Source organism: Exiguobacterium sp. TNDT2, from assembly GCF_003331145.1.
In the GTDB taxonomy this organism is placed as follows: domain Bacteria; phylum Bacillota; class Bacilli; order Exiguobacteriales; family Exiguobacteriaceae; genus Exiguobacterium.
Genome location: NZ_QLVE01000023.1, coordinates 1 through 57,671 on the forward strand (window position 1 = coordinate 1; position 57,671 = coordinate 57,671).

The 57,671-nt window shown below is 53.0% G+C and carries 44 protein-coding genes and 1 pseudogene (1 of these 45 running past the window's edge); 30 read left to right on the top strand and 15 right to left on the bottom strand.

Annotated elements, in window-relative coordinates:
- The first annotated feature begins 63 nt into the window (after nt 1-63).
- The 5 genes from DPV68_RS11155 to DPV68_RS11175 all read left to right on the top strand — a co-directional run bounded on the left by DPV68_RS11155 (nt 64) and on the right by DPV68_RS11175 (nt 10,772).
- Nucleotides 64-3,318, top strand: a complete 3,255-nt coding sequence (locus DPV68_RS11155) for an Ig-like domain-containing protein (RefSeq protein WP_157964171.1) — start codon at nt 64-66, stop codon at nt 3,316-3,318.
- A gap of 155 nt (nt 3,319-3,473) precedes the next feature.
- Entirely contained in the window at nt 3,474-5,561 is a 2,088-nt protein-coding gene (locus DPV68_RS11160; RefSeq protein WP_114166958.1) for a heparinase II/III family protein, read from the top strand.
- Between the two features lie 115 nt (nt 5,562-5,676).
- Nucleotides 5,677-7,746, top strand: coding sequence for a heparinase II/III family protein (locus DPV68_RS11165; RefSeq protein ID WP_232819612.1), 2,070 nt, complete (start codon nt 5,677-5,679; stop codon nt 7,744-7,746).
- Between the two features lie 149 nt (nt 7,747-7,895).
- Complete coding sequence (locus DPV68_RS11170; RefSeq protein ID WP_157964172.1) at nt 7,896-10,232, top strand: hypothetical protein; 2,337 nt, start codon at nt 7,896-7,898, stop codon at nt 10,230-10,232.
- 33 nt (nt 10,233-10,265) lie between these two features.
- Complete coding sequence (locus DPV68_RS11175) at nt 10,266-10,772, top strand: hypothetical protein (RefSeq protein ID WP_232819613.1); 507 nt, start codon at nt 10,266-10,268, stop codon at nt 10,770-10,772.
- Nucleotides 10,773-10,804: 32 nt separating this feature from the next.
- Here DPV68_RS11175 and DPV68_RS11180 read toward each other — a convergent pair whose 3' ends face one another.
- Nucleotides 10,805-12,613 carry a hypothetical protein gene (locus DPV68_RS11180; protein ID WP_114166891.1) on the bottom strand — a complete coding sequence of 603 codons (1,809 nt, stop codon included), beginning with the start codon at nt 12,611-12,613 and terminating at the stop codon, nt 10,805-10,807.
- A 285-nt stretch (nt 12,614-12,898) separates the two neighbouring features.
- On the opposite strand from DPV68_RS11180, the gene DPV68_RS11185 reads away from it, so the two are divergent.
- The 14 genes and pseudogenes from DPV68_RS11185 (at nt 12,899) to DPV68_RS11250 (ending at nt 32,827) form a co-directional block, all read left to right on the top strand.
- Nucleotides 12,899-14,959: a bifunctional metallophosphatase/5'-nucleotidase gene (locus DPV68_RS11185; protein WP_198662298.1), complete on the top strand. Its 2,061-nt coding sequence runs from the start codon at nt 12,899-12,901 to the stop codon at nt 14,957-14,959.
- Nucleotides 14,960-15,149: 190 nt separating this feature from the next.
- Nucleotides 15,150-17,798 (top strand): glycosyltransferase, encoded by a 2,649-nt coding sequence (locus DPV68_RS11190; protein ID WP_114166892.1) that lies wholly within the window; start codon nt 15,150-15,152, stop codon nt 17,796-17,798.
- Nucleotides 17,799-17,807: 9 nt separating this feature from the next.
- Entirely contained in the window at nt 17,808-18,125 is a 318-nt protein-coding gene (locus DPV68_RS11195; RefSeq protein ID WP_114166893.1) for a hypothetical protein, read from the top strand.
- 69 nt (nt 18,126-18,194) lie between these two features.
- Complete coding sequence (locus DPV68_RS11200; protein WP_114166894.1) at nt 18,195-21,263, top strand: CgeB family protein; 3,069 nt, start codon at nt 18,195-18,197, stop codon at nt 21,261-21,263.
- Entirely contained in the window at nt 21,260-23,431 is a 2,172-nt protein-coding gene (locus DPV68_RS11205) for a glycosyltransferase (RefSeq protein WP_114166895.1), read from the top strand. The genes DPV68_RS11200 and DPV68_RS11205 overlap by 4 nt, the downstream gene beginning before the upstream one ends.
- Nucleotides 23,432-23,558: 127 nt before the next feature.
- The gene (locus DPV68_RS11210; RefSeq protein WP_114166896.1) at nt 23,559-24,848 is read left to right on the top strand and encodes a nucleotide sugar dehydrogenase; all 1,290 of its coding nucleotides are present in this window, start codon (nt 23,559-23,561) and stop codon (nt 24,846-24,848) included.
- Between the two features lie 9 nt (nt 24,849-24,857).
- On the top strand, nt 24,858-25,661 hold the full coding sequence (locus tag DPV68_RS11215; RefSeq protein ID WP_114166897.1) for an ABC transporter permease: 804 nt from the start codon (nt 24,858-24,860) through the stop codon (nt 25,659-25,661).
- A 7-nt stretch (nt 25,662-25,668) separates the two neighbouring features.
- Nucleotides 25,669-26,445: pseudogene (gene tagH / locus DPV68_RS11220) on the top strand (teichoic acids export ABC transporter ATP-binding subunit TagH); the annotation flags it as partial.
- 162 nt (nt 26,446-26,607) lie between these two features.
- A complete protein-coding gene (gene wecB, locus DPV68_RS11225; protein WP_114166899.1) occupies nt 26,608-27,708 on the top strand; it encodes a non-hydrolyzing UDP-N-acetylglucosamine 2-epimerase in 1,101 nt (366 codons plus the stop codon).
- A gap of 80 nt (nt 27,709-27,788) precedes the next feature.
- Entirely contained in the window at nt 27,789-28,265 is a 477-nt protein-coding gene (locus DPV68_RS11230; RefSeq protein ID WP_114166900.1) for a hypothetical protein, read from the top strand.
- A 41-nt stretch (nt 28,266-28,306) separates the two neighbouring features.
- Entirely contained in the window at nt 28,307-29,737 is a 1,431-nt protein-coding gene (locus DPV68_RS11235; RefSeq protein ID WP_114166901.1) for an MBOAT family O-acyltransferase, read from the top strand.
- Nucleotides 29,738-29,749: 12 nt separating this feature from the next.
- Entirely contained in the window at nt 29,750-30,970 is a 1,221-nt protein-coding gene (locus tag DPV68_RS11240; protein WP_114166902.1) for a DHHW family protein, read from the top strand.
- Between the two features lie 14 nt (nt 30,971-30,984).
- Nucleotides 30,985-32,178, top strand: a complete 1,194-nt coding sequence (locus tag DPV68_RS11245; protein ID WP_114166903.1) for a glycosyltransferase family 4 protein — start codon at nt 30,985-30,987, stop codon at nt 32,176-32,178.
- A gap of 145 nt (nt 32,179-32,323) precedes the next feature.
- Entirely contained in the window at nt 32,324-32,827 is a 504-nt protein-coding gene (locus DPV68_RS11250; protein WP_114166904.1) for a YdcF family protein, read from the top strand.
- A 10-nt stretch (nt 32,828-32,837) separates the two neighbouring features.
- Here DPV68_RS11250 and DPV68_RS11255 read toward each other — a convergent pair whose 3' ends face one another.
- From DPV68_RS11255 to DPV68_RS11265, 3 genes are all read right to left on the bottom strand, one after another.
- Nucleotides 32,838-34,619 (bottom strand): acyltransferase family protein, encoded by a 1,782-nt coding sequence (locus DPV68_RS11255; RefSeq protein WP_114166905.1) that lies wholly within the window; start codon nt 34,617-34,619, stop codon nt 32,838-32,840.
- A gap of 171 nt (nt 34,620-34,790) precedes the next feature.
- On the bottom strand, nt 34,791-35,975 hold the full coding sequence (gene chrA, locus DPV68_RS11260; protein WP_114166906.1) for a chromate efflux transporter: 1,185 nt from the start codon (nt 35,973-35,975) through the stop codon (nt 34,791-34,793).
- A gap of 5 nt (nt 35,976-35,980) precedes the next feature.
- Nucleotides 35,981-36,289 carry a PadR family transcriptional regulator gene (locus DPV68_RS11265; protein WP_114166907.1) on the bottom strand — a complete coding sequence of 103 codons (309 nt, stop codon included), beginning with the start codon at nt 36,287-36,289 and terminating at the stop codon, nt 35,981-35,983.
- A 201-nt stretch (nt 36,290-36,490) separates the two neighbouring features.
- Between DPV68_RS11265 and DPV68_RS11270 the strand changes: the two genes are divergently transcribed.
- Nucleotides 36,491-39,178, top strand: coding sequence for an HD domain-containing phosphohydrolase (locus DPV68_RS11270; RefSeq protein WP_232819614.1), 2,688 nt, complete (start codon nt 36,491-36,493; stop codon nt 39,176-39,178).
- Between the two features lie 41 nt (nt 39,179-39,219).
- Here the strand turns inward: DPV68_RS11270 and DPV68_RS11275 are convergent, their stop codons facing one another.
- Genes DPV68_RS11275 through DPV68_RS15075 form a run of 4 tightly spaced genes read right to left on the bottom strand, consistent with a single transcriptional unit; the run spans nt 39,220 to nt 42,389 of the window.
- A complete protein-coding gene (locus tag DPV68_RS11275; RefSeq protein ID WP_114166908.1) occupies nt 39,220-40,320 on the bottom strand; it encodes an ABC transporter permease in 1,101 nt (366 codons plus the stop codon).
- Nucleotides 40,307-41,446: an ABC transporter permease gene (locus DPV68_RS11280; protein WP_232819615.1), complete on the bottom strand. Its 1,140-nt coding sequence runs from the start codon at nt 41,444-41,446 to the stop codon at nt 40,307-40,309. The genes DPV68_RS11275 and DPV68_RS11280 overlap by 14 nt, the downstream gene beginning before the upstream one ends.
- A 5-nt stretch (nt 41,447-41,451) precedes the next feature.
- A complete protein-coding gene (locus tag DPV68_RS11285; protein ID WP_370447075.1) occupies nt 41,452-42,114 on the bottom strand; it encodes an ABC transporter ATP-binding protein in 663 nt (220 codons plus the stop codon).
- Entirely contained in the window at nt 42,111-42,389 is a 279-nt protein-coding gene (locus DPV68_RS15075; RefSeq protein ID WP_232819616.1) for an ATP-binding cassette domain-containing protein, read from the bottom strand. Before DPV68_RS15075 ends, DPV68_RS11285 begins: the two co-directional genes overlap by 4 nt.
- Nucleotides 42,390-42,535: 146 nt before the next feature.
- On the opposite strand from DPV68_RS15075, the gene DPV68_RS11290 reads away from it, so the two are divergent.
- Together DPV68_RS11290 and DPV68_RS11295 are read left to right on the top strand one after the other, a co-directional pair.
- Nucleotides 42,536-42,934, top strand: coding sequence for a hypothetical protein (locus DPV68_RS11290; protein ID WP_114166910.1), 399 nt, complete (start codon nt 42,536-42,538; stop codon nt 42,932-42,934).
- 55 nt (nt 42,935-42,989) lie between these two features.
- Nucleotides 42,990-43,187, top strand: a complete 198-nt coding sequence (locus DPV68_RS11295; protein ID WP_114166911.1) for a CsbD family protein — start codon at nt 42,990-42,992, stop codon at nt 43,185-43,187.
- 41 nt (nt 43,188-43,228) lie between these two features.
- On the opposite strand, the gene DPV68_RS11300 is transcribed toward DPV68_RS11295, so the two are convergent.
- From DPV68_RS11300 to DPV68_RS11325, 6 genes are all read right to left on the bottom strand, one after another.
- Nucleotides 43,229-44,149, bottom strand: coding sequence for a CAP domain-containing protein (locus tag DPV68_RS11300; RefSeq protein WP_114166912.1), 921 nt, complete (start codon nt 44,147-44,149; stop codon nt 43,229-43,231).
- A 123-nt stretch (nt 44,150-44,272) separates the two neighbouring features.
- Nucleotides 44,273-44,953: an ABC transporter permease subunit gene (locus DPV68_RS11305; RefSeq protein ID WP_232819617.1), complete on the bottom strand. Its 681-nt coding sequence runs from the start codon at nt 44,951-44,953 to the stop codon at nt 44,273-44,275.
- Nucleotides 44,954-45,030: 77 nt separating this feature from the next.
- The gene (locus tag DPV68_RS11310; protein ID WP_114166913.1) at nt 45,031-45,879 is read right to left on the bottom strand and encodes an ABC transporter ATP-binding protein; all 849 of its coding nucleotides are present in this window, start codon (nt 45,877-45,879) and stop codon (nt 45,031-45,033) included.
- Complete coding sequence (locus DPV68_RS11315; RefSeq protein ID WP_084592848.1) at nt 45,876-46,079, bottom strand: PLD nuclease N-terminal domain-containing protein; 204 nt, start codon at nt 46,077-46,079, stop codon at nt 45,876-45,878. Before DPV68_RS11315 ends, DPV68_RS11310 begins: the two co-directional genes overlap by 4 nt.
- Nucleotides 46,080-46,185: 106 nt before the next feature.
- Nucleotides 46,186-46,599 (bottom strand): universal stress protein, encoded by a 414-nt coding sequence (locus tag DPV68_RS11320; protein ID WP_114166914.1) that lies wholly within the window; start codon nt 46,597-46,599, stop codon nt 46,186-46,188.
- A 106-nt stretch (nt 46,600-46,705) separates the two neighbouring features.
- The gene (locus DPV68_RS11325; RefSeq protein WP_114166915.1) at nt 46,706-48,187 is read right to left on the bottom strand and encodes a SulP family inorganic anion transporter; all 1,482 of its coding nucleotides are present in this window, start codon (nt 48,185-48,187) and stop codon (nt 46,706-46,708) included.
- A 224-nt stretch (nt 48,188-48,411) separates the two neighbouring features.
- Between DPV68_RS11325 and DPV68_RS11330 the strand changes: the two genes are divergently transcribed.
- The 7 genes from DPV68_RS11330 (at nt 48,412) to DPV68_RS11360 (ending at nt 54,771) form a co-directional block, all read left to right on the top strand.
- The gene (locus DPV68_RS11330; protein WP_114166916.1) at nt 48,412-48,729 is read left to right on the top strand and encodes an ArsR/SmtB family transcription factor; all 318 of its coding nucleotides are present in this window, start codon (nt 48,412-48,414) and stop codon (nt 48,727-48,729) included.
- A 13-nt stretch (nt 48,730-48,742) separates the two neighbouring features.
- A complete protein-coding gene (gene arsD / locus DPV68_RS11335; RefSeq protein WP_114166917.1) occupies nt 48,743-49,102 on the top strand; it encodes an arsenite efflux transporter metallochaperone ArsD in 360 nt (119 codons plus the stop codon).
- A 14-nt stretch (nt 49,103-49,116) separates the two neighbouring features.
- The gene (gene arsA / locus DPV68_RS11340) at nt 49,117-50,874 is read left to right on the top strand and encodes an arsenical pump-driving ATPase (protein ID WP_114166918.1); all 1,758 of its coding nucleotides are present in this window, start codon (nt 49,117-49,119) and stop codon (nt 50,872-50,874) included.
- Nucleotides 50,871-51,149: a Fe-S cluster assembly protein HesB gene (locus tag DPV68_RS11345; protein ID WP_114166919.1), complete on the top strand. Its 279-nt coding sequence runs from the start codon at nt 50,871-50,873 to the stop codon at nt 51,147-51,149. Before arsA ends, DPV68_RS11345 begins: the two co-directional genes overlap by 4 nt.
- 30 nt (nt 51,150-51,179) lie before the next feature.
- Nucleotides 51,180-52,466: an arsenic transporter gene (locus DPV68_RS11350; protein ID WP_114166920.1), complete on the top strand. Its 1,287-nt coding sequence runs from the start codon at nt 51,180-51,182 to the stop codon at nt 52,464-52,466.
- 12 nt (nt 52,467-52,478) lie between these two features.
- Nucleotides 52,479-54,137, top strand: coding sequence for an FAD-dependent oxidoreductase (locus tag DPV68_RS11355; RefSeq protein WP_114166921.1), 1,659 nt, complete (start codon nt 52,479-52,481; stop codon nt 54,135-54,137).
- 64 nt (nt 54,138-54,201) lie between these two features.
- Complete coding sequence (locus DPV68_RS11360; RefSeq protein ID WP_114166922.1) at nt 54,202-54,771, top strand: hypothetical protein; 570 nt, start codon at nt 54,202-54,204, stop codon at nt 54,769-54,771.
- A 27-nt stretch (nt 54,772-54,798) separates the two neighbouring features.
- Here DPV68_RS11360 and DPV68_RS11365 read toward each other — a convergent pair whose 3' ends face one another.
- A complete protein-coding gene (locus DPV68_RS11365; RefSeq protein ID WP_114166923.1) occupies nt 54,799-55,929 on the bottom strand; it encodes a GGDEF domain-containing protein in 1,131 nt (376 codons plus the stop codon).
- A gap of 214 nt (nt 55,930-56,143) precedes the next feature.
- On the opposite strand from DPV68_RS11365, the gene pulA reads away from it, so the two are divergent.
- Nucleotides 56,144-57,671, top strand: the 5' portion of a protein-coding gene (pulA, locus tag DPV68_RS11370) for a type I pullulanase (protein WP_114166924.1). Its footprint extends 1,394 nt past the window's final position; only the first 1,528 of its 2,922 coding nucleotides appear in the window; the start codon lies at nt 56,144-56,146; its stop codon lies beyond the right edge, outside the window.

Here is a 57,671-nt window from a genome sequence, read left to right on the forward strand (position 1 = left end):
AAATCGAAGAGAGACTTGAAAATGAATAGAAAATCCATAATTAGTAAATTATTTAGCGTTTTAATGATTATTGCGCTAATCGGTTCTTCGCTCAGCCCGGTCGAAGCGACTGAAGCCTTTACAGTCGATGAATTTCTTGCTTCAGCGACTCAAGTTACTGGATCTACGACGATGAGTGAGCAGCTTTACGTTAATACTGATGGCAAGATTGAACCGGTCGAAGTGAAGGCGGACGGGACATTCACCGTCTCGCTCGAGCGTCCGGTAGATGGACGAACCGTCTACTTTTACAAAAAAACTGGTGAGTTTTATCAAACGATTTGGCAAGCAAGGGAATCGCTGTACTACATGGAGTTTCCGCCGCCTTCGTTTTACGGGGTGAAAGACGGAAAGATGTTATTGCAGACGCATCCGGGTATTGAAATCGTCGCCGTCTATGAAGGAGAGACGCTGATTGGGAATGGGACGTTGTCGATTCCGTTGAGACACTCAACTGAAGTAAGAGCGTATACACGTGACGGCTCGTACGAACGAAGCCTGACCGAGACATATCGAGCAAATCAAACGTTTCACGTTCCCCTCGAAATCGAGCCCTTGCTGCCTGGTCAAAATGGATTGGCAGGGAAGACCTTACCGTTCCAGGAACTTAGACTGACAATCGGTGGTCGGGTATATTCTTCTTATTCTGAACGAGACGGACAGTTTCGAATCTATGCAGATTTACCGTTCCAATCGTTCATCGATGGGTTTTCGGCCCAACTTGAAATCATCCACCCGGACAAATCGGCGTTACGGACAGAAAACATGATTGTGCCGCCGCTTGTCGCATCTGACGAGAAGCCCTACCACACGGTCAATCATTCACACGCCCTTGAGGGGTATACGTATCCGAATGCGACTATCGCGTACGGTGATGACGTGATTGTGGCCGACGAGACCGGACGTTTCTATGTGGAATTTACGACTGATCAGACATCGAATAAAACGCTGACTTATTCGCAAGACGGTCAAGTATATGCGACACAGAAGTTGCGACAAGCTGTCGAACCGTCAAAGTTCCCGTTAACGATTCAAACGGAGCCGTCGACGGTTTCGGGTAAATTTGAGGGGAAGACAGAACCAGACGTCACGCTCATCTTAAAATCGGACCAAGGGGAGTATGCCGTCACTTCTGACGCGAACGGGGCGTTTTCCACGGAACTCCCGTTATTTGAACGTGGGACTTACTCCGTTCATTTGAAGACGGATACGCTGCCACAAAATTTAGGTGTCAATGTGACTATTCAAGAGAAGCGTCCGCTCGCTAAACCGACCGTGACATTCGTCGATGACACGATGCATATCGACGCCACTGCGACGTCACCTATCGCGACTGAGGCAGAAGTTCAAGTGACGACGCCCGATGGCGAAATTGACGTGAAACAAATCAGCCTCTCGAATGGACGCGCCACAATTTTGCTCGCAGAAGGGGATCAATACCGAATCCGAGTTAAGTATGGAAATCAGTTGTCAGCTTACGTGGAAGGGGTCTATCGACAAATCAACGCACCAACGATGCAGAATTTTGCCGAAGGGGGCGTTGTAATCGTTGGTAAGACTGAACCTTACGCAACCGTAAGCTTCTATATGAAGCGGCATCTGCATGACTCCCCTGGACAGTTGATTAATCAAAAAGCTGATGAAAGCGGAAATTTCTCAATCCAACTCCCGACTGCACTTGAGAAACTCGAATATCGTTTCGTCATCAAACGGCAGGACGGAACAGCTGAGGGATCGCATCTACTCATGCCAAAGGATTTAACGGCACCGGTCATATCGATTAATGGAAAAGATAATACGAGCAAGATTTCTGAAGAGACGGGGTTAATGCGTTTGACGACAGACGACGTCATCACATCCCATGAGGCTCACTACAAAATTAATGGAGAATGGGTGCCGGTCGATGAAAAATATGTATTGCGTATGGCTCTCCACCTAATGCCGCCTAAACCGGCACAAACGTTTAAAGAGGCGAAGGTTGAACAAATACGCATCCAAGTGACGAATACAGATGGAATCCGGACAGTGATGACACTTCAAGTGACCGACACGACGCCACCCGCACTTCAATTGAATCGAATCTTATACGGGGAGCAGACAATCACCGGGACGACCGAACCGTTCATGAAAGTGACGCATGGCCGTTCTGGTCAACTGGACACACAGATTGCTGACGCAAATGGACGGTTTACCTTTAAGTTGACCTATCCAATCACGAAATACACGTCGAATATCTATCCGGTGAGCGTTTCCGATGAAGCTGGGAACAAAGCGGTGGAGTCGAGTTATGTATTCGATTACCGAATTCAAGACATCCGAGTCAACGCAGCCGGCACAAAACTTTGGCTCGCAAACGAGAACCGCCGCATCAATCACACGGCATACGAACTGATTGTCAATGGCACCCAAGTGAAATTGAACGATTACAGTACACTCGTCACGTTACCAGAACCACACACGTTCCCAATCGACGTCGAACTTCGTTTGAAAAACGAGGATGGGACGCTCAAGTATGCGTTCAAGAAGACGTTGACGAAACCGTCGACGCTCACGACGCCGAAGCAGCTGTACGCCGAATCTGGGAAGAAGACGATCAAAGGTCAGCTCGACCCGTACGTCTCATACGAGATTTATGACGGGTCAGGCAAGCGTATCAAGACGAATGTTGCGAGCGCCGACGGCTCATTTGCCTCGGCGATCACGCGCCCGCTCATCCAAAACGAGCCGCTCCGCGTCATCGCGAAAGACCCGTTTGGTCAGACGAAATCGATGACGTTTAAAGTAACGGACAAGACGGCACCGGCCCGTCCGACCGTGAACACTCTTGTCGCGCCACTGAAAAATGTGAGTGGGAAAGCGGAGGCCGGGTCAACCGTTCGCATCACGTACCGCGGCAAGACGTATGCGACGAAAGCCGACTCAACAGGCGTTTACCGTCTCGTCGTCTCGAATTGGCAAGCAGGTCAGGCGGTGTCGGTCACGGCACGTGACGTTGCCGGTAACAACTCGACGGCCGCGAAGACGACTATCATGAACGCTTTCAAGACAGTGTCGGTCGCACCGGTCCGGACGACGAGCACGACTGTCACCGGTAAAGCCGATGCGGCCGCCTACGTGCGCGTCTATGTCGGGACGCGCCAACTCGGCAAGACGATGCGCGCCTCGTCGAAAGCGACGTTTTCGGTCGCCATCCCGAAACAAAAGAAAGGGACCGTGCTCACTGTCCGCGTCTCGCGAGCCGGTTATGCCACGGTCGAACGGAAAGTGACGGTTTATTGACCGCACCGGGCGTCCGCTCTTGAAGAAGAGCGGGCGTCTTTTTGAATCCACCGATTGTAGCAAAAGGGAAATGCTATCCACTTTTTATTGTTTAATCTTTATTTTTTGGATACAATTTACAAATGACATACTTTTGGAATTGTGAGGCAAAAAACATGAACCGATTTAATAAATCGATTACCGCAGTACTTCTCGGCGGTGTACTCGTCTTGTCGCCACTTGCGGCCGAGGCCAATTCGGACTTTAACGTCCGCGTCGCCCCGAAGACGACGATTCACCAGATGCAAGATAAAAAAGTCGTGCCGCTCCAGACGCTCAGCACGACGCGTGAATACCGCATCGTCCGCCCATCCGGCTGGTATTACCTCGCCATGTCTGGCGGCAAGCCGATCTACGTGAAGAAGAGCCAGGCACAGGTCGTCCCGGCCCGTTCGCTCACGAAAGCAAGGCTCACGAGCACGGTGAACCGTTCGCTCATCCACGACTATATGCGCGGGACGCCGGTCCACACCCCGTATGAATATGACCGTTTGACGACAGAACAGGCGAAACAGTTCGCCGATCGTGCGCTTCGCGGCGACTGGTATATCCCGACGGCACCGAACCAGTTGCTCGTCCCGAACATCGATACGTTCAACTGGCATAAGGACGTACCGGCAGTCGACAGCACATCGTACCCGTTCCAGCTCCATTATTTGACTGTGCTCAATCAGTTGACGCAAGCGTACAACGACTCGGGCAACGTCGAGTATCTCAAGTACGGGGAGCGGCTCGTCAAAAGTTGGACGGCGGCCCACCCGGCGTCGAACTACAAGCGTCTCAAGTGGGGCTACAATGACCAAGGGACAGCGATTCGCGTCTTCCATCTGTTGAACTATTGGGACATCTATAAAAAGACATCGCTCCATAAAGACCCGGCGTTCACCGAACTGATGTTGAAAACGATCTATGAACACGGCGAGATTTTGGCGTCATCCGACTTCTACAAGCCGCGCCATAACCATGGTATCTTCCAAGACATGGCGCTCACCGCCATCGCCCAAAGCTTCCCTGAGTTCGATAAGAGCGGGGCGTGGCAGTCGCTCGCGGCCACGCGGCTACAGGGACAAATCTCGCACAGCATCTCGCCCGACGGCATCCATCTCGAGCATTCGCCGGGCTATCAAGTATACGTCTACCACACGTTCGGCCGCTTCCTCGAATGGGCCGAAAAGAACCAGTTCACGCTGCCGTCGCGCATCGAGGACATAAAAGAGATTCCGGTCCAGCTCGCCTACATGGTCAAGCCGAACCGGACGTTGCCGATTTTTGGCGACACGGCCGGGCACTTGCGGGCGATGAACATCATCCCGGGGACAGCCGACTATCCGGAGCTCGCCTATGCCGTCAGTGGCGGGGTGGAAGGGACGGAACCGACACTGTTGACGAAACAGCTCGGTAGTCAGTACAGCTTCATGCGCGAATATTGGGCGAAGCCGCCACAGGCGTTTTCTGGTGCGACGCAAGTCATGATGACGGCAGGGTATCATTCGAACGCCCATAAGCACGCCGACGACTTGAGTATCGATTTGTATGGGCTCGCGCGCGACTTCATCATCGAGACGGGGCGCTACGGCTACACGAATCGCCCGGAACGGCGCGAAGTGTTCAGAGCCGAGGCGCATAACACGGTCCACCGTTATGGTGAAGGGCTCGATTTAAGTCCCGATATGGTCGGCAAGAGCCGAATCGTCTCGGTCAAAGACCTCGGTGCGACGAGCATCGCCATCGGTGAGAGTGAACTCGTCGGGAAAGGCGGGATGCATCGCCGTACGCTCGTCTACGACAAGGCGAAGACGCTCGTCGTCTATGACCAGATCACGTCACCTGAGCCCGATATGTTCGTCCAACGGTTCCATCTCGGTGACGGGTTGAACTTGTCGCGTGGATCGATCGACCAAAACGACGTCCAATTCCGTGATGCGGCGCGCCGTACGATCCAGCTCATACAGCTCGAGACGGACGAGGACTCGTACATGTCGATTCAGCCGAGCCACTTATCGGTCCGCGACTTCGAATGGAAGCCGCGCGAACAGGTCGTCTCGGTCGAATACGGCACGGACGTCCGCTATATCACGCTCATTCGGATCGACCGGACGAACACGTATATCGAGCAGGCGGATCTCGAAGAACGCGAAACCGATTATCTCGTCACGTATACGGTCTCCAATGGAGAGACGGGTGAGATGACGATTCCAAAATAATTACAGCCCGGCCGTATGCCGGGCTGTCTGTCGTCTTGGATGAATTTTCGTTGTATCCTATGCCCTGTTCAGGTAGAATTTTCAAGTGATGAATGGAAATGAAGTGGGGGTCACGATGGAACGCTCAATCTCTAGACAGCTCGTCAACCAGCTCACGATATGGGCGGGAAGCGACTGGAACGCCCGGCTCGCACCGGGGACGATGTTGTATCAATGGAAAGGCAAGCAAATTGTTCCGCACGTGCGGACGAACGAGACAATGGAATACCGGGTCATCCGACCGTACGGCCGTTATGTGCTCGTCCGATCGCGGTCGCGACAACTGCTCGTTTTGATGTCGGCGGTCGAACTCATCCTGACCCGGCCACTCACAAAAGTGCGGCTCACGAGCGGTCTGAATCGCATCCTTGTCCACGACTATATGCGAAAAAAGGCTCCGGGCGTCGCCTATATATACGAGCGCTTGACGGACGACCAGGCCGTCACGTTCGCTGACCAAGCACTCAATGGTGACTGGTATATCCCGACGGCGCCGCACCGAATCCGTGTCGATGATATCGAATCGTTCGATTGGGATGAAGACGTGCCTGTCGTCGACAGCAAGTCGTTCCACTTTCAACTTCATTACTGGACGACGGTCAACCAGTTGACACGGGCGTACCGGACAACTGGTCGACTTGATTATCTCGCCTACGCTGAGCGTGTCATCCGCAGCTGGACACGGAAGCATTCTACGTTTCGCGCCCCATTGGACCGTGTCGCCTATGACCCACATGGAACCGCCGTCCGCGTGTTCCATCTACTCAGCTTTTGGGACGCATACCGCCAGTCGGAGCTTCATCGCGACCCGCGCCTGACCGAACTCATATTAGGCGTGGTGTACGACCATGCCGTCCTGTTGGCGTCATCCGCGTTTTACAGGGTGCGGCATAACCAAGGCCTGTTCCAAGACATGGCATTGCTCGCCGTCTCCGAGATGTTCCCTGAGTTTGAGGGGAGCGAGGATTGGGGACGAATCGCCCGGGCCAGGCTCGACGACCAGCTCGAGGCGAGCTTGGCGGATGACGGCACACATCTCGAACACTCACCCGGCTATCACGTTTACGTCTATCACACGTTGGCTCGCTTTAAGGAGTGGGCGGAATTGAACGGTATCGAGTTACCGCAACGGTTAGGGACGATCCGCCAGATGCCGATGCAGCTCGCATACATGGTCAAACCGAACCGGACACTGCCGATTTTCGGGGACACGAGTGGTCATATCCGACCTTATGACCTCATCCCGGACACGCAGGATTTTCCTGAGCTTGTTTACGCGCTAAGTGGCGGGAAAGATGGGGTGATACCGACCGAGCTTTACAAACAACTTGGAACGCAATACGCCGTCATGCGCGAATACTGGACGCATCCGAAACGCGCCTTCAGCGACGCGACACATATCATGATGACAGCTGGTTATAACGGCTATGCCCACAAGCACGCCGACGATCTCAGTTTAGATTTATACGGTCTCGGAAGAGATTTTATCGTCGAGACTGGTCGCTACGGTTATACGGATCGGGTTGAACGTGCTCAGGCATTACGTGTCGCTGCCCATAACACGGTTCACCGGCTCGGTGAAGAGCTCGACTTGTCCGTCGAACATATTGGACAGAGTGGAATCGTGTCGGTCCAGCAAGATGTGAAAGCGATCGTCGCCCATGGCGTCAGCCGACTCATCGGCAACGGGGCGACACACGAACGTCGTCTCATCTACGATAAAGCACGCACGCTTCTCGTCGATGACCGAATCACGTCACCGGAGCCTGATATGTTCGTGCAGCGGTTTCATCTCGGAGTAGGGCTCCATCTCGTCGGAGGCTCCGTGCAAGAACGTGACGTTTTGTTCCGCGATTTGAATCGACGTTCGATTCAGTTCGTCCAACTCATCCAGACGGACGGGTCGTATATGGACATCGAGGCGAGCCATGTCGCGAGCCGCGACTTTGAGTGGGTCGAGCGTAGGCAGGTCGTCTCGGTCGAATATGGTACGAATGTCCGTTACTTGACACTGATCCGTCTCGATCGGACCGATAATCCGATCGTCAAAACCACGTTCGAACAACAAAGGGGGTTGGACGTCGTCACCTACTGGCTAGCGAGCGGTACGAAACATAGCATCCGTATCCCTGTATCCGAAAATTGACCCTTTTTCAAAAAAATCTCGAATTCTACCTTTTTTACTCTTGCGGATGATTGGGAACTAATTTAAAATCAGTAAAGGAAATTATAATTTTGGATATTCTTAACAGATTTTTAAACACATGTGTAAGTGTCAAAAGGGAGAGACGAATGATGAACAAGTGGATGACGGGTACAGTGCTCGCGCTGGCGGTATGGGCAGGGGGAGAATCGGCCCAGGCGGCGCCGATTGATATGAAGAATCGGGCATTGATTAAAGGGAGCGACTACGTCATAGAGGAGTCGTATGATCAGACGACACAGAAAAGCGTCTATCATTTTGTGAATGACGAGACGGGCGCACGCGTGCTCGCTCCGCTCGATAGTACATACGACGTCAGTATCATTGCTTATGGTGAGGATGTGTTGATTGAGCGATCACGGTCGGTCGAGCGCGTCAACCTCACGACGGGTGAGTCGACGCAAATCACGTCTCCGCAGTTTTATCAAGCGATTGTCGACACGGACGTTGCACGAGGCCGCATCCTACTTAAGATGAACTTGCATGAAGGGGTCGTCATCGACCTCGACGGCAACGTCCTCCATCGATTCACAGGGGAGTCATCGACGTTCCTAGATAACGGAGACGTCCTCGTGTCAGGCGGTGAAAAGACGACGATCTTGGACGCCGTGACGTTTGTCGAGAAAGATTCGTTCGCGATGAAAAGTCGGCTCGCCCGCCTCTATTCTTTCAAAGAGGAGGGAACGGTCCTCGTCCGGACAGAGGAAGGGCTCTACTTCTACGACGACAAGGCGCGGACGTTGACGTATGAGGCGTTCGCAAGCGAGTATCATATCGATGGCGTCTACATGTACGACGGCAAGATGTATCTCATCAACCGGATGAAGTTGACGACATACGACCGAGCGAGCCGCGCCCTCACGACGGAGCCGTTGGAATACAGCAGAAACGGTTGGTTGTCGGTTGCAGCGACGAGCCGCGGCCTGCTTGTGGGAGACAGGCTCTATGGTGGTGAGGACGTTTACGAGTTTCCGAAGTCAATTTCGCTCAACGTATCGAAGACGACGAAAAATTGGTACACGAACATACCTTATACGCCAGAGCTTGTCATCAACACATTAGGTGGTGAAATCCTCCGTCCCCATGTGAGCGAGACGCTCCTGGACGTCCCAGCGAACGTAAAGATTAATGACGGGTTCGAGATTACGTCACCGGGTAAAGTGGCACTCACGTTCACGACGGCCGGTTTGACATTCCCATGGACGCAGACATTTTACGATTATGTCCCAATCACGGTCGAATCATCAGGCACGTTGACCGAAATCACAGGGAAGACAGCGCCGAACGTGACGGTCTGGGTCGCTTATCGCCAGTTTAACGAGACGAAGTTTATTGGCGCGAGCGTTCAGGCGGACGCACAAGGTGTGTTTCGTCACGAGCTCGGCACGACGCTTTTTGCCGGCGGCATGATCACGGTTAGCCATTCGACCGACACAAGTCTAGCTGAGAAGGTGGAAATCACAACGACCGAGCGTGAAGCATTCGACAACGGGGTGACGCTCGTCTCGCTCAGCCGCTACAACGGTGCCGTTTTCAAGACGACACCGGGTGAAGTCGTCGAGATCACATATAACGATCCGTACATGTTGACAGGAGCGACCGCTGTCGCCGATGCCTCAGGTATTGCCCGTTTCACGAACGAGTTTCCGAAAGGCGGGCGTGTCTATTATAAGAAAGCACGTGATGTCGAAGAGGCGTACAAGTTAGAGACGGTGAAAGAGGATTACGGATTGCCGACGGTCGACGTGACCGACGTGTTGCTCATGAAGACGAATGCCGTGTTCACGGTGAAAAAAGAGGCGAGTGCCTCGCTCCGTTTCCTCGTTAATGGTCAAGCCGTGACAGTGAAACAGCTGTCACCGACACGCTATCAACTTCCGGTCAAGCCGGGCGCGACCGTGACAGTACGGGCGACGAACCGGACGAGAACGCAGGACGAGACGATCGTCTTGCCGGCGACAGTGCTCAGTCAGTTGAAAATCAATAATGAGATTAGCTCGTGGACAGGGATTTTCTTACCGAACTCGGCCGTTACGCTCACCAGTCCGAATGGTGTGGTCAAGGCGACGGCAAGTTCGACGGGACGGGTGACGCTCCGCTTCCCGCGCTTCACGACCGGGCAAGCGGTGACATTGTTGAGCCAAGACGGTCGTTTCCGTCATCAACAGAAGATGGCTGTCACGGAAGGAATCGCACCGAGCATCACAGTGGGGGCGCTTACGAGCACGAGCCGCTCGGTTTCAGTGAAGGCGAACGTCAATTACGGCACGATCACCGTATCGCGCGGGACGACCGTCCTCGCGACGCGGAATGTGACGACGACGAGTTCGTCGCTCGCGATCGCACCACAACGCAAAGGGACGAAATTGACAGTCAAACTCGTCACACCACGCGGCAAGACGACGACCAAAACCGTATACGTCAAATAAACAAACAAGGCAAACCGCCTATAGGGAGGAACTATGAGCCGTACCGAATTACGAATGAAGAAGAAGATGCAGGGCTGGATGCAAGTCGCGATTGCTTGCGCGTTGTTGTTGACAGGGGTGCTCTGGACCCGGGCTGAAGATGACGCTGACGCGAATTCAGGCCTGTTGCCGTCCGTGACGGGGGATGCGCTCACGTTCAGTGGGATGGCACTTCGATTTGACGCGAAAAATGGACCTTACATCCACGCTAACGCATCGCACTACCCACTTGGGTTTAAATCTGTCACGATCGACCCGAAACGTGGCTACTTGACCATTCGACGCGACCGCGTCGACTCGGTCGTCTCAATCATTGTCGACCCAGACGAGACGCTCACGGCACGTGGCATCACGATTGGCGCTTCTGGCGGCGGTGTCGTCACAAACTTGTTTTTCTATCAAAACGGCCGCCTGCTCAACTTGGCGAAACCGTCTGACTATGCCATCATCGCAGGTCCGGTCTCAAACGCCTGGATCACGATTATCAGCCAACCGAAATAAGATAAAGCCATCTCTCGCGAGATGGCTTTATCTTATTTTTGTTTGGCATTTTGATAGCCGTAAGCTTTGACGATGAGTCCGTCATTTATCTTCCCGTCATAGTGTGAGAGGACGACGGAATCGTTCGGGTTCCAGTCACCGATGTCGATTTTGTCGGCGATCACCGGGCCGCCAGCGATGTAGTTTTTGTTGACCGGCAATGTATAGGAGTGGACGTTTTTCATCCAGTCGCGGTCACTCGAGCGCACGACCAAGTAGGTGGCGTATCCGTGTTTGACGATTTTGGCCTCGAAGACCGGGGCCGGTTGATTGTAGGTCGCAGGTGCGTTTCCGTTCAATTGAACGAGTTCAAAGTAACCTTTTCCGTATAGGCGATCAAGCTCCGCCTGCTGCTGGATGATGTAGGTGAATCCTTTCACCATCCCATCATCGATTGTGACGACACGATAACTGCCTGGGGCGGTTGTTGTAAGATAGCGCCCATTATCATGTTCGTACGCTTTCAAATCGATGGTCGGGTCTTCTTCACGTTTGAACGTGATCGATTGTAAGACACCATCTTTTACGATGGCCGTCACGTTTCGTTTGTAAGGAACCGTCGACTCGTTTCGTGCTTTCACGAGATGGTTCGTCTTCACGGTGACTCGTCCAGCATCGATGGAGACATAAGGTGGACTCGATAAGTTCGATGTGAGGACGGTATCGACCGTTTGAATGATAAAGCGTACGTCTTCTTTACTGGCGACGAGACGTTTGTTCACGCCGGCGCCATGGTTTTGTTTGAACGCTGTGACGTAGGCGTCCATCCGGTCTGGTGTATACGAGATGCTCAACTGTTTGAGCAAGGATTCAAGCTGAGCAGTCGTCATCTTTGACCACAATTGATCGATGGCCTTCTCCTCGCGTCCCATTCGTTTGCCTTGAATGATTTTCGTGACTTTCGTCGCTCCGAGAATGCCGTTCGTCCCGTCGATGAGTGAAGCCTTTGACGGGCCCGAGACGGCACGCACGTTGAACGTGTTCGAGCCTCGGATCACCCCGTCGCTATTTTTCATGTTCACAAGGCCGACTTCGCCATTGTAGAGCGCCGGAATGATGAATGAGTACGCCGTCTCTTTGGCGAGGTCCCAACGCTCGATGCTGCCTTTGCCTTTTAGCGTGAAAACCCCGTCACTGTGAAATTGTTGAATTGGTCCATTCAAGGTCACGCTCAACGCCTCATCTTCTAAAGGGGCGAAGTGCGGGGAGGCGTTCAAGACGACTTGACGGAGCGGGGCAGTCGTCGTTATGGTGACCGCGTTTCTGACTTGCAGCGATAGGCTGTCAATGCGTGCCGCTGCGTTCTTATCGATCGTGAACGTTTTGTTGACCGGGGCGAAGAAGCCGATCGTCAGTTTTTCAAACTTGACGAGCGTATTGTTTTTGACGACCGGTTGCACGAATGTGCTACGGAGCGCCTCCGCATTTTGTTTGAAGAACGGCAATAACGCCGGGTCGATTTTGATTCCTTTCCCGCCGATGCTGATGATGTCGGTCCCTTTGTACGTCATGACTTCGTTATAATCGAATTGTTTGATCGGAATCTCGAGCGGGATGAGCGAACGCATCATGACATAACCCTTCGTCTTGCCGACCTGGACATACGCCCACGTGTTCGTCTTACTGATGACGCTAAGGCGCGTGTTGGCTTTGAGCGTCTGAAGTGTCTTCGCACCAGACTTCGTATTCGCTTTGAGCTGGGTCGACTGCACCGTCTTATAAGGCGCGGTCGCCGCGTCCGCGGTTTGGACGTTAAAGATGACAAACAATGCGAGCATAAGGGCTGTTAACGGTTTATACATAGTTCTCCTCCTTTATCTTCATCCATTATATAGAAAAGAAAGCAGCAGAATGTCATCAATTAACAAATGACGGGAAACGTTTTTATGGAAATTGTAAAAAGTTTTAATTTCTTCATTTCGTGATTGTTGAATAGGAGAATATCCGTTACTCTAGAACTAAAGCGAATCGTACATACTAAAGTAAGTATGGAGCTACTTCGGGGTAAAGCGAAATCATGTGGCATGGTTCATGTAAGCGCTTACTTACTTTTGTGCTGTTTGCGAAAACTGAAAGGGGAATTGTTCATGCGACAGAAGACATCACAGAGGCTCTACACGGCACTCGCGGTAGCGGCCGTATCGGCAGCGTCAATCACACCGGCAGCAGTTGAAGCCGCGCCGAAAGCCGCAGACATTAAATTAGGCGCTGCCTACGTCACAGGAGGAAATCTCGATCACGCGCTGGATGCTACATATAAAGGGGCGCCGATTCATTGGTATAAGTCGAGCGTGAACTTGAAGAAACTTGGGACATTCCAGACGGCACGCGGTTATGTCAAAGGGAAAGGTATGATTGTCGAGAAGCGCGTCCGTGTCCTTGACTACCCGATGGCAATTGTAGCACCGAAAGAATCGCTCGTCTTTAAACAAGGTAAACCAGCGACAGGTATCTTGAAGCAACATGTTACGTTTGTAAGTGGCACATATGAGAAACCGGTCCGTTGGAGTGGAATCGACACAAGCGAAGTCGGCGAATTTGTCGCGACGGCTACGTACACAAATCGTGGTAAAACCATTACACTCGAAGTCCCATACACGGTCGAAGGCTACAAACTTTCGGTCATGCATACGAACGATACGCATGCCGCGCTCAAGTACGCGCCGAACCGCGCAACCGCAATCAAGCAAGTCCGTGCTGAAAATCCAGACGCTCTCTTGATTGACGCGGGTGATGTCTTCTCAGGGTCGCTCTATTTCAACGAGTTCAAAGGTCAAGCCGACCTCAAACTCATGAACTACATGAAGTATGACTTGATGGTTCCGGGTAACCATGAGTTCGACCTCGGGACAGAACAAGGCCATAAAGAATTGTCGAACTTTGTCCGCTATGCGAACTTCCCGTTCGTCAGCTCAAACGTCGACTACTCGGGCGACCAATACATGAAGAACTTGTACCGGGACGAGACGACAGAGAAGGCGTACAACGGCCGTCTTTATGAAGGTGTCATCAAAGTCGTAGACGGGAAAAAAGTCGGATTCTTCGGTTTGACGACAGAAGAGACGGCTGATATCGCAAGTCCAGGACCAATCCAGTTCCAAAACTACATCGCAGAAGCGAAAAAAGCGGTCGCGGCGTTTGAAGCGATGGGTGTAAACCAAATTGTCGCCGTCTCTCACCTTGGCTACAATGACAACCCGAACGTCGACAACGACTTGCTTCTAGCTGAAAACGTCGACGGTATCGATGTCATCATCGGTGGTCACACACACTCGCGTCTCAACGCACCGGTCGTCATTTCAGAAGGCAAGACCGAGCCGACGGTCATCGTTCAAGCGTTCCAATACAGTGAATTCCTTGGAACACTCGATGTCGAGTTCGATAAAGACGGAAAAATCGTCAGCCATGCCGGCAAGTTGATTGACGTGAAAGTACTTGAACCGGATGCGCGTGCGATCTCACTTCTCGCTCCGTTTAAAGAAGATGTTGATAAAATCAGCCTCGAGCCGATTGGTGTGACTTTGAAGGCAGAATTGACAAATCCGCGTGACGAAGGCGACATCACGGCACCGAGCGTGCGGAAGCAAGAGACGGCACTCGGTAACTTGATCGCGGACGGCATGCTCGCGAAAGCGAAAGAATATGATGCGAACGTCATCGCGGCCGTTCAAAATGCTGGCGGGATCCGTGCGGGTATTGATGAAGGATCAGTGACGACAGGTGAAGTCATCACGGTGCTCCCGTTCGGGAATACGCTCGCCGTCATGGAACTCACGGGTGCAGAACTTCTCGCGGCGCTCGAGCGCAGTGTGAGCGTCTATCCACGGGAGAGCGGCGGCTTCCTCCAAGTGTCAGGACTTAAAGTCGAATTTGACAGCTCGAAGCCGGCGAACGAGCGCATCGTTAGCGTGACGTACAACAATGGCACAACAGACGTTGCCATCGAAGCAAGCGGATCGTATAAAATTGCGACGAACTTCTATACGGCTCAAGGCGGCGACAACTACGCTGAGTTCGAAGCTGCGTTTAAAGATGGACGTGTCACAGACCTCGGCCTCAGCGACTGGGAGAACTTGCGCGACCACATGCTCAGCCTCGGAGAAATCACACCGAAGGTTGAAGGACGTATCGTTGACGTAAACCAATAAGGCGATTAGACGAATCAGGGTCATACCTGATTCGTCTTTTTTGTCGCAATTTGTCGGAAAATGACGTCGCGGTTGAGCGAATTGCGACCACCCTGTAACTTTGGTACTATACAGAAGGATGTGTCTCAACAAAAGGGATTGAGTTATTGGTAGAATAAGAACGACTAATTGAAAAAGGTGGAGCAAACGCATGGATGTGAAAACGACGCTACGTGATGTGCAAGCACACATTAAGTGGTTAAAAGATGAGAAAGAACGAATCAAAGGGAATGACAGAATCACCGGTGACGAGCTCGTCCTCATTGATGACTTGCCGCCTCTTACGAAAAAAGCCCAGCAGCCTCATCTTGATGACGAGGTGCGGGACAAACAATTGAAAGTGCTTGAGGCGGAAGTAGCAGCAGCCAAAAATCGCTTGCCACGTGAACTCCCGGCCGTCGTCGAATCGAACGGGAGCGGCTACTATGACAAGACAGACGTCCATGTTGCCTTCGTCGGTCCGGTCAAACGAGCGCACGAACTAGAACATCTCTGCCATACGTATGTGTTTGAGAACGTCTCGGACTTTTTAGCGATCACCGAGACGACAAAGCTTGATTTCTTGTTAATCTCGGCCGCACTCGACGAGGAAGAGACGACAACTTTCCACCAGATGGGTACGCCGCTGTCACATTCGCGCTATTGGTTGGAGAAATTAATTCTTCAGGCACGACGAAAAGAAGTGCGCGTCGTGTTTGAGACGACACTCGATACGAACCACTACGACCGTTTCTCATCTCTTGCTTCGCAGGCGGATTATATCTTCACAGCGAATGAAGAGCGGGTGAGCGACTATATGGAAGAAACCGGACACGATCGGGTCTTCGTCATCCGTCCCGGAATCGATCCGCTTCGCTTCAATCCGATCGGTATGTACGCAGGACGACACGAGATGGCGCTCGTCACGAATGCATTCCCGGTCCATCGTTTCATGAACGATTTGACGATGCTCGCTGAAGGCGTTCGCGCCGCCAATAAACCGCTCCTCGTCTTACGAGAGCGTCATGAGGCGTTCTTGTCGGAAGCGCCAAAAGCATTGCATGACGCCCTTGTACTGGCCGATGAACAGGAAGCAGAGCAGTTGAAGCGCGCGAGTGATTGGATTTTGCATATCAATGAAATAAAAGGTAGTCCGACGATGAGTGCAACACCGATTTACGAGGCACAAGCCCGCGGTAATCTTGTCATTACGAACTATAATGTGGCTGTTAACAATGACTTTCCTAACGCCTTTATCGCTACGAGCGCTCTTGATGCCAAAGGAATCCTTGAGATGTTCCAGTCTAGGGAAGAGCGGTATGAGCATCAATTGTTAGGGGTCCGTAACATCTTCTCGAACCATACGATGTATGATCGATTCAGCGAGATGTTGTTTGCGCTAGGGATTGACAAAACGTTCCGTCGTCACATCCTCGTCATCGGACGTGGAGATGTAGAGAAACTAAAACCACAATTTGAACGCCAGTCGTATCCATATAAACGATTTGTAGCCGAATCAGATATGACGGAAGCGGATATGGATGGTGTCGATTACGTGACGGTGTTTGACAGCCGTCATACGTATCTCGACTATTATGTGGAAGATTTAATCAACGCCTTTAAATATACGGATGTCTCGTTCGTGACGAAACCGGACGGCGGACAAGTTGAGCACGACTTCGTCGAGCGCTACACAGACGTCGCACTCACCGTCTTTAAGGCGGCGGACGTTTCAATCGACCACTTGACAGGAAAAGAGACGTTGTCAGGAAACGGTTACGTCATCGACCGATTTGAACGGTTGGACGGGGTGGACGAAGTGGTCGCAAACGCGCCGGGCGAATACAAACTCTCGATGATTGTTCCGATTTACAATAACGGACGCTACTTGTACAACAAGTGTTTCTCGAGTCTGCGCCGCAGCTCGATGTTTGACGATATGGAGATTTGGCTTGTCGACGACGGGTCGACGGATAGCGAGACGGCGAGTTATATCGAACGTCTCGTCCGCAAGTACCCGAACGTCTACACATACGCTTTCAACGATGGCGGTAGCGGCAGCGCTTCACGTCCGCGCAACAAAGGCGTCGAACTCGCGACGACACCGTTCATCGCTTTCCTCGATCCGGACAATGAGGCGGTCAATGATGGCTACGCCGAACTGTTCCGCATCATGGAAGACGATTCACTCGACCTCGCCGTCGGCAGCATGTTGAAGCTTGCCGCACGTGAAGCGATGATCGAACTGAACGACTTAGAGCCGGACAGCGTAAAAATTCTCGATGACCCGCGGGCTTATTTGCTCGAACATAACTTTAAAGTCCAAAGCATTCAGACGATGGTCATCCGCAAGTCGTTCCTCGAAACGAACAAGTTGGCGCAAGTCATCGGTGCGGTCGGACAAGATTCGCTCTTCTTCCAAGAGATGTTCTTACGAGCAGAGCGCGTCGCACTCGTCGACTTGACGATTCACGACTATTACGCGGCGGTCGCCGGTTCGACGGTGAATACGATCACGAAGAAATATTTCGACAAGTGTGTCATCCGGGAGACGGCCCGGGCGAAAGCGTTCGCCCGTGAAGGTGTCCTCGACGCGTACCGCGACTCACGTTTCGAATACTTCTTCGAGATGTGGTATTTGGTGTTCTTGCGCCGTAGCCGCCCGGAAGATTTCAACGATAACGTGAAAAAACTATATACGATCATTGAACAATACCGACCGATTGAATTGACGCGTCCGCTCGTCAAACAGTTCGTGGAATTATATGAAGCAGGTCAACAATCTGAATTAAAGCGTCTCTACTTTGACGCGTATTTGTGAGGTGACGGTATGAACAACGAGAACGAGTTTGCAAAAGAGGTTGGTTTGTTAAAGCAACGGCTTGAGCAACAACAGCAAGAGATTCGCCGTCTCAAGCACGACGAGCGAATGTTACGTCAGAAATACCGCCGTCTTGTCCAAAAGTATGGAGAGTTGTTATATACGTTCGAATGGCTCGTTACATCATTTGAACAAAAAGACCGGACAATTGAAGAAGGATCGAAGAAGTACGACGCATTGAATCATCGGTATGATCGTCTCGTACACTCAAAGGCTGGAAAAGCCATCTTAAAAGTACAGGCCATAGCAAAACGAATTAAAAAATAAACGGTGAGCGAAGTGGCAATTGATGTCACTTCGTTTCGCAGTTAAATCGGTATACACGGAGGACATCAGATGGATTGGCAGAAAAAAGCACGTCGCGCCGCCTATTTAGGGGTGCAACGGTCAAAACGTCTCGGGCGAAAAGTGCTCAAGAAGACGACTCAACAAACAGGACAGGCATGGCGTGAAGTCGCACCGAATTGGTATACGCGCTCTCCTCACGTCCATACGGAAGGGACAGACTTCGTTTTCGCAAGCGACGAGACTGTCATATTGACGTATCGTCCTGACGGAAAAAGCGACGTCGTCGCGATTGAGAAGTTACTAGGTGAAGGGACGAAGTCGTTTATGGCCTCGTTCCGCGTCAAACAACGCGACAGTCTTTCTCCTGTCCTTCATCTCGAAGTGTACCGGAAAGGCGGTCGAAAACGACTGATTACTTTGCATGAAGGCGACAGGGAAGAAGTCGTGCTCGGTATAGGCGAACAGATTTTACGAGCCCACCTTGAAGTCACTGGCAAAGGCGCTTTCAGCATCATCGACATTCGACTTGGTCATGCTCCGATTTGGCAAGGGGAAGGGCTTGCAGCGAACGTCGCGCTCGAATCGTTCGATTTCGTGCGCCCGCTCACGGAAGAGACGCTCCAATCGATGACACCTGAGCGTGAGATCGCCCGTTTCGAGAACGGAGTGCTCGTGCTCGACGCGGCCGGGAACCAGTACGCCCATTACGGCGTCGGCGAGTCGGCGTTACCGCACGTCAATACGGAGCGCGGCATCGATTTTTCAGCCGGGGACATGGACGACGATCTGTACCGTTTCTACTTTAAAGGAGAGGCGGACGGGACGGCGAATGCGTCGCTGTTCATCGCGACGTATACGCAAGCTGGACGCGACCGCCTTATCGAGGTTCCACTCGGCTTGAGCGGCATCGTTCGTATTGCCCCCTCGCACCGCTCGATTCGTTATTTCGTGCGAGTGAGCGGTCAAGGTCAACTACGGGACATGCATCTTGGGATGATTCGAGAGAAGAGCGTCCGCAAAGAAGACATTCTCTCGCTCAAACCGACGATGTGGACAATTCCGGCACCAGACGTAATCAAGCTAAAAGCACGAAATAACCAACTCGTGATCGACTTGAAGGGTGAGGACGACAAGCGCCGCTATATTTCGTATGCGGAAATGAACAACAGTTTCACGAAACTTCCGACCGAGTTCCCGTATGAAGTGAAACCAAATTCCCGCTACCGGGTCACGGTCGACGGCGAAGCGAGCGAGGGGACGAATGTTGTCCTTTATCTCGTTGCCTATTCCGCGACCGAGCGCCAAATCATGCAACAAGTACAGATTGGCAGTGAGAAAGTATTCTACTTCGACCGTTCGATTCGTTTCTTGCGCTTCGCCCTCCGCGTTGACGGCAAAGGCGAGGCTCGGGTCGACCGGATTCGTATCGCAGAAGAACTCGTCAGCGACGGAACGGAACATCCGGACTTCAAAGACGTGCGTGAGGCTCGTTTCTTCGCGCCGAAACCGCGCGAGCTCCACGAGTTGAAAGTCGCGGCCATTTTCGATGAGTTCACGATGGCATCGTATGAGCCGGAATGCCAGCTCATCACGTTCACGCCGGATAACTGGAAGTCGACGTTGCTCGATGAACAGCCGGACGTCTTGATCGTCGAATCGGCATGGAAAGGCAACCGCGGGGCGTGGGAGAAAAAGATTGTCAAATACGGGACGAACACGTGGGAAGAGTTGGATGCCTTGCTCGCTTGGTGCCGCGTTCAAAACATTCCGACCGTGTTTTGGAATAAAGAAGATCCGATTCATTACGACCGCTTCATCGAGACGGCGAAACGGTTCGATTACGTCTATACGACCGACCTGAACCGTGTTGAGGACTACAAGCGTGACTGCGGTCATGACCGTGTCGACGCCTTGCCGTTCGCGGCTCAGCCGAAAGAACACAATCCGATTCGTTTGCCGGGGGCGCGTGAACCGTACGCAAGTTTTGCCGGTTCGTATTACGCCAACCGTCACGAGTCGCGTAAAGCCGACATGGACCGCCTGTTCGCGGCGGCCGATAAGTATGGGCTCGTCATCTATGACCGCAACTATGCGATCAATCAACGGGGAGAAAGTGACCAGCTTCAGTTCCCTGAACAATTCCGCCACTCGATTCGCGGCAGCTTGAAGTACAACCAAATCGCGAAAGCGTACAAAGGCTTTAAAGTCATGTTGAACGTCAACTCGGTCAATGATTCACCGACGATGTTCTCGCGCCGCGTGTTCGAAGGGCTCGCTTGCGCGACGCCGGTCGTCAGCACGCGCTCGGTCGGCGTCGAGGCGATGCTCGGCGATTACGTCTTCCTTGACGACGGCGAGTCGGATTTAGACGAGACGTTCCGCCGTCTCATGACTGACGAGGCGTTCTATGAAGACGTCGCCATCGGCGGGATGCGCCACGTGCTGACGTATCACACGTACACGCAACGTCTTGCAAAAATCGCTCAAGACGTCGGTATCCCGTACCGTGTCGACAACCCTAACGTCGCCGTCTTGGCGTTCGTCCGCTCTAAACAAGAAGCGGAGCAAGTCGTGAAACAGTTCGAGGCTCAAAAGTATGCGCATAAAAAACTGCTCATTTTCCTCGACAAGTTTGAAGACTATATCGACGTCTATAACACGTATAACACCGAGTCGATCTCGACGTACATGCGCAGCTACCTTGATCACTATACGTCGCTAACGGAAATCTTGGACACGTTCGACTGGGTCGCCCACCTTGACCCGGCCGACTATTACGGTCCTCACTACTTGGCCGACTATTTGCTCGCGGCCCGTTACGCGGACGCCGACATTTTGACGAAAGCCGACTATTATTCATATGAAGGAACGCTGCAAAAACATGATTACGACGAGTCGTTCCGCTACGTCTTCGATGCGACGCCGTCGCGTTCGATGATTAACCCGGCAGCGCTTCGTTTCGACACGGTCGAGGCGGCGCTCCATCGCTTCGAGGCCGACGCGAGTTTACGTGACCTCGCGCGTTCAGGCAAACGCATCTTTAGCATCGACCCATATCAATATGTGAAAGGCGGCGTCTCGATTGATGAGGCGTCTCGACAGGAGGTAACACGATGAACGAGCAAAAGCTTCGGATTTTAGTATATGGGGACGTCAACTTGAACTTGATTGACGGTTCGGCCATCTGGTTGACATCGGTCGTCCATATGTTGAACCAAGACCCGCATATCGAGGTCGACGTCTTGTTGAAGCGCTCGATCGTCAAACCGGAAGTGACGGCCTCGATCAAACAGCTAGACCGCGTCCGCTTCATCGATGTCTTCACGATAGACTCAGAAAAACAAGATGAGCCGTACTATGAGAAGAAAGTCTTGCAGCCGGACGAGGCGGCCCAGCTCATCCATGAGCTCGTCCAGACGCATCATTACGATATGGCGTTCATTCGCGGCTTCCAGCTCGCGTATGAGCTCACGTCGTATGAAGAGACGATGAAGAAGACGTGGACGTATATCACGGACTTCACGCACGACCAGTCCGAGGCGTCGCAAGAAGAGCTCGCCCGGCTCAAACAGATTGCCGGGCTGTCGGCCCGGATGCTCTGCCAGACGGCCGAGATGAAGCAATACTTCGAGACGTTCCTTGAGACGCCGCGACCGTTCCTCATCCTTAATCCAATGATTTCGAACATGCGCGATGAGGAGCCATCGTTCAAACGCCAGCAGAAGCGTCTCGTCTACACAGGCAAGTTCGCCCCGCTCTGGTATTCGGCAGAGATTCTCGACGCCTTTAAACGGTTGCGCGTGCGCATGCCGGACGTCGAGCTGAAAGTCGCCGGTGATAAGTTCAATCAAGACCCGAACAACCCGAACTTCCGCAAAGAAGTGACGGCGCGGCTGCAACACGACGAAGGCATCGACTGGTTGAAAGGCATCCCGCGCGCAGATGTCGAGACGTTGATCGCCTCGAGCGATCTCGGTCTCTCGTGGCGTCACCCTGAACTTGATGCGAGTCTCGAACTGTCGACGAAGTTGCTCGAATACGGCGCACTCGGCAAGCCGGTGCTGTTGAACCGCAACCCGATGCACGAATCACTCCTCGGCACGAGTTACCCGCTGTTCGTCAACTCGGAAGACGAGTTCGTCGACAAAGTCGAACTTGCCTTCACCCATCCGGCGATTTACCGCGATGCGGCGACACGCCTCTATAATATGGCGAAGTACTATACGTTCTCGAACACGTATGCGCGCTTGCGCGATGCGATTTGGGAGATGCGGCCGACGACGATTTTGTTCGCGGGACACGACTTGAAGTTCATCCGCATGTTCATGGATCGCTTCGAACAGAACCCGGACTATCGCGTCCTCGTCGACGAGTGGGAAGGACATAAGATTCACGACGTCAATCATAGTAAGGCGTGTCTCGCCGAGGCGGACATCATCTTCTGTGAGTGGGGGCTCGGCAACGCCGTCTGGTATTCGAACCATAAGCTGCCGCATCAGCGCCTCATCGTCCGGATCCATCGGCAAGAGAAAGAGACGCCGTTCCCGAACGAATACAATCTCGACAATATCGACCGAATCATTCTCGTCTCGCCGTACATGCTTGAAGAGATGTCTCGTCTGTTCCACATCCCGCGGCACAAAATGACGATGATTTATAATGCGGTCGATGGAGCGAAGCTGCAAAAGCCGAAACAGACAGACGCGTTACCGTTCCACCTCGGCATGATCGGGATTAATCCAAAACTGAAACGGCCCGACCTCGCCCTCGACGTGTTAGAGAAGTTGCTCGCGCAGGACGACCGTTATCACTTGTTTTTCAAAGGCCATCATCCGAGCGAGGTTTATTGGATTGCGAAACGGGAAGAAGAACGAACGTATTACGAGGCGTTCCTCGCCCGGATCGAGCAAGCGCCGCTCAAAGGCCATGTTCATTTTGACGGCCACGGCAGCGACGTTGACGAGTGGTTGCAAAAGATTGGATTCATCTTGTCGGTGAGCGATCTTGAAAGTTTCCACTTGTCACCGGCCGAAGGCATGGCGTCAGGTACCTATCCGCTCATTCGGCATTGGACGGGTAGCGAGACGATTTATCCAGACGAACTGCTCGTCGAGGAGCCGCTTGATGTGGTCGACACGATTCTGTCATATAAAAATCAACCGTCGCGTTTGATGGAGGATGCAGCGGCGTACCAACAGTATGCGTTGAAGCACTTTGCCATTGAACAACTGTTTCCAAAGTTAGAACGGATCGTCATCGGAGAATCGTCGACGACATTGTCATGAAAATGTAATTGCGTCCCTGATTTGTTCAAGAGTATAATGAGTATTGTTTTATTATCGAATATGAACTAAACTGATGGGCATGCGCTTCAACAGAAAAGCATCAGAAACATTTGGAGGTTACTACACAATGAAAGTATGTACAGTAGGTCTTGGATATATTGGATTACCGACTTCAGCCGTATTCGCCAACTACGGCGTCGACGTCGTCGGCGTTGATATCTCGCAACACGTCGTTGATAAATTGAACCGTGGCGAAATCCACATCGAAGAGCCAGGTCTTGGCGAAATGGTGGCGGATGTCGTCGCTAAAGGCAAGTTCCGTGCATCACTCACACCAGAGAAAGCGGACGCTTTCATCATCGCGGTACCAACACCGAACAACGATGACGAGCATAAATCTTGTGATCTCACATACGTGTTGGATGCGACACGCAAAGTGTTGCCGTTCGTTGAAAAAGGTAACGTCATCATCGTCGAGTCGACAATTGCGCCACGTACGATGGACGACTTCGTGAAGCCGATTGTCGAAGAAGCTGGATTCGTCGTCGGCGAAGACATCTTCCTCGTTCACTGCCCAGAGCGCGTCTTGCCAGGTCAAATCTTGCATGAACTCGTTCATAACAACCGCATCGTCGGTGGCATTACATCAGAGTGTGCCGAAGCAGGTGCTCGTGTCTACGGTACGTTCGTCGAAGGCGAAATCGTCAAGACGGATGCGAAGACGGCTGAGATGTCTAAATTGATGGAAAACACATTCCGCGACGTCAACATCGCGCTCGCGAACGAACTCGCAAAAGTTTGTAACGACCTAGACATCAACGTGCTCGACGTCATCGAAATGGCGAACAAACACCCGCGTGTCAACCTGCATAGCCCGGGTCCAGGTGTCGGTGGACATTGTCTGGCCGTCGACCCGTACTTCATCGTCGCGAAGTCACCAGACCTCGCGAAGATCATCAACTTGTCACGTGAGACGAACGTCTCAATGCCTGCTTATGTCGCAGACAACGTCCAGAAGTTGACGGACGGTATCGAAGCGCCGAAAGTAGCTGTCTTCGGCGTAACGTATAAAGGAAACGTTGACGACATGCGTGAAAGTCCGGCAGTCGACATCTGTGAAATCTTGCTTGACCGTGGCGTCAACATCTCTGTCCATGATAGCCATGTTGAAAAATCGACATCAAGTCGTTTTGACCTCGTGTCAAAAGAAGAAGCTCTTGAAGATGCGGATCTCGTGCTCGTCCTTGTCGATCACAACGAATTTAAAACACTCGACTTCGCAGAACTCAACTCGACAATGCGTCGTCCGATGATTTTCGATACACGCAACATCGTGAAACCGGCTGGTGAAGATGTGACGGTCGTGAACTACGGAAATCTTTATAAATACACAAAGGAAACGAATCTCGTTCTTTGATTCTGGTGAATGAACATGTTTAAATCCGCGAAAGCTATCTTTACAGAGCTGAAATCGAGCATGTACTTGATTTTCCGTCTCGCGACGTATGAGACGAGAAGTAACAACTCGATGCAGTATCTCGGATTTTTATGGGAGTTCGTCACACCATTATTGCAGATTGGAGTTTACTGGTTCGTATTTGGATTTGGTATTCGAAGCGGCAGGCCGATTGATGGCGTGCCGTTTCTGCCATGGCTCGTCGCCGGGATTGTCGTTTGGTTCTTTATCGCCTCGGCCATCACCTCGACGGCTCGTTCGGTCTATTCAAAGATCGGTATGGTCTCCAAAATGAGCTTCCCAATCTCGACGATTCCTGCCTATGTCCTACTCGCGCTATTCTATCGTCACGTAGCGTTAGTAGGCGTGTCATTTATTCTCATGTGGGCGTTTGGATATCCGATGGGACTGCATTCGCTCTGGTTTATTTATTTGGCAATCAGTGCACTTGCGCTACTTTACTCTCTGGCGCTCATTACGTCCGCGCTCACGACAATTGTTCGCGACTTGCAGAACCTACTGCAATCGATGATGCGGATGCTCATGTACTTGACACCAATTTTTTGGGTGCCGCCGGCGAATCTCGCGAATATCCTTCAAATCAACCCGCTCTACTACTTGGTTGAAGGATACCGATCGATGTTCCTAGGGTCTGACTGGTTAGTGAATAACTGGGCTTACGGACTCTACTATTGGGCCATCGTCATCGTTCTCTTCTTCGTCGGGTCGATGATTCACTTACGTTTCCGTCGACATTTCATCGATTACATTTGAGGAGGACATTATGTACCAAGTTAAGTTTGAAAATGTCTCGAAACGATATACGTTATACAATAAACCGATTGATAAGTTGAAAGAAATCTTCTTCAGCAAAGCGACCGGGAAACAATTCTATGCACTCCGCAACGTCACGTTCGAAGTACCGCCCGGTGAAGTCGTCGGGATTATCGGCATCAACGGGTCAGGAAAGTCGACGATGTCGAATTTACTCGCTGATGTGATGCCGCCGACCCACGGCAAAATCGAGTTGCACGGCAAGACGGCTTTGATTGCCATTTCTTCTGGCTTGAACGGCAACTTGACGGGACTTGAGAATATTGAGTTAAAAGGGCTCATGCTTGGAATGACGAAACAAGAGATTATCGATTTGACACCGGCAATCATCGAGTTTGCTGACATTGGCGACTTTATCACGCAACCGGTCAAAACATACTCGAGTGGGATGAAGTCACGTCTTGGCTTTGCCATCTCGATTAACGTCAATCCGGATATCCTCGTCATCGATGAGGCGCTGTCAGTCGGTGATCAGACGTTTGCCGACAAATGTTTGGCCAAGATGAATGAGTTCAAAAAGCAAGGGAAGACGATTTTCTTCATCAGCCACTCGGTCTCGCAAGTCCGTCAATTTTGTTCGCTCGGTCTTTGGCTTGAGTTTGGTGAAGTACGCGAATATGGACCGGTCAACGAAGTGCTCAGTGAATATAATAAGTTCCTGAAATGGTTCCGTAGCTTGTCAAAAGAGCAGCAGGACAGTTTTAAAGCGGACAAGCTGAAACGCCGAACGACTGTTGTCGATGCGACCGAGCTTGGAGAGACGTACATCTTGCCAGCCCATTCTGAAGAAGTGTTGAAGAATCATCAAGCAGTCTCGATGTCGAGCTGACGAGGTGAATCTGAGAGGAGGAAGCACGTCCGCTTGAGGACCGTGCAAAAACGACCTATGAAAAAAGTAATGACTGTATTTGGGACGAGACCGGAAGCCATCAAGATGGCACCGCTCGTATTGGAATTGAAGAAGCGGGAAGGCGTCGAACCAATCGTCGTCGTCACGGCGCAACATCGTCAAATGCTTGACCAAGTGCTCGAACTGTTCGAGATTAAACCGGACTACGACCTCGATATCATGAAAGACAAGCAGACGTTGTACGATGTGACGTCACGCGTCCTAAAAGGGATGGGGGAAGTCATCGCCGAGACGAAGCCGGATATCGTGCTCGTTCACGGTGACACGACGACAACGTTCGCGGCTTCGCTCGCAGCGTTTTACAATCAGGTCGCTGTCGGTCACGTCGAAGCAGGTCTGCGGACGTATAACAAATACTCGCCGTTCCCAGAAGAGATGAACCGTCAGTTGACGGGTGTCATGGCTGACTTGCACTTTGCGCCGACAGAGACGTCGAAAGACAACCTCTTGCGTGAAGGCAAGAACGTCGACACGATTTTCGTCACAGGAAACACGGCCATCGATGCCCTCAAAACGACGGTACGCGACGACTACGCCAACGAGTTGCTTGACTCGATCCGCTCACAAGGCCGACGCCTCGTCCTCTTGACGGCACACCGCCGCGAGAACCTTGGCGAGCCGATGCGAAACATGTTCCGTGCCGTCCGCCGCTTGATTGAAAAATACGAGGATATCGAAGTCGTCTACCCGGTTCACATGAACCCGGTCGTCCGTGAACTCGCGAATGAGATCTTACATGACATCGATCGCGTCCATTTGATTGAACCGCTCGACGTATTCGATTTCCACAACTACGCTTCGGCTTCACATTTAATTTTGACCGATTCAGGTGGTGTACAAGAAGAAGCGCCTTCACTCGGCGTCCCTGTTCTCGTCTTGCGAGACACGACGGAGCGTCCGGAGGGTGTGGCTGCTGGTACGCTCAAGTTGGCTGGAGTCGATGAAGAAGTCATTTACTCACTTGCGGACGAATTGCTTTCGGATCAGACTGCATATGAGAAGATGTCAAAAGCATCAAACCCTTATGGCGACGGTGAAGCATCACGTCGAATCGTCGATGCCATCCTTGCTAACTGAATGAATTGAGTTTGGAGTTGTCTTGTGCCCCGCACAGCAACTCTTTTCTATATCATCTCAATATTTGGAGGAACTATACTATGTCAACGAAACGTATTCGTCCAGCGATTTATCATTATTATCCGCGTGGGCCACACAAAGACCATCTCTCCATGCGTGAGGAAGGATATAAAACTGAAGTCACCTTTCTTCCGAAGGCCGACACGGACTCGATTTACGTTCAATTGTTCGATTTAAAGTTCGAGATTCCACCGTCGAAGATTTTTTTGACGGACGCCAAGATTGAAACAGGGGAAGAAATTGGGATTCAGACACAGATTTTCGTGGAAGGGAATAGAAGCATTGCGCTTGAGCTATACTTTATGCAATACGGGGATGAGGAGCGTCTGTCTAACAAACGGTTTCGTTTAACGCTTGAACCGGGGATGAATCAAGTGAGCGAGACTGTGAAACAAGTCGAGGGTGCGAAATATTTTAAGATGTCTTACAAATACGTGGTTGAAACGCTAGAACCGGTCACGATTCGTCTAGACGACTTATACGTCAAGTTCTCTTAAGTTAGACACGTCGATTTTTCAGGGAGAAAGGAACAAACAGGATGCTATTTAGTTCCACGGTTTTTTTATTTTACTTCTTACCAGTTGTTTTGTTGTTGTACTTTATCTCACCGCGTGTCATCAAGAACACGTTGCTGCTCGTCGCAAGTCTGTTCTTCTATGCCTGGGGTGAGCCGCGTTTTGTCCTGATTATGCTCGCTTCGATTTTGATGAACTATGTCTTCGGTTTGCTCGTTGACAAGTATCGTCATCAAGAGAAACAATTGAAGTGGACGATGGGAGCGATGGTCGTGGGTAACCTCGCCATGCTCGGCGTGTTCAAGTACGCGAGTTTCTTCGTCGAGAACGTCAACACGATTTTTGGCTTTTCGTTGAATGACCCAGAGATCCCGCTTCCGCTCGGGATTTCATTCTTCACGTTCCAAGCGATGAGTTACGTCATCGACGTCTATCGTCAAGACGGCCGTCTGCAACGAAATATATTTGACTTGGCACTCTATGTCTCGTTTTTCCCGCAGTTGATTGCGGGTCCGATTGTCCGTTACCAGACGGTCGCCGACGAGATTGTCGAGCGTCGGGAGACGATTGATGATTTCGTCTCGGGGATTCAACGTTTCGTCATCGGGTTGGGGAAAAAGATGATTCTTGCGAATAGTGCCGGCTATGTTGCCGATCAAGTGTTCTCGCAACCGCCAGGGGAGTTGTCGACGACTCTCGCTTGGATTGGAATCATCGCCTATTCTCTTCAAATTTACTTTGATTTCTCGGGTTATTCTGATATGGCGATCGGACTCGGGCGGATGTTTGGCTTCCACTTCTTAGAGAACTTCAACTATCCGTACATCTCGACATCCGTGTCTGAGTTTTGGCGCCGGTGGCACATCTCGCTCGGTAGCTGGTTCCGAGATTACGTCTACATTCCGCTCGGCGGGAACCGGAAAGGCAGTTTGATGACGTATCGCAACTTGACGATCGTTTGGCTGTTGACCGGGGTATGGCACGGAGCGAGTTGGACGTTCATCGCCTGGGGTCTCTATTACGGGATTTTCATCATGCTCGAACGAGCGTTTCTCGGTCGCTGGCTCGCCGCGTGGCCGACCTGGCTTGCCCGGACGCTCACGTTGTTCATCGTCGTCGTCGGTTGGGTATTCTTCCGTGCCGATAACTTCGAGTATGCGCTCGGTTATCTTCAAGTCATGTTCGGGCTTCATGGCGGCGAATTGTTCGATCAGACGGCATACTTTTATCTCGTTCAATACGGCGTCGTGCTCGTCATTGCGATGATTGCGGCGACACCACTTCCAAAGTACGCTGTCTCGTACTTCTTGCGTCACGAAACGGACAGCGAGCGGACAGTGCTTGCGATGGGCGCTGGATTGGCGCGAGCAACGTACATCTTATTTATTTTTGCCGTGTCGATTTCCTACGTCGTCTCGAGCACGTTCAATCCGTTTATCTATTTCCGGTTCTAAGGAGGGGTGCACATGAAACGTTTGTCGTCTACTGAACTTAAACATGAGAAAAAACGAAAGCTGTCCTGGGTGACAAACAGTATCATCTTATTCAGCTTTATCGGTATATTGTTTTATGGGCTAGCCGTTTTTGCTTTCGGCACTGAAGAGGCGACGTCTGATATTGAAGGGCGCTCGCTTGAACAACGACCAACTTTCTCCCCATCTTCTTTTTTAAACGGGACATATATGGAGACGTTTGAAGCATCAGCGAACGATCAAGTGTTTCAACGTGATTTTTGGATGGAGAGCCAAGCGTGGTTTCAACGTAACGTCCTGCGGCAAGCGATGAACAATGGGGTCATCAATGTCGGCGGGATGCTCTTGTCGCCGGAGACGAATCCGAGTGAATACTCGAGTTTCGGCGTGTTTTTGAAAGAGTTGAAAGGTGAGATGGACGAAGCGGACATTCCGGTCTACTTCGCCTCGGCACCGAGTAAGCCGGTCTATGCGACGCGGAGAGACTTGTTCCCTCCATACGTAGAGAGCGTGGATGCGGCCAATCGGGACGAGCTTCATCAGCGGATTGAGGAAGCGGACATCCCACTATTTGATCTTGAGGAGCGGCTCGGTGAATACGAAGGAGGCGATATTTACTTCATGACCGACCACCATTGGCGGGCTGAAGGGGCGTTCAAAGCATATGAACAAATTATGCGTGATCTCGGAGAAGCGTTTCCGGACGCCGATGCGCTCAGCATGAACGACATGGAGACGAAAACCGTCGACGGCCCGTTCTACGGGTCGAGCGCGCGTGAAATTTCAATTTCCTACGTCGAAGAGCCCGATACATTCACGTACCTTGAACCGAAAGACGGTTTTTCGACGACGGTATGTCGTAACGGCGACGATTGCGGGCATGAAGTGTTAGATCGTGATGTCTTGAATAACACGACTGACTTTACGAACTATTACAACTTGTTCATGGGTGACAACTACGCCCAGGTGACGATCACCCAGGAGGATCCAGACAACGATTACCATCTGCTCGTCTTGAAAGACTCATACGCCAACCCGGTGCTGGGATATCTCGGTGAGTCGTTTGGTCAAGTGACGGCGCTCGACGTCCGTTACTTTGAGGATTATCCGATTGATATTACAGAGTATGCGAAAGCGAACGATGTTGACGGGGTGCTCTTCCTTCATAACGATCGTATCTCGGGACTAGGTTCGACGTATCAAGAGAACTTGTGAAGGGACGTGAGCTAATGCATATCTTCATCCCCGTGTTTTTTCACGCACCGATGGGCGGCTTGCATCATCACGTGCTAGCGACGACCCGTTATATAGTGGACAACGGGCACGAGGTCACAATCGTCTGTAAGCCGGGACCGTTCGCTGAGAAAGCGCAAAAGTTAGGTGCGAACGTCGCAACAACCGATTTTACATCACACGATGTGCATCGATTGTTGCAGGATTTAGCACTCTGTCCGTTCGACATCGTGTACGCTCATCCGTTCGACTCGAGACAAATCGGTCTTGCGATTGCGGAAATTCAACAGATTCCGTTCGTACTCGTCATTCATGGAATGTATGATGATGATTTAGCGTATTATGCGAATCAGACGAGTCATGTGATTGCAGTGTCGCAGTCAATCGCCGAGTTTTTGTACGAGCAATGTCCCGGTATCGAAAAAAGAACGACCGTGCTCATGAACGGAGTTGATAGGCGTTATACACCGACCCCTTTGCCGAAGCCAAGTGACCGACTTCAGGCTGTGTATGTGTCTCGGATGGATGCGGATATGGTGTTCCCATTAGATGTGTTATTAGACGGGATTAGCGATGATCGGTTAACCAATGCCGCGATTGATTGGACATTTATCGGGTCTGGAACGCAACGTGACAAGTATGAGTCGCGTTTTAACGAGATACTTGACGGGACAAACCAGACGATTCACTGGGTCGGTTGGCAAGAGTCTGAGGATGTCATTGATTGGATGCGCCAATCAGACTTCGTCGTCGCCCCGAGTCGTGCTGCCATTGAGAGCTTGGCACTTGGACGGCCGACGCTCGCAATCGGTAGTAAGGGCTATCATGGTCTAATCACGAAAGACTCTTGGCAAGCGGCCGAAGCCACGAACTATGGTGGCATCGGTACGAGGCGCGCCTCTTATCAATCTGGAATGGTTGGAGAAGCCATCTTAAAACTTTTTGACTTGTCTTACCGAGAAGAACTTGCAGAGTTTAGCGCCTCATTGGGTCAGCGGTACCAAGATGAAGATATTCAAAAAAGCTTAGTACATCTTCTTGAAAAACTCGTTATGGAAAAGAATTATCCATTACCGGTCGATTATGTAATTGCACGATATGAACAACTAAATCTTCATCGGGCTAATGAATTATTGGCTCGACGTCTAGCAGCTCGTGAGAAGAAGCTGAAAGAACAACGTCATCTATGATTAGTGTCACGTTTCCGATTTCGGAGCGTGACACTTTTTTAGTTTAAGCTAAATTCATAGGTACGGATGTGAAGTGATGGAACGTCAATCAAAAAATGGAGAGACTCATACGAGTGAATGATATGATGGAGAAGAGGTGAACGCTATGCGACGACATCAAGCAAACGGCACGTATCGCTACGTCCTCATCCTAGGTGCCAAAGTAAACGGGATTCATCCTTCTCCGGCGCTACGTCATCGAATCGACGTGGCGGCTACATATGCGCATCAACATCCGCACGTCATGTTCATCGCCTCAGGCGGACAAGGACCGGATGAAGGCATGGCCGAAGCTCGAGTCATTGCCCGGGAATTGATGACCTGTGGCGTCGCCCCGGAGCGGATTCATGTGGAAGCCGACTCGACGTCGACGATCGAGAACTTTTTGTATAGCCGCGATATATGGGCGGGCGAGACAGGGCTCACCATCGTGACGAACGACTTTCACGTCAGACGGGCTCGACTTGTCGGTCGTCTCTACTTCGGTTTAGAGACGGACGCGCTCTATGCGCCGACACCGAACGCGGTGAGAGTGAAGTACATCATTCGTGAACAGCTCGCCTACATCAAGCTGTTCATACATTATATGCGCTGGAAGTGGCGGCCATGAAAACAAGGACTTAGCGGTTGCTAAGTCCTTGTTCCTTGTGACAGCCAATCTCTTCTGACAACAGGTTGCCGAACGCCTCGGCGCCATCGATGTTCAAATGGACACCGTCGCTCTCGAAATAGTCGGCGTGCCCGGAAGACGCCTTGTGCCAGTCGATGAGCGTGACATCATCATGCAACTCGCTTGCCCGTTTGAGCTTCTCGTTCACCTCGCGTTCCCACGGACGGGGGACGCGTGTGTTGATGACGTACACGTGGTCGGCCGACTCAAACATGGCGATCAACGAATCGAGCTGTTCCATCTTGAAGGCACCGTTCGTCCCGAGGTGAAAAAAGACGACGTGACCGGGAGCGTCATAGTCGCGGTATGTTGTTGCGACATCTTGCGCGTCACTGACTTGGCGGCCGAGTTCGGCGTCGATTTTCATGTTCGGGAAGGCAGTGCCGAGATACTCGTTCAACCCGAGCAGGACCGAGTCGCCAATCGCGAGTGCCGGTGGACAAGACTCGACAGGACGTTCAGGCGTCACTTCCGCCGGTTTTTGGTTGTTCGGCTGCGGTGCTTGGACGACCGGGATGGCCGTCGGCTCGGTCGTCTCGGTGAAGGCGAGAATCGTCAAGTTTCCGATGAGGACGAGTGAAAGCGCCGTCGCCATCGTCACCGCCGCCAATCTAGCCGGTTGCGTTCGACGGGTCGGCATGAGTCTGCGTAGTGTGACGCGGAACCCGTCACGGCGAATCGGTGTCTCAATATAACGATAAGACGTCTCTGCGATGACCAGTGTCAATGCGACTTGGCCGAGCGCGAGGAGACCGTTGAATGAACCGATTTGCTCGAGCGGTGTCGTCAAGATGATGACCGGATAATGCCACAAATAAATGCCGTACGTCCGTGTCCCAATCAAACGAAGCCGTTTGCTTCCGAACAGTCGGGACCATACCGTCGCCGGATGAGCCGTCGCAGCAATCAATATGCCGGATGCCACAGCGACGAGCAAGAAGCCACCATAATATAGAAATGCATCATAGGCTTTGGCCGTCATCATAATCGTGATGAGCGTAAGGAATGCTAAGGTACCACCGATATTCAAAATCCGGAGACCGAGGATTGGGATCTCGCGCTTGAACGCTTCCGGACGCCAACCGAACGCAAGCAACGCCCCGATGAGGAGGGCGAACAGGCAGGTATCGGTACCATAGTAGACACGGCTCGGGTCGACTCCTGGCGTGAAGCGGATTGCCATCCAGACGCATGAGGCGAGCAAAACGATGCCGCTGAACTGAAGGAAACGTTTCTTCATCGTCAGTCCAAGTAGCAAGAGGAGCGGCCAGACGAGATAGAATTGTTCTTCGATGGAGAGCGACCATAAGTTTTGTAGCGGCGACGGTTTGCCAAAACGCTCAAAATAGGAGACGTCATGGAAGATGTACCACCAGTTGTTCACATAAGTGAGCGCGGCGAGCGTATCTTGCCATACTGTATCGAGCAGTTCACGCTCGAACAACGTGACGTACGCCATGACGACCGATAGCATGAAGACGAGAGCAGGCAACAAGCGACGGAACCGGGCGATGTAAAAACGTGTCAAGTCGATTCGGCCGCGAATCGAGTGTTCGCGTAGCAGGATGCCGGTAATCAAATAACCAGACAAGACGAAAAAGACGTCGACGCCGAGAAAGCCTGCAGATATGTACGGGGTATTCAAATGAAACAGAATGACGACAAAAACGGCAAACGTGCGCAAGCCGTCAAGGCCTGGCATATACGTCGCCTTCTGGTGCAAGGGATTCATGCCCCCCACTTCCTTTCTTCAATCCGTATCTCACGTTTCCCTTTTTTGTAAGGAATATATCCTTTAGTATAGCGAGCGACGGACTGGAAAAAGTTTCAAATGATTAACATTTGGTTTAGAGGAGTGGCTGAAAACAGGAACAAAAAAAGGGACACGAGGTCCCTTGTAAATTTACAACATACCAATTACCATCCCACCGATGACCCCGACGATGACGAGCGCCCAAGGCGGCATCTTCCAATACGCGATCATGGCGAACAAGAAAGCAGCGAAGACGAAGTCGACCGCACCGTTCACCGTGCTCGTGAAGATCGGCTGATAGAACGCGGCGATCAAAATTCCGACGACGGCAGCGTTGACACCGATGAGCGCGCCCGCGACTTTCGGGTTGCGACGGAGTGCATCCCAAAACGGCAAGGCACCGAGAATCAACAGGAACGCCGGCAAGAAGATGGCGACCGTGGCGAGCAGTCCGCCCGGAACGCCATTGATGACGGTCCCGAGGTACGACGCGAACGTGAAGAGCGGGCCAGGTACGGCTTGGGCGGCCCCATAACCGGCAAGGAACGCCTCTTCACTCAGGAAACCGGCCGGGACGAGTTCGCGCTCAAGGAGCGGCAAAACGACATGGCCGCCGCCGAAGACGAGGGCCCCGGCGCGATAGAAACTGTCAAACATGGCGACCGATTGACTCTCGATCGTCTCCCGTAAAATCGGCAAGATGACGAGAAGCGCACCGAACAGGCCGAGTAGTGTGGCCCCAAGTCGTTTTGACAGCGGGAATGAGGCCGATTTGACGTCGAGATTCTGCGGTTTGAACAGCAGGAATCCAGCAAGTCCTGCGAGCAAGATGACGAGCACTTGGCTATACGTCGTCTGCCACAACAGCACTCCGGCGAGTGCGAAGAACGCAATCGTTCGTGTCTTCGCGTCCGGCGTCAACTTACCGGCCATCCCGAGAATAGCATGGGCGACGATGGCGACGGCGACGATTTTCAAGCCATAGAGCCAACCGGCGTCCGAGACATCGAGGCCTGAAACGAATAGGGCGAATAAGATGAGGGCGATGACAGACGGGGATGTAAACCCGATGAACGAAGTGATTCCGCCGAGAATGCCACCGCGGACGATGCCGATGCCAATCCCGACCTGACTACTTGCCGGACCGGGCAAGAATTGACAAAGGGCGACGAGGTCGGCATACGCACGCTCGTCCATCCATTTACGGCGACGCACATATTCCTCGTGGAAATACCCGAGGTGGGCGACCGGACCGCCGAACGAGGTCAGGCCGAGCCGGGTCGATACGAATAAAATCTCAAGTAACGTCTTGAACGTTACGCGTTGTTTAGCCATGTGCTTCACTCCTTGATCTCTTTGAATAACTCATATGCTTTTTGACGGGCTTCTGCCAAGACGACGAGGCCTTTTTCGGTCGTCGTGTAATTCTTCCGGATATGACCGTCGACGAGCACGTTCGTCCGGACGAGCAGACCATCTTGCTCCATCGTGTGTAAAATCGGATAGAGCGTACCGGCGCTGATCGAATAGCCATGCTCCTGTAGCTCCTCGACCATCCACGCCCCGTACACCGGGTGCTCGGACGCATGGTGCAAGATATGGATCTGGATGAAGCCGAGAAATAGTTTCCGCAGGACGCGGTCTTCCACGTTCATCACCTCCTTGGAATCGGTTTTCGATATCGGTTTTCGTAATCATGCTAACAATTCTTAAAAGCATATGCAACCCGTGACGTGTCTTTTACAAAAACTCAATGTGCGCACATTGCCAAGAATTGATGCGGAAAATATAGGGAATTTATAAAAAATGAGGTAAACTGAAACGTAAAAGGAAACAGAGGAGGAACCGACGTGGCAGACTTAGACCAGACAAAGCTTCAATCCTTGTTGCGCCATATGCCCCAAGGCTACGTCGAATTTAAAGTGCTCTACGACGAGGCGGGGGAGCCCGTCGATTATGAGTTCCATGCGGTGAACGAGGCGTTCGAACGCATCATGAAAGCGAAGCGTGAACATTTTCTTGGGGGACGCATCACGGACAAGTTAAAAGACTTTGAATATAGCGAACAGGAATGGATCGTCCAGGTCGCCCGTACCGTCGAGAGCGGGGAAGCCATCACGTTCGAACATTTCTCACGTCGGAACAAGGCCTGGTACGAGCTGTCCGTCTTCAGTGAACGACCGGGTTACGTGTCGACGATGTTCCATGACATCACACCGTACGTCCAAGAGAACAATGCATTGAAACAACTCGTCAACGTGTCGCATAGTTTTATTACGACCGGACGTGAACTGTTGATGAATCAACAGTTTCTCGACCAAATCCGTGGTTTCACCGGTGCCAAAGCCGTTGCGCTCAGTTTAGTCGAAGAAGACAAGAAGACGTATTCGACCGTGGCGTTCTCAGGCATCGACGAACTGCTTGAACGCAGTCTCGATGTCCTCGGATTCCATCCGGTCGGTCGCAAATGGCCGATGAGCCCAAAGCGATCGAAATTACTGGAAGCCCCGAGCCCAATCGTGTTCGATGACATTTACCCGCTCGTCGACGGGGTGTTGCCGAAGCGGCTAATCAAAAAAAATATATTGCGGATCTTCAACCTTGGTCAAATCGTCTTGTTCAAAATTGAGAAAGATGGCGTCTTTTATGGCGATTTGACGATTATCATGGAAGGGAAGAAGCAAGCAAACCGCCTCGGTCTCGTTGAATTGTATATCGTCCATATCCTTGAACAAATGACGAAAGCGAACCGGCAAATCGGTGACACGAAAGAATCGATGTTCGAAGGGTTTGCGACGGTCGATTTAGAGTGCATCATGTCCCTCTCAAAACGTGAGATTTTTCATTTGAACGAGGCGTGGGAACGCGTGCTCGGATTCCCGCTCGAAGAACTCGAGAACATGAACATCACAAGTCTCGTCCATCCCGATGACGTCGAGAAGACGACTGAAGCGTTCATGTTGCTCGAGAATGGGCACGATATCTTTCGTTTCGTCAACCGGTACCGGACGATCGACGGAGACTATCGCTCAATCGAGTGGCACTCAAAAGCGCAAGGCAACTATATTTATGCGGTCGCCAAAGATGTGACCGAACGGGTCCAACTCGAAGAAGAACTCGCCGAGCGGGACCGGTTGCTCACGAAACTATCGGATCAAGTACCCGGTGCCATCTATCAGTTCGAGCGCCGTCCGGACGGTAGCTTCCGGTTTCCATTTTATAGCCGAGGGTTTGAAGAGTTGACGGGGATCACGTTCGAGGAGATGAAACAAGATTCGACGCTCGTCTTCACGAAAATTCATCCGGAGGACTATCCGAACGTGATGGCAAGTATCGAGACGTCATATGAGAACCTGACGATTTGGGATGCGGAGTTCCGCGTCGTAATGCCGGACGGGCGGACGGCATGGATGTTAGGCTCGTCCCGTCCAGAGAAACTCGGGGAAGGACATGTGCTCTGGCACGGTTATATCGGTGACGTGACCGAGAAGAAAAAGTATGAGATGGAAATCGAATACTTAAGTTACCATGACCAGTTGACGGGCATGAAGAATCGTCGCTATTTCGATGAAGCGCTCATCACCTATGACGAGCCCTCCTATTATCCGCTCGCCTTGATTGTCGTCGACGTCAACGGATTGAAGCTGACGAACGATGCGTTCGGTCACCTTGTCGGGGACCGCTTATTGATCGAGGCGACGATGACGCTCAAACGAGAGATTCGCGGGAAGGACACGGTCGCCCGCATCGGTGGGGATGAATTTGTCATCATCATGCCGAACACGGAACTTGAAGAGGCGAAGCGCTTGTCCGATCACTTGAGCCAACTGTTCCTCGCCAAATCGATTGAAGGATTGCCAATCTCGGCGTCGTTCGGTGAAGCCGTGAAAGAGGATGACTCGCTGTCAATCATGGAAGTGTTCAACTTGGCCGAGGACCGGATGTATCATCATAAAGTGTCCGAGAAACAGAGCCGGCGCCACCATTCGATTCAGCTCATCATGCGGACGCTCTACGAGAAGATCCCGCGTGAGGAAGCGCACTCGCAACGAGTCGCCGAACTATCGCGACAACTCGGACAGGCGATGAACTTGACGAGCGCCGACGTGAACGAACTCGTCACGGCCGCGACACTGCATGATATCGGCAAGGTCGCGATCAGCAACGATATTTTAGACAAGACCGAGGCGTTGACCGAGTCCGAATGGCGTGAAATCAAACGTCATCCCGAAGTGAGCTACAACATCTTGAGCACGGTGCCGGAGTACGGGCCGCTATCCGAAATCGTGCTCGCCCATCATGAACGATGGGACGGAAACGGCTATCCGAAAGGGGTGAGCGGCGAGCAAATCCCGCTCGCGTCTCGCATCATCTCGATTGCGGACACGTTCGACGTCATGATGACGGGACGTCCTTACCGAGAGGCGAAGACACTTGACGAGGCGCTCGCCGTCATCGCCGAAGAGGCGGGCCGTCAGTTCGACCCCGAACTCGTCGACGTGTTCTTCGAGAAGGTCGTACCCACCTTGCAACGTTAATCGAATCAAACGAAAAAGGGGAGCCATCGCGGCTCCCCTTTTCACGTGAGGAGACGTTTCTTCAGCGTCCAGGCGCTAATAAGGAAGACGGCGAGCGCCATCCCGAGCAGGATGAGGACGGACTGCATCGGGGAGCGTCCCTCATACATTCGGGCGACCCCGTAATTGAACCAATACGTCGGCAAAAAGCGACCGACGACTTGGAGCGTATCAGGTAGCCAGGTCAGACTGATGAAGGCACCGCCGGTAATGGCCGCCGCCATCGTCACGGACGTCTGCCAAATGTTCGCTTTCTCCCGGTTCGTCGCGAGGATGGCGATGAGCGACCCGATGGCGAGGCAGACGAATAAATAGGCGACGAACAACAGCATGAGAACGGGCAGGTGGGTGAGAATATCCTGGCGGTAGAGGACGGCGCTGAAGGCAAGCAGCATGAGCACGTAAAGTAGCCCGACCGCGCAGAACGAGACGAACAACGAGCCGATGTAACGCCGGGGCGTGACCGGGGCGGCGAACAGGCGGGAATAGATTTTCTCGTCCCGGTCGTCGGAGACGAACAACGGGATGAACTGGAGAAACGCCGACATCATGACGAACGACAGGAGACCAAGGAACGCCTGCGTCCGCTCCGTCGTCGCCACGCTCTGTTGGAACGGCTCACTCGAGAGCGTATAGCCGGTCTCGGTCTCGCGTTCGGCGAGTTCGGTGAAACGCTCTTCGTCAAACTCACTTGCGATCAGTAGCTGTCGCTCACGGGACAGGTGTGAGTTGAGCGCTTGTTCGATCAAGGCGGCGTCACTTCCTTCGGTGGCGCTGAACGATAACCGCGGTGATTCACCATTCAAGAGCGCCTCGGAGAATCCGTCCGGAATCACTAAGACGATATCTTGTCCTTGTAACAACGCCTCGTCGGTCTCATCTGTCTCAAGTGGTGTCACCGAACCGAACCGTCCCGCCTCTTCAATCACACGACCGGCGAGCGTCCCGCCGTCGCGGTCGAGGATGCCGATCGAGGCGTTCAAGGCGGATGTCGAGCTGAGGAACGATAAAATCAAGGCGAAACCGAAGACGGAGACGAACGTGAACACCCACAATCCTTTTTTTCGAAGCATGCGCTTGGCGACATGTCTAAATAGCACCACGGCGGTTCACCCCTTTCCAAAGCAATAAACTGAGGACGGCGAACACGAACAGATGCACGGCGAGCCAACCGAGGCTCTGCCAAAAGACGGCGGTATCTCCACCGCGCAGAAGCACCTGGAGCATGCCTTCCCGCATGAAAATCGGCATGAAGACGTACTGGGCCCACGGCGCGACACTCAGCGTCACTTGATCGAAACCGGGGACATAGCCGCCGGAGAGGATCATGATGATGGCGACGAACCCGTTGACGATGGCGTCTTTCGTCGCGCGCGAGAGACGGGGCAGGCTCGACACGAAAAAGCCGAAGGCGGTGCCGTAAAGCGCGAGGGCGAGCCAAGAGACGAACAACAGACCGAAGTGAACGTAGTCGAGTGAGAAGCTCCGATACACGAAGTGGCTGAACCAGAACACGAGCACGAGTTGCAGGAAGATGAGAGTGTATCGGCTGAGACTTCGGGCCAGGCGATACTCGATCCGGTTGACCGGGGCTGCTTGGATGCGGAGATAGCTCCCCGTCATCGGCTGCTCCTCGCTGAGCATGCCGGTAATGTAGAACGCACCGAACAGTGCCGTCATGATGGAAATCGTGACGGTGAAGTATTCGAGTGACGTCGGGGTCCGACCGGACAAATCGACGCTCTCGCTGTCGATGAACGTCTCAGGCGTAAACGGGGCGGAGACGCCTGCTTCGGCGAGCATAATTTGCTGATTGGCGACGTCCGTGTACTGCCGGAGGATGGCCTCGATGACGTCGAATTCGATTGTCGACGGTTCCTCGTATAGCAGACGGACGTCGGGACCGTCCAAATGAAGGATGACATCGGCGTCGCCATCGTTCACGCCCGTCTCGGCAGCGGCGATACTATCGTACGGGACGAGATGGATGAATGTTTGAATGTCGTCATCGGCGAGGAACGTTTCGAGCGGCACCCGATAATTATCCGTCGACTGTTCGACGTAGGCGACGTCCGTGACCGGGAGCGAGAAGTTGCTATTGAAGACGGCCGACAGCATCGTCCCAAGTCCGAAGATGAGAATGATCGGGAAGATGAGCATCCAAAAGATGGTCGAGCGGTCGCGCAGTTGCTGTTTGACATCGTATTTGATGAACGTCCATAGTCTCATCGCGCTCACTCCCTCAGCGTCTTGCCGGTCAAGGCCAGAAAGACGGTATTCAAGGACGGCCGGTCGACCGTGATCGAGGTGAAGCGGATCCGCTCGTCATGGAGCACATCAAGGAGCGGGGCGAGCGGGGTGTCCTTCTCGAGCGACACGTCGAGGAACGGTTCCTCGTATTCGACTTTCTTTACCCGTTCGAGCGATTCGAGCCGTTCGAGGAGGCCTGGGGTGAGGGGGTCTACTTTGATTCGGGCCGTCTCGAGCGTCATGACTTGGTCTTTCAGCTCGTCTTGTGTGCCCTCGGCAATAATCCGTCCTTCATCGACGATGGCGACACGGTCGCACAGCATCTCGACTTCTTCCATATAGTGGGACGTATAGATGATTGTCGCCCCGCGGCGGTTCAACTCGCGGATGTTCTCGAGGATGGTATTGCGGGACTGTGGGTCGATGGCGACGGTCGGCTCATCCATGAAGATGAGCTCCGGCTCATGGACGATGCCACAGGCGATGTTGAGACGACGAATGAGCCCCCCGGACAGTTCCGGCGGACGTTTCTTTTGGTGCGGCGTGAGTTCGACGAAATCGAGGGCGGCCACGGTCTTTTGTTTCGCCTCGGCCGGTTTGAAGCCGTACAGTTCAGCGAAAAATTGAATGTTTTCAAAGACGGTCAGTTGATCTGATCGTACACGGAGACGTGTTGCGGGACGATGCCGACGCGCCGTTTGATCGTCCGTTCATCCTTTGGCATCGCGTGGTCGAAAATACGGATGGTGCCGCTGTCGGCCGGATATAGGTTCAGCATGACGGAAATGGCGGTCGTCTTCCCGGCCCCGTTCGGACCGAGCAGGCCGAACAGCTCGCCGACCTCGACGTGAAGTGAAAAGTCGTTCAAGGCAATCGTCTCACCGAACCGTTTCGTGACGTGGTCGAGCGCGATGATGGACACGTGGACGCAACTCCTTTCAAATGAGGAACGTGAAAAAGCATACAAGGTTTTGTTCCCGTTTGCAGGAACTTCCGAACCAGATGCCGAATGAATTATAATAGTCGAATTATTCGGACAATTTATAGGGGTTGAAGTGAGGGATTGTGATGAAAAAGTGGCAGTTCAATAAAGAAGAGTCGAGTGAGAAATTTCCGGACGAGATGGCGTGGGCATTGTTTTGTACGGTCGAGCCGAAACGGATGGACACGACACTCCCGTTCTATTACGACGAGTCGGTGTTCCGCTTCTCGAACGGGGCGGAATCGTTTTATTTCAAAGTCTCACCGAGTTATCACGAGTTCGAAGTGAACGTCAAAGATGCGGCGGGTGAGTTGCTATATTATCAGCTCCTCCGCACCGTCGGGAAAGTCGAGGTGCTCGAGGACCGGCGCGACCACGGTGAGCTGTTGATCGTCATGAACGAGGACCGCAACCGAACGGTGACGACGATCGAGCTGACCGTTCGACCGCGTTTCCGGGTGCTCGTCAAAGAACATTATGTTTGAGTTTTCCTCACAGTGGTACATGAATTAGACATGATATCACGAGGAGGAGATTCACATGAAAGACGGACTCAACAAAAAAGTCGATGGCTTGATCGATAAAGCGGCAGGCAAAGCGAAAGAAGCGGTCGGCAATGCGTCGGACAATCGATCACTCAAACGTGAAGGTCAAAAAGACCAAGTGAAAGGGACGGCTAAAGACAAGATGGGCCAGGCTCAACAAGACCTTGAAAGCCTGAAAGACGAACGCCGCTAATAAAAACCGGGAAGTCGCGAATGATGCGACTTCCCATTTTTTCATTTGGTCAAAAAGATTTGGACGTGAATCGTCGACCCTTGCGCGTTCTTGGCGGCGCCGACACCGAGGTGGGTGAAGTTATCGTTCAAGATGTTGGCACGGTGGCCCGTCGAGTTCATCCAGGCGTCCACGGCTTGCGCGGGGTCGCTCGAGCCCATATAAATGTTCTCACCCCAGCCGCGATAGCTGACGTTGTAGGCATCGAGCGTATTCCCTGGGCTCCCGTTCTCACGGAGCTGATGCGAGAACTGTCCCGTCCGTGCCATCTCGTCGGCCCGGACTTGGGCGACACGGTTCGCCTCGCTCGTTGCGGCGAGCGCCGACAAACCGGCTGACCGTCGCTCCTCGTTCGTCTCGGCCAAGACGCCGCTCACAGGTGCCGTGAACGTGACGTGTTTTGCCATGAGATAGCCGGTCTTCGTCCCGGTCGTCACTTTGTACCAGCGCGTCGATCCGGTATAGCGGTACGAACTCGTGTCGAGTTCCACACCTTGACGCAAGAAGGCGACGTTCGAAGACGAGGTGAGCGGTTTTGACTTCAAATAGACGCTCGACGGAGCGATGTAGGCCGTCTTCTTGAACGCGACTTCCGCCGTCGATAAGTTGACGTATGCGGCCGGGACGTACGCGTAGCCCGATCCCCATTGAATCTTGTACCATTTCGTTCCGTTCACATAAAATACGGTGCGGACAGTCATCGTGCCGTCGCGTTTGATCAGTCCGAGACGTGTCGCCGAAAGCGATGGGGTTTTGCGAACCGGCAGCTGACTGATGTTCGTGACGCTCCCTTTCGTATTGACGGTCGTCTCACGATAAGATGCTTCCACGATTGTCGGATTGACAGAAAGAGGGGGCGCTGACGTAAAGGTGAGCGCGGTTGCAAGGGCGGCAGCTATAAGGACTGAGGCTGTTTGTTTCAAGATGAGAACTCCTTTTTGATTATATAACCATATAATATATTGAATAGGACGATGATGGATATTACCGTTTGATGACAAAAACAGGCAGACTCCACCGAGCCTGCCTGCTCTGATGCTTAACGTTCAAGATGAACGGCTGATGAACAACAGCCGTCTCGAGGCGATGTATAACGTAACGGCAATCAATAAGATGCCGCTGACAATCGGCCAAACGAGTAAATTTTCGCCTATGAGCAATTCGGCCGATAACGAGCCGAGCCGCCATGGCATCCAGTCCCACTCGAGCCAACCGAGGAGGAGCGACATGATAAAGTGGAGAGCGAGCGTGATGACGAGGGCGACGAGTCCGCTCTCGAGGAGCGCCGCGAGCATGAAGAAAATCGACAGCTGGACGACGAAATGGAGCATGAGCAGTGCGGTCGCGACCAAGAAATCGGTGACATCGAACGAGTCGAACAAGACGATCGTGTAATAGGCCGCGCTCAGTTGGGCGAGTCCGACCGCGATGACGGCCAGGAGCGAATAATGGCCCCATTTGCTGAGGACGATTCGTGTGGCCGGGATTTTCAGTGACTTGAGCCAGGCGAGCGTGCCGAGCGACCGTTCGTGGCTGAACGTGTGTATGGCGGACAAGAGGACGACGAGCAATCCGATTTGCCGCAACTGTTCACTCACCGACATGAGCACTTCTTCCGGCGACGGGGTCGGGATCTCGATGACCGCCCCGTCCGGTAGGTTTCCGCCCGAGGCCAAGATGTCCGGGAGGAAATAGAGCGTGAGCGGTTGCATCGCCGCAAGTAACATCAAGGCGATCGGTACCTAGACGAGCCGCTTGTTGCGCCACGACTCTTTCCACTCTTGGTTGAAGATGGCCAGTCTCATCAGGCGTTCACCTCCAAGAAGAGCGACTCGAGTGACGGATGCCCGACGTGGAGCGATTGGAGCCTTAAACCACGTTCGAGGAACATTTGGAGTAGCGCCCGTTCCGTCACGTCTTTCGCATCCGTCTCGAGTTCCCACGTCGTCCCAGAGCGGATGACGTGACTGACACCCGGGAGTGTCCGCCATTCGTCTTCCGTCACGACGTCGTTGAATAGACGGACTTGAATCGAGGACTTCGAGCCGAGCAAATCGGTGACGGTCCCTTCCATGAGCAGACGTCCTTGCCGGAGCAAGAGCACCCAGTCGCTCGCTTCCTCGGCGTCAGGGAGCACATGTGTCGAATAGAGGATCATCCGCTCCCGTTTCAAATCGCTTAACAGGTCGAGTACTTCGCGCCGGCCGCGCGGGTCGAGTGCGGAGACCGGTTCATCGAGCAATAACAACTCCGGGTCATGTACGAGCGCCTGGGCGATGCCGAGCCGTTGCCGCATCCCGCCGGACAAGTGGGCTGCTGGCCGATCGACGGGCTCGAGTCCGACCCGTTTCAGCAGATGGACCGGGTCGACACCCGTTACCCCGGTCAACTCGGCCGCATAACGGATCGTCTCGACCGGGGTGAGCGATGGGTAGAGCGCCGGCCGCTGCGGCAAATAACCGATGCGAATGGCGTCGTGACCGACGATTTGACCTGACGTCGGTGTCGTCACGCGGGCGATCATGTTGAGCAGTGTCGTCTTGCCGGCCCCGTTCTCACCGAGGAGCGACGTACACCCGGGACGGAGCGAGAAGCTGACGTCGTCAAGCGCGGTGAACGCGCCGAACCGTTTCGTCAGTTTGGTGACGTTCATCGTTTCGTCCGTCCCCATAGGAAGTAGACGATCGGCCCGAGGATGTTGATGAACAGGATGACGAGAAGCCACACCCACTTCGGTCCGTTCGTCTCTTGCCGTTTGAGCAAGTCGATCAAGGCGACGACGAGCAAGATGAGTTGCAGCACGAGCAGCGGCAATAAAATGAGCAATAGATTTGAGTCATTGGCAATGTCCAATTGTGTTCCTCCTTTAAAAATGAGTTCACTAATCCATTCCACACCTAGGATCTATCTCCTGTATGGAACAGAAAAAAGCCCTTTCTCCGCAAAGAAAGGGCGACAATCATTTAACGATGATGACCGGGGCGAGAGCACGTTTGGCCAGCTTGTGGCTGACGCTGCCAAGGACGAACTCTTGGAACGTGTTCAATCCGCGTGAACCGACGACGACGTACTCGTACGGTTGATGGTTCGCGTATTTGACGAGCTCGACGTCCGGCTCACCGCGAAGTTCGATATACTCATACTCGAGTCCGGCCGCGATCACTTGGTCGAAGAGCGGTTGTAACATCAATTTGCGCTTTGCTTCGAGATCGAGTTTTCCCGTCGAGTTGAGTGCGGCTTCTTTTGATTCTTTGGCGCTGATGACATGGACGATGTCGATTGATGCATCGGATGCCTTCGCGAGCTGGATTGCCTTCTCAAGTGCCCGCTTCGAGTGGGCAGATCCGTCTGCTGCTAAAAAAACTTTTCCCATTGAAACGTCCTCCTCTTTCACACGATCTACTTTTAGTATATGCGATTTTGTAGGGCCATGGATAAATAAATAGGAGTGAACGCGAATGTCCACTCCCTGAGCCAAATCAATGTCCGGCGTTGGCTTCTTGTTGTTTCAAGTGAAGCGCGAGCGTATTGAGCAGTTTCTCTGAATCTTTGTTCAAGTTCAACAGTTCCGGCTCGATCCCGACTTCGCGATACTTGAAGACGACTTTATCGATGGCACCGATGGCCGAGTCGTCCCATAGATGCGTATTCGAGAAGTCGATCGTGACGTGTTTGACACCGGCTTCGGCGTCTTCGGTCACATCGAACTGATTGACGAACTCAGACGTCGAGGCGAAGAAGAGCTGACCGATCACGATGTAGCGGGCACGGTCAGCGTCCACGCTACGGTCGAGTTCGACTTTCGAGATTTTTGCGGCGAAGAGGATCGCCGCGGTCAAGATCCCGGCGAATACACCGAGTGACAAGTCATGGGTGATGACCGTCACGAGCACCGTCACGAGCATGACGACCGTATCCGATTTTTGAGCGGTACGCATCGCTTTGAGCGAGCCCCAGTCAAACGTCGCATACGAGACGAAGAACATGACGCCGACGAGAGCGCCGACCGGGATGAGCATCAAAATGTCGCTCATCGTCATGATCATGAGGAACAACGCGAGTCCGGCGACGAACGTCGACAGACGACCGCGGGCACCAGACGAGACGTTGATGACCGATTGGCCGATCATCGCACAACCTGGCATCCCGCCGAAGAAACCGGCGATGATGTTCGAAATCCCTTGACCGCGCGACTCGCGGTTCTTGTTCGAGTCCGTGCCTGTCATGTCATCGACGATTTGTGCCGTCAATAGCGACTCAATCAATCCGACGAAGGCGAGGGAGATCGAGTAAGGAAGGATGATCATCAACGTGTCAAACGTCAACGGGACGTTCGGGAATAAAAATTCCGGTAGCGTTGCTGAGATCGTTCCCATATCACCGATGTTTTTCGTATCAAGACCGAGCGTGATCGCGAGCACCGTCATGACGACGATGGCGACGAGCGGGGCCGGAATCGCTTTTGTGACACGCGGGAATAAGAAGATAATCGCGAGTGACGCGGCAACGATGGCCCAGATGATCCAGCTCTCGCCTTCAAAGTTCGACAATTGCGCTTGGAAAATCAAAATCGCGAGCGCATTGACGAAGCCGACCATGACGGCGCGCGGGATGAATTTCATCAACCGGGCGATGCCGAAATAGCCGAGCGCAATTTGAATGATTCCGGCGAGAATCCCCGCGGCGAGTAAATATTGTAACCCGTAGTCGGCGACGAGCGAGACGATGACGAGGGCCATCGCACCGGTCGCGGCCGAAATCATGGCCGGACGACCGCCCGCGATCGAGATGACCATGGCGATGATGAATGAGGCATACAGTCCGACCATCGGGTTGACTCCCGCGATGAGTGAGAACGCGATCGCCTCAGGGATGAGTGCGAGCGCGACGACGAAGCCAGCTAGGACGTCAGCCCGGACGTTGCCGAGCCAATCTTGTTTAATCGTATTCAATTTTTCCAAAAGAACACACCTCTCTATATATTTTTGACTTTGATCTCCGAGTCTCACGAAGATCAAACGCCGCATTATATGAAAGAAGTCGTTCGACCGACACATGGTTTCACAACGTGTTTCATCATACCGAACTTTTTCTGAAATGACAATTGCCTCGAATGAAAAACTATGGTAATTTCATAACGTAAAGGTTATATAACGGATTTGTTATACAGAGAAGGAGAATGACGATGCATACGGTAGATGATTTAAGTAAAGTGCTCAAAGTGCTCGCCGACCCGACCCGCTTGACGATGCTCAAGCAGATGCAAGGCGGGGAGCAATGTGCCTGCAGTTTTGTTGACTGTTTTGACATCTCGCAACCGGCCATCAGCCGTCATTTGAAGATGATGCGGCAAGCAGGACTGTTGTTGGAGCGCCGCGACAAGCAATGGATTCACTATCGGTTGAATGAAACGAGTCCGTTCTATACGATCGTCGTCGATTTACTCGACAACATCGAGACGGTTGATGCGAGTTGTGACTGCGAAACGGACTGTGCGATTTAAGGAGGAGTCAACGATGAAACTTGAAGTATTCGAACCAGCCATGTGCTGCCCGACCGGACTTTGTGGTCCTTCAATCGATCCGGAACTGACGCGGATCGCGACCATCCATTATGTATTGAAACAACGCGGCTTTGATGTGGCCCGTTATAACCTCGCCTCCGAGCCGAATCGGTTCGTCGAGAACGCCCACGTCCAAGCTGAAATCGCGAACGGGCTCGAGACACTTCCGCTCACCGTCGTCGACGGTGAAATCGTCAAACGGGGCACCTATATGACGAACGAGGAGATCGCCCGATTGACAGAACTCCCGGTCGAGGCGTTCGCCATGCAAGACGGCGAGAAACCGAAAGTGCGCATCACGCTCAAAAAATAAGGAGGCGCGTCAGAATGAATCGCTTTGACTTCACGACAATCGAGCCGACCCGTTACGTATTTTTGACCGGGAAAGGCGGTGTCGGCAAAACATCGACGGCGTCGAGTCTCGCCTTGACGCTCGCTGACCGCGGAAAACGTGTCTTGCTCGTCTCGACCGATCCGGCGAGCAACCTGCAAGACGTGTTCGAGATGGAACTTGACGAGACACCGCGCCTCGTCCCGGAAACCGGTCTGTTCATCGCAAACTTCGACCCGGAAGAGGCGGCGCAACAATACATGGAACGCATGGTCGGACCATATCGCGGCGTGTTGCCGGACGTAGCCATCCAGTCGATGGAAGAGCAACTATCGGGGGCCTGCACGGTCGAGATCGCGGCGTTCGACCAGTTCACCGAGCTGTTGACGTCCGAGTCGGCACGTGAAATGTACGATCACGTCATTTTTGACACGGCGCCGACCGGTCACACGTTACGGTTATTGACGTTGCCAAGTGCGTGGGATGAATTTTTAGAGACGAACACGACCGGTGCGTCTTGCCTTGGTCCGCTCGCGGGTTTGGCTGACAAGCAACTGCAGTATAAACGGGCCGTCGAGACGCTCACCGATGGCGAGGAAACGACGCTGTTGCTCGTCGCCCGTCCCGAGACGTCGACGCTCGTCGAGGCGGCGCGAGCCGCGACCGAACTTCACGCGATCGGGATCGAACGGATGCAACTCGTTATCAACGGCATCGTCGCAGTCGAAGAAGGGACGGACCGCTATACGAAACGGTTCATCGAGCGTCAACAACAAGCGCTCCGTGAACTTCCAGACGGTGTCGCCGACCTCGAGACGTTCACACTCCCGTATGCCTATGAGAACCTCGTCGGTGTCCCGGCGCTCCGACGCTGGGTGAACGGAGAGACGGTCGCCGTCCCGGACACACGTTATGACACGAACCGTTACGGATCCATCGATCGTCTCGTCGACGAGATCGAGATGGACGGACCGAGCGTCATCATGACGATGGGGAAAGGCGGGGTCGGCAAGACGACGCTCGCCTCGCTCGTCGTCGTCGCGCTCAGTGAGCGCGGGCACGCCGTCCATTTGACGACGACGGACCCGGCCGCGCATGTCGCCTTTACGATCGGGTTGGACGTCCCGGATACGTTCACCGTCGATGCGATCGACTCGAAAGTCGAGATCGAGAAGTACCGGATGGATGTGTTCCGGGAAGCGGGGGATATGAACGACGAGCAACGCATGATGCTCGAAGAGGACTTGCGTTCGCCGTGCACCGAAGAAATCGCCGTCTTCCGCGCCTTCGCCGATCAAGTGGCGAAAGCGAAAGACCGCTTCGTCGTCATCGATACGGCGCCGACGGGTCATACGCTGCTCCTCTTGGATGCGACGGAGAGCTATCACCGCGAACTCGAACGCTCGACCGGCGTCGTCCCGGAAGCGGTCCGCGAGCTGTTGCCGAAACTGCGCGACCCGAAACAGACGCACGTCGTCATCACGACGCTTCCTGAAGCGACACCGGTGTATGAAGCAGAGCGGCTCGTCGCTGACTTGAAACGGGCTGAGATTCAACCGTTCGCCTGGGTCGTCAACCAATCGTTCACACCGCTCGACGTGACGAGCAAGCTGCTTACGGCGAAAGTCGCGAGCGAGGCGCCTTGGCTCGAGCGTGTGAACGCCTATCCGCGCCCGACGTTACTCGCATGGCAAGAACAGCTGCCGGTCGGTTATCCGGCACTGTCACAACTACTCAAGGAGGAAGTTACATGAACGTTACGAATGAAGCGATCGACTTTATGAAAGCGGCACTGGCCGAGGAAGAGATTCAATCCGTGCGCATCTGTACGGAAGCCGGGTGCTGTGGCCCGACACTCGGTCTCGTCGTCGCGGCTCCGGAAACGACAGATGACGTGAAAGACTTCGACGGTCTCACGTTCGCCGTCGCGAAAGATGCCGAAGCGATGGCGGAGAACGTCACGCTCGACGTCGAGTCGACAGAAGACGGCGTCAGCCTCGTGCTTCGCGGCTTACAACAGACTTGCTAAACAAATAGAGAATTATTGGAGGAACTCATTGTGCAGTGGATTACTAGTATCATCTTTTTAGTGACGCTTTTCCTCATCATCAAGCAACCGAAAGGCCTCGGCATCGGTTACTCGGCGATGGGGATGGCGGTCATCGCCTTACTCACTGGGGTCGTCAATTTGGATGACGTCGGTACCGTTTGGGGCATCATTTGGAACGCGACGTTCACGTTTATCGCGATCATCATCATCTCGCTCATCTTGGATGAGATTGGTTTCTTTGAATGGGCTGCCTTACATATGGCCCGCATCGCCAAAGGCGGCGGCGTGAAGCTATTTGTCTATATCACGTTACTCGGTGCGCTCGTCGCGGCGTTGTTCGCCAACGACGGAGCGGCGCTCATCTTGACACCGATCGTGCTCGCCATGGTGCGGGCGCTCAAGTTACCGGATGCGGTCGTCTTGGCGTACGTCATGGCGTCCGGGTTCATCGCTGATACGGCGAGTCTGCCGTTCGTCGTCTCGAACCTTGTCAACATTGTCTCTGCCGACTACTTCGGCATCGGTTTCGCCGAATATGCGGCGCGGATGGTGTTCGTCAACGTCTTCGCCGTCACCGGAAGTTTGCTCGTCTTGTATCTGTATTTCAAAAAGGACATTCCGAAGCAATACGATTTATCGAAACTCGTCGAGCCGGCCTCGGTCATCAAAGACCATCAGATGTTCCGCTTGTCGTGGGTCGTGCTCGCACTTCTCGTCATCGGATACTTCACAAGTGATATCATCGGCATCCCGGTCTCGCTCGTCGCAGGCGTCATCTCGCTGTTCTTCCTCATCATGGCGAACCGTTCACCGGCCGTGCCGACCCGGTCCGTACTACGCGGGGCGCCATGGGCGATCGTCTTCTTCTCGCTCGGGATGTATATCGTCGTCTACGGTCTGCAAAATGCTGGACTGACGCAAGTGCTCGCCAACTTCATCGACTGGTTCGCCGTGAACACCTTCAGCGCCACGTTCGGGATGGGCTTCTTGGCCGCCATCTTGTCATCGGTCATGAACAATATGCCGACCGTCATGATTGACGCGCTCGCCATCGATTTGACGACTACGACCGGTCAGATTCGGGAAGCGCTCATCTATGCGAACGTCATCGGGTCCGACCTCGGTCCGAAGATCACACCGATCGGGTCACTCGCGACATTGTTATGGCTCCATGTGCTCCGTACGAAAGGGCTTAAAATCGGTTGGGGTCAATACTTTAAAGTTGGGATCATCTTGACGATCCCGACGCTCGCCATCACGTTGCTCGGACTCTATATCAGCCTACTACTTTACTAAGGAGTGTTTTTTATGAAATTGGTCATCATCGGTTCAGTCGCCGCCGGTACGTCGGTCGCGGCAAAAGCACGTCGTAACAACGAAGACGCACAGATCACGATTTACGACCGCGATTACGATATCTCGTACTCAGGTTGTGGCATCCCGTATTACGTCGGCGGCGAAGTCGAATCGCGTGACGATTTGACGCCTCGTGACGCGGCGTTCTTCAAGAAGCGCTATCAACTTGACGTCATGACACGCCATAACGTGACGGCAATCGACGCCGACGCACAGACGATCACAGTCGAGAATCTCGAGACGGGTGAATCGTTCACGGACAGCTATGATTCGTTGGTCCTCGCGACAGGCGCCTCGAGCATCATTCCGCCGATACCGGGTGTCGACTCGGACAACGTGTTCCCGATCCGCAACATTCAGAATGCGGAAGCGACGCGAAACTTCGTCGACGCGACGAACCCGAAACACGCGACGATCATCGGTGCCGGCTTTATCGGTCTTGAGATGGCCGAGCAGCTTAAACTGCGCGGCATCGATGTGACGGTCATCGAGCGTTTCCCGCAAGTGATGCCGCCGCTCGACAAGGACATGGCGTGCCGCGTCGAGGACCACCTCGAGAAGAACGGCATCGAGCTCATGCTCGGTGAGACGGTGACGGAACTCATCGGTGACGGCCACGTCGAACGTGTCGTCACGGAGAGCGGTAAGGCGATCGACACGGATCTCGTCATCCTCTCGGTCGGCGTCCGTCCGAACACACAACTCGCGAAGTCGATCGGGGTGACGATCGGGGAGACGGGTGCGATCGCCATCAACGAGCGGATGGAGACGAACGTGAAGAACGTCTATGCGGCCGGTGACGTCGCCGAAAGCTTCTCGCTCGTCACGGGTAAACCGATTTGGCGTCCGCTCGGTTCGACGGCGAACAAAATGGGACGCGCTCTCGGTGATTTAATCACGGGCGGCGACCTTGAACACCGCGGCATCCTCGGGACGGGCATCTTCAAAGTGTTTGGCCAAGCCGTTGCGCAGACCGGTCTATCAGAACGTGAGGCACGCGAACTTGGCTACGACATCGAAGTGCTCCATAACACGAAACCGGACAAGCCGGCCTATATGGGCGGGAAAGACATGACGATCAAAGCGATCGGTGACCGGGCGACACGCCAATTGCTCGGCGTTCAAATCGTCGGGTTCGAAGGTGTCGACAAGCGTATCGACGTGTTCGTCACGGCCATCACGTTCAAGGCGAAAGTCGATGACTTGTTCCATCTCGACCTCGCGTACGCGCCGCCGTTCTCGACGACGAAAGATCCAGTCATGTACACGGGCATGGCGCTCGCGAACAGTATGGATCAATCGGCGCGACTCATCACGCCGGCCGAGCTGCAGAAGCGGATCGATGCGGGTGAGGACATGCAGATTATCGATACACGCAAAGCCTCGCAGTTCGAGAAGGCGTGCGTCGACTGCGCCGTCAACATCCCGCTCGGTGATTTACGGGTGGCATCGAACGACCTCGATAAGACAAAGCCGACCGTCGTCTATTGCAACGGCGGGGTGACGGGGAACGCCGCCCAAAACGTGCTCCGCAACCTTGGCTTCACTGACGTCTACAACTTGTCAGGTGGAAACAAGAACTATCAACTGTTCAAAAAATACGGGAATTGAAACAAGCGGCGTCCGAATCACTCGGGCGTCGTTTTTTGGTATGCTGAATCATGAGGTGAATCAGATGAACTATAAGCTGTTACATGAGAAGTTCGAACGGAGAAAGCAGTGGCTCGTCTTTGAGAAGGAAGAAGTCGTCCGTCGGGTGATGGTCCGCTACAAGGCACGAATCATCCCGAAGACGGACATCATGGATTTGGTGAACGACGACCAGTTGTCGTATGACCATATCTTCTGTTGCTTGACGATTGATGATCCGCGTATACTCGATAAGATTTTTACCGCGAAGGAGAAAAAAGACCACCGTTGGGAACGTGACGATAACGCGCGACGTAGGATGGTGTACAACCATAAGGACGAGGCGCACCGGCGCTACAACCAGTTGATTCTCGATGAGATGGAAGGACGCCGGCTCGACATCATCTTTGAAAGCAAGGACGGAAAGTTCGTGACAGGCTTTTTGACACGAGATATGTCGACCCAAGTCGCCTCTTATATTTATGCGCATACGGGAGGGGCAAAGTTCACGGGGCTGATCCCGCGCTCGATGTGGCCGCCGGATGTGACGGACGAAGAGTTCAAGCTGAGCTATCGATGGTATTTGGAAGCACTTGACGAATGGCACAAACTATAATGAGCCCTTGATGCCGCGCATCAGGGGTTAGTTCGCTTTCTTTTCATTCCATTTGCCGATCCGGTTCCGTCCGCTCCGCTTGGCGACGTATAGTCCGATATCGGCTTTTTTGACCAATCGGCTTGACGTGACAACTTTTGCTTCTGACGTGCTCGCAATCCCGATCGAGACGATGACGTCGATCGCAGAGCCGTCCGGTAATCGGAACGGCGCCTCAGCGATTTGGCGCAAATAGCGATTCCCGATGGCAACCCCTTGCGACAGCGAACAGTCCGCCAAGAGTACCGAAAACTCTTCCCCGCCATTGCGGCAGACCATGTCATCAGCCCGCGCCGTCTTCATCAAGCGAGTTCCTAATTCGACTAAGATGGCGTCACCGGCATCATGGCCATACGTATCATTGATCGATTTGAAATGATCGATGTCGAGCAAGAGCAAGACGACATCTTGTGTCCCGTTGAACACTTCTTCATCGACCCGCTTCATCTCTTCTTCGAAGCGACGACGATTGCCAAGCCCGGTCAACGCGTCGGTGAAAGCCGCTTCTTTATATTTCGAGATGAGCCGTTCCGAGCGTTGGATTTTATGGATGCCCCCGTAGACGATATGGAGCAGGAATCCGGCCGAGTACCCGATGGTGATGAAGGCGAGGAGCGTCATCACATACGTTTCGATTTGATTATAATTGCTGACGTTTAACAATGAGAACAACGAGATGAATCCGAGGCTGATCGCATTGACGATTCGGATGTCCCGCGCCGGCTTGATTCGTTCACGGAACCATAGGAAAGCGACAGCGACCGATGCGGCGAGCGTGTAGTCGAGAAACGTGATCAACAAAAGCGTCTCGGTCAAAATGAACGGCAAGACGAGAATGCTCGCGACATACGTGATGCGTACACCCGGCAGGCCGAAGTAGAGCGCCGACATGATGATAGGGACAAACCCGTATTGAAAGTCGGCTTGCGCGTTCCACAACACGCCGTGGAGAGTGATCACGATGGATAGCCCGGCGAGTAAGAAGGAGATGGTGACTTGCCGCCGGAGCGGGAGCTTCGTCGTCACACCGAGATTCGTGAGACGTGAAATGATATATAGGCCGACGAGCAACAGACTCGCATTTGCAATCAAGTTATTGATGAGATTCGTAAGTGACATATGTATAAAATTCCTCCTCTAACTTCTATATACAGGCCAAACTGGCAATAATGCAATCGTTTTTTGCATGTCAAAAAAAGGATGTTCACCAACCGTTTACGTAAAGTGGAAGGTGTTAGGTGTTTGTCTAGAAAAACATTGAATTCAAGGAAGGAAACGTTTACAATTTTTGTGTAAGCGTTTTCCTAATTTGATGCTACAAGGAGGGACCCACATGGTCAACAAACGATGGAAACAGGCATGGGCAGTTGTGCTAACGTTTGCACTAGTGTTCTCGATGTTTCCGATGTCATCGTCCGCTCTCGATAAAGGCAAGTCGACGCTCGTCGTCGTCCACTATCAAGAGGCACCGGACAATCAAACGGATTGGAACTTATGGCTTTGGGCGAATAACCCAGATTACTTCCCGAACAAAGCCTTCGCCTTTAACGGCGAGGACGACTTCGGCAAGGTGGCGGCCTATGAATTCCCGGTCGACTCACCAGAAAAGCTCGGTCTCATCGTCCGTACGGACAACTGGGAGAAAGATAAAGGGTCGGAGAACGACCGTTTCATCACGAGCGATATGATTAAAGACGGCGTTGCAGAAGTGTGGATCAAGTCAGGCGACTCGAAGATCTATACGTCGAACCCGGACGGGGAGACGGCAGCAACGGATGTGGATATGAAAGTTCACTATTTCCGTTACGACAATACATACACCGACTGGGGTCTTTGGACCTGGCCGGACGGTGGAGACGGGCAAAGCATCACCTTCGATGAGACGGACGCCTTCGGCGGTGTGGCGAACGTGAAGTTCCCGAACCCGGAAGCGAAGAAACTTATCGGGCTCGTCACGAAAAAAGGAGAATGGGCCGAGAAAGACGGCGAAGACCGGTTCGCACTCAGCACGGCGAAAGAAATTTGGCTCGTCGAAGGGGATTCGACGATTTACTACTCAGAACCAGTTATTGACCGCTCGCCGAAAATCGTCTCGTTCGAGGCGGATACGTTCCGTCAAGCGAAACTCACGCTCAATCGCGTCATCGATGAGACGTTCTTGAGCGAATTGACGGTCGAAGGTGCGACGGTCGAGTCGGTTGAGAAATCAGGCGACAAATCGGTCACGGTCCGCTTCAGTGCCGATATCGACTTGGCGGCGGTCATCACGGCGAAACATTCGACGTTCGGAGATAAAGTGCTCCAAGCGGGCGACGTCCTCCGTTCACCGGAGTTCGATGCGAAGTACGCCTATGACGGCAAGCTCGGCGTGACATACAAGCACTCAAAATCACAGTTCGTCCTGTGGGCCCCGACGGCTCAAGACGTCAAGCTCGAACTATGGAACATGCCGAAAACGCGTCCTGCTTCAGATAAAGACTTGAAGAAGACGATTTCGATGAAGCGTGGCGAGCGCGGCACGTGGGTTGCTGAAGTACGCGGCGACTTGGATGGCATTGGCTATACGTACAACGTCAAGCACGCGTCAGGCAGCGTCCGCGCGGTCGACCCGTACGCGACGGCGGTCGGTGTGAACGGGGACCAAGGGGTCGTCGTCGACTTGAACGAGACGAAGCCGAAACGTTGGAACTCGATGAAACCGAAATTGGCGAAACGGACAGATGCCATCATCTATGAGACGCACGTCCGCGACTTGTCAATCTTTGACGTCACGTCAGACAAGTATGACTCAGGCATCACGAACAAAGGCAAATATCTCGGCGTCGTCGAGCCGGGGACACGTCTCCTCGTCAACGGCAAGA

Coding starts and splice junctions, on each gene's coding strand:
- DPV68_RS11155 (WP_157964171.1), top strand. CDS start 64: ATGATTATTGCGCTAATCGGTTCTTCGCTCAGCCCGGTCGAAGCGACT.
- DPV68_RS11160 (WP_114166958.1), top strand. CDS start 3,474: ATGAACCGATTTAATAAATCGATTACCGCAGTACTTCTCGGCGGTGTA.
- DPV68_RS11165 (WP_232819612.1), top strand. CDS start 5,677: ATGGAACGCTCAATCTCTAGACAGCTCGTCAACCAGCTCACGATATGG.
- DPV68_RS11170 (WP_157964172.1), top strand. CDS start 7,896: ATGAACAAGTGGATGACGGGTACAGTGCTCGCGCTGGCGGTATGGGCA.
- DPV68_RS11175 (WP_232819613.1), top strand. CDS start 10,266: ATGAGCCGTACCGAATTACGAATGAAGAAGAAGATGCAGGGCTGGATG.
- DPV68_RS11180 (WP_114166891.1), bottom strand. CDS start 12,613: ATGTATAAACCGTTAACAGCCCTTATGCTCGCATTGTTTGTCATCTTT.
- DPV68_RS11185 (WP_198662298.1), top strand. CDS start 12,899: ATGCGACAGAAGACATCACAGAGGCTCTACACGGCACTCGCGGTAGCG.
- DPV68_RS11190 (WP_114166892.1), top strand. CDS start 15,150: ATGGATGTGAAAACGACGCTACGTGATGTGCAAGCACACATTAAGTGG.
- DPV68_RS11195 (WP_114166893.1), top strand. CDS start 17,808: ATGAACAACGAGAACGAGTTTGCAAAAGAGGTTGGTTTGTTAAAGCAA.
- DPV68_RS11200 (WP_114166894.1), top strand. CDS start 18,195: ATGGATTGGCAGAAAAAAGCACGTCGCGCCGCCTATTTAGGGGTGCAA.
- DPV68_RS11205 (WP_114166895.1), top strand. CDS start 21,260: ATGAACGAGCAAAAGCTTCGGATTTTAGTATATGGGGACGTCAACTTG.
- DPV68_RS11210 (WP_114166896.1), top strand. CDS start 23,559: ATGAAAGTATGTACAGTAGGTCTTGGATATATTGGATTACCGACTTCA.
- DPV68_RS11215 (WP_114166897.1), top strand. CDS start 24,858: ATGAACATGTTTAAATCCGCGAAAGCTATCTTTACAGAGCTGAAATCG.
- wecB (WP_114166899.1), top strand. CDS start 26,608: ATGAAAAAAGTAATGACTGTATTTGGGACGAGACCGGAAGCCATCAAG.
- DPV68_RS11230 (WP_114166900.1), top strand. CDS start 27,789: ATGTCAACGAAACGTATTCGTCCAGCGATTTATCATTATTATCCGCGT.
- DPV68_RS11235 (WP_114166901.1), top strand. CDS start 28,307: ATGCTATTTAGTTCCACGGTTTTTTTATTTTACTTCTTACCAGTTGTT.
- DPV68_RS11240 (WP_114166902.1), top strand. CDS start 29,750: ATGAAACGTTTGTCGTCTACTGAACTTAAACATGAGAAAAAACGAAAG.
- DPV68_RS11245 (WP_114166903.1), top strand. CDS start 30,985: ATGCATATCTTCATCCCCGTGTTTTTTCACGCACCGATGGGCGGCTTG.
- DPV68_RS11250 (WP_114166904.1), top strand. CDS start 32,324: ATGCGACGACATCAAGCAAACGGCACGTATCGCTACGTCCTCATCCTA.
- DPV68_RS11255 (WP_114166905.1), bottom strand. CDS start 34,619: ATGAATCCCTTGCACCAGAAGGCGACGTATATGCCAGGCCTTGACGGC.
- chrA (WP_114166906.1), bottom strand. CDS start 35,975: ATGGCTAAACAACGCGTAACGTTCAAGACGTTACTTGAGATTTTATTC.
- DPV68_RS11280 (WP_232819615.1), bottom strand. CDS start 41,446: ATGAGACTATGGACGTTCATCAAATACGATGTCAAACAGCAACTGCGC.
- DPV68_RS11290 (WP_114166910.1), top strand. CDS start 42,536: ATGAAAAAGTGGCAGTTCAATAAAGAAGAGTCGAGTGAGAAATTTCCG.
- DPV68_RS11295 (WP_114166911.1), top strand. CDS start 42,990: ATGAAAGACGGACTCAACAAAAAAGTCGATGGCTTGATCGATAAAGCG.
- DPV68_RS11305 (WP_232819617.1), bottom strand. CDS start 44,953: ATGTTACTTGCGGCGATGCAACCGCTCACGCTCTATTTCCTCCCGGAC.
- DPV68_RS11310 (WP_114166913.1), bottom strand. CDS start 45,879: ATGAACGTCACCAAACTGACGAAACGGTTCGGCGCGTTCACCGCGCTT.
- DPV68_RS11320 (WP_114166914.1), bottom strand. CDS start 46,599: ATGGGAAAAGTTTTTTTAGCAGCAGACGGATCTGCCCACTCGAAGCGG.
- DPV68_RS11330 (WP_114166916.1), top strand. CDS start 48,412: ATGCATACGGTAGATGATTTAAGTAAAGTGCTCAAAGTGCTCGCCGAC.
- arsD (WP_114166917.1), top strand. CDS start 48,743: ATGAAACTTGAAGTATTCGAACCAGCCATGTGCTGCCCGACCGGACTT.
- arsA (WP_114166918.1), top strand. CDS start 49,117: ATGAATCGCTTTGACTTCACGACAATCGAGCCGACCCGTTACGTATTT.
- DPV68_RS11345 (WP_114166919.1), top strand. CDS start 50,871: ATGAACGTTACGAATGAAGCGATCGACTTTATGAAAGCGGCACTGGCC.
- DPV68_RS11355 (WP_114166921.1), top strand. CDS start 52,479: ATGAAATTGGTCATCATCGGTTCAGTCGCCGCCGGTACGTCGGTCGCG.
- DPV68_RS11360 (WP_114166922.1), top strand. CDS start 54,202: ATGAACTATAAGCTGTTACATGAGAAGTTCGAACGGAGAAAGCAGTGG.
- DPV68_RS11365 (WP_114166923.1), bottom strand. CDS start 55,929: ATGTCACTTACGAATCTCATCAATAACTTGATTGCAAATGCGAGTCTG.